The organism is Kitasatospora sp. NPDC036934 (assembly GCF_055608425.1).
This window is the reverse complement of sequence record NZ_JBVJQR010000017.1, coordinates 1-57,671: the sequence shown is the minus strand read 5'-3', so window position 1 is coordinate 57,671 and position 57,671 is coordinate 1. Positions and strand designations below refer to the sequence as shown.

The following is a 57,671-nucleotide window of genomic DNA, read 5'->3' as shown; positions in this document are numbered from 1 at the left end:
GCGGTCGGGGTGACGTGGACGGACGTCAGGCGGCTGTTGGTCCAGTTCACGTAGACCTCGGTCTTCACCACCCACTTCGTGTTGGTGGTGCCGCCGTAGCCGATGCACGCACTCTGGCAGGCCTCGAAGGCGTCGGCCTGACCGCCGCTCCACAGGAGGTACTTGCCGGACTGGAAGTCCTGGCGGATGCCGTTGTTGTCGTCGACGTTGCCGCCGACGTGCCCGGTGTCGTACTCGTCGCTGGTGGGGTAGCCGTACGTCCCCCTTTCGTACCCGTACTGCCCCCACCACCAGCCGATGTTGCCGTGCACCGCGTGCGCTCCGGTGTTGGGGGACCAGTAGACCGTGGCGTTCTGGAACTGCTGGCGGACGCCGATCCCGTCGGGGTTCTTCAGCTCGTCGGTGAGCGGGTACCCCATGTAGCCGCCCTCCCAGCCGTGCTGGCCCCACTCCTGGCCGATGAGGCCCCACACGGCGTGCGCCCCGGTGTTCGGGCTCCAGTAGATCGAGCCGTTGTCGAAGACCTGGCGGCGGCCGACCCCGTCGGGAAGGCCGAGTTCATCGCTGGTCGGGCAGCCGAGGGCCTGCCGCACACCGGGCGTCTGGGTGTACTCCGTCCAGATGGCGCCGTCCACCGAGCGGGAACCGCAGAAGACCTCCGCGGAGGCCGGGGCCGCCTGGACGCCCACCAGCACGGAGGCACCGGTCGCGCAGGCGGCGAGTGCGGCGAGGAGCCGGGTAGCTTTTGGCCTGTTCATGACCGGCAGTATTCCTGAATGTGACCGGTGCCGTACAGCCCGCGCGCGTGGCACTCCGCCGGCGCGCACCGGTCCCGGCGCGCCGAGCGGGGGCCGCCGTCGGCTTCCGCCCCCCGGCTGCGGCGGCAGGATCGCGAAACGACCGGTGGGAGAAGCCACTTGGACAGCGAAAACGCAACTTCGACAACGCCCGCCGAGGCGACTACCTTCACCTGGTCTTCGGCGATCGGCCACGGTCGCACCGGAGTTCCCTCAGGCCGAGCCACCCGCGACACTCTGATCAGGGAGACACGCATGCCCCAACTCGCGCTGTACACCTTCGGCGTCCTGAAGTCGCCTCTCGCCGATCCCGCACCCCTCACGCGCGAACTCCACGACAGCGGCGAGGCCATCTACCCGAAGATCAGCCGGCACCCCGGATACCTCGCCCACGCCGAAGCGGTGGACCGCGCCCGGGGCACCCACTTCGACCTGGACTGGGGCACCTGGGGAGAGTTCACCGTACCGGCCTGGTACGACAAGGGCCGTACGCCGGAAACCGTCGCCCTGGCCGCGACCCTCTCACTCTGGACCGACCTGCACTCCGCCTTCGACGCCATCTACACCGGCCTGCACCGTGAGGCGCTGAACAGGCGCCACGACTGGTTCGAGCGGACAGCACACCCGAATCATGTGCTCTGGTGGGTCTCCGACGGCGTGATACCCACCTGGCAGGACGGGGTTTCGACGCTGGAACACCTCCATGACCACGGCTCCTCCGCACCGCACGCCTTCACCTTCCACCGGTCCTTCGCCCCGGACGGAACTCCGGCCAGGAGCAAGGGCATCGGGCCGAAGAGCGACCACCTCACTGACAACCGCTCTCCGCGGTGAGAGGCGCGTTCCGGGTGCCACCGACCGCGGCGGTGGCACCCGCCCCGTGAACAGATGCCGGCTTCTCGGCGGTGCCTGTTCGTCGTCGTCCTCGTCGTCCTCGTCGTCCTTGGGCCCGGCAGTCCGCCGCAAGCGGCGGCCTCCGGTCACGGGGTGGCGACGATGAGGACGCAGCCGCCGCCGCCGGTGGTCCCGTCGGTGCCGTTCTGCCCGTCGGGTTGTGCTCTCCGGCCGCCGTCGCCGCCCCGGCCGCCGGTTCCGCCGTCGCCGGTGGCGGCGCCGGCCGGGCAGGCGCTGGTGACGGCGGGGGGCAGGGTGATGGTCCCGCCGGGGCTGCCGGTCTGGCCGTCGGTCACTGCGGTGCCGGCGGTGCTGGTGTAGAGCGTGGGGGTGGCGTCCACACCGGGGGCGGTGACCGCGCAGATCGGGTCGGTGCCCTGGCGGCCGCCGGTGGCCTCGGCGAAGCCGCCTGATCCGCCGGCTCCGCCGCCCTGGCCGACCGGGCTGCCCGCGGTTCCGGCGCCGCCCGGAGGACGGCTGGCGGAGCCGTGGCCGCCGGCTCCGCCGCCACCGCCGGGAGCGAGTACCGCGAGTCCGCCGGGTCCGGTGACGGAGGCGGCCTGGCCGCCGGTGCCGCCGTCGCCGGGATTGCCGGCGGTGAAGTTGCTGCCGCCGTTGCCGCCCCTGCCGTGCAGCCCGCCGGGCGTGGTGAAGGGCACGCTGACGTCCAGCACGGCGCCCGCCTGGAGCCCGGTGAACGTACAGGTCAGACCTGCTGCGGCGCCGCCGCCGGTGCCGCCCTGGCCGCTGAGGCCGTCGCCGTAGATCATGCTGGCGCCCTGACCGCCGCCACCACCGCCACCGCTACCCGCGGCGCCCACGGCCGTGACGGTCAGCGTGCCGGTCCGGGCCGGGACGGTGTACTGGGCGAGGCCGGGGGCGCAGACGGAGGTGGAGCCGTCGGGAGGGCAGGACAGGACGGGAGTGATCAGGACGCATCCCGGCGCGCCGTCATCGAATCCGGGCACGCCCAGCCCGCCCAGCCCGCCCAGCTCGCCCGGGCCGCCGAGGCCGGCGGCCGGGCACTGGGGTGCGAAGCCGTCCGGAGAGATCGTCCCGCCGCTGCCGCCCTCCAGGCCGGGTCGTCCGGCGGTGCTGGTGGTCGGAGGGCCCGTGACGGCTGTCGGTCCGTTGCCGGACGCGGTGCAGGTCGGCGCAGTGCCGGGCCGGCCTGCGGTCGCCTCCGGTGAGCCGTCCTCGATGCCGGGCGCGATGCCGCCCGCGCCTCCGCCGGTGCCGCCACCTGCGCCGCCGTCGACGCCGTCGAAGCCGTCGATGCTGCCGGCGCCGCCTCCACCGCCGGCCGCGGAGACGGCCAGGCCGGCAGCGGTGACGGCGGCGGCCTGGCCACCGCCGGCCGGACTCAGGACCTGCGAACTCTCGTCCAGGGCACCGGCATTGCCGCCGGCGGGCACGGTCACCGCCAGTACCGTGCCCGGCGCCAGGCCGGTGACGGTGCAGACGATCGCGGCACCGGCTCCGCCCCCGGCGCCGAGGACCCCGCCGCCCCCGCCGCCGCCCCCGCCGATGACGGTCAACCGGACGTGCTGTGCGTTCGGCGGCACGGTGTAGGTGTAGGAGCCGGGGGTGTCGCAGACCGTCGTACCGTTCGCCACCGGACACGGGTCGGCGGCCGCGGCTACGGCCGCCGCTGCGGCCGTGCGGACCGTGGCCGTGGCCGTGGCGCCTGCCGCGGACGGCGGCAGCACCACGGCGCCACTCAGTACCAGGAGACCCGCGGACGCGAGCGCGCCCGGTAGCCGGCGCTCTCGGCCCCCGTTTCCGCCTTCTCCCGTAAATCGTCGTACCAGCACGTTGTCTCGGCCTCCCAGGTAGGTCATCGCAGGTGGGAACGGAGCGGAGTCGAACCCGTTCGCTCGCGGAAAGTGTCACCACGGGCACGTTGGGTGCGCAACGGCGGCCGGGCGGCAGGTCGGGTGCCCGTCGGCGTCCCGGGAGCGCACGGTGACCGTCGGCGTCCCGGGGGCGCACGGTGACCTTCGGTGATCGCCCACGACCGGTGGGTCCCCCTCCGCGCCCCGAATGCGTGACTCCGCGTGCCGACGGCGCTCATCGAGGAGACCCTGGAGCAGCGGCCCCGGCCCGAACCCCCGAGCGGGTCCGGGTGCCGCGCTCACGCCGGTGCCGGGTGGGGATCACCGGTTCGGCGGGGACTGGAAGCGGGGGATCGGCCGACGCGTCAGGCGCCGGCCTTCCTTAGCGGAACGTAAGTTCTGTGCGGCGCTCCTTGCCGCCGCCCGGTGGCCGGCCGCACGCTCTGGGACACCCACCCGCCGTACCAGCCCCCGGAGCCGCCATGTCCCCGTCCGCCGCCGTCGCCGTCCAGTCGCAGCCGCCCGGCGAGGAGCGCGCCCGACGGCGGCTCGCCATGGTCGGCGGGTCGCTGGGCAACCTGGTGGAGTGGTACGACTGGTTCGTCTACGCCAGCTTCGCCGTCTACTTCGCCGACGACTTCTTCCCCGGCAGCAACTCCACCGCGAAGCTGATGAACACCGCCGGCATCTTCGCGGTCGGTTTCCTGATGCGCCCGGTCGGCGGCTGGTTGCTCGGCCGGGCCGCGGACCGGCACGGCCGCAAGAGCGCACTCACCCTGACCGTCACCATGATGTCCGCGGCCGCCGTGCTGATCGCGATCGCCCCGACGTACGGTCAGTCCGGCTACCTCGGCGCCGTCGTTCTGCTGCTCGCCCGGCTGCTCCAGGGCCTCAGCATCGGCGGCGAGTACGCGGCCAGCGCCACCTATCTGACCGAGGCGACCCCGCCCCGAACCGGCGCGGGGTCGGCTCCTCGTTCCAGTACGTGTCGATGACCTGCGGCCAGCTCCTCGGTCTGGGCATCCTGATCGTCCTGCAGCACACCCTCAGCAACGCCCAACTGCACTCCTGGGGTTGGCGGTTGCCGTTCCTGCTGGGCGCCGTCCTCGCGGTGGTGGTGCTGTGGCTGCGCCGCCGGCTGCCGGAGACCGAGGCGTTCACCGCCGAGTCCGGCGGGCGCGCGGCGGCCGACGCCCGAGGCACCCTGCGCACCCTGTGGGAGCACCGGCGCCAGGCGGCGCTGGTGATGGCGCTCACCCTCGGCGGCACCGTCGCGTACTACACGTACACCACCTACCTGACCAAGTACCTGATCGGGAGCGCCGGGCTGAACAAGAACACCGCCACCCTGGTCAGCTTCACCGCGCTCGCAGTCTTCGCCGCGATCCAGCCGGCGGCGGGCCTGCTCTCCGACCGGATCGGCCGCCGCCCGCTGCTGATCACCTTCGCGCTCGGCTGCACCGTCGGCACCTACCCGCTGATGACGGCGCTCGGCTCGGCCGGCGGCTACTGGTCGGCGCTCGGGCTCTCGCTCACCGCGCTGGTCATCGTCACCGGCTACACCTCGATCAACGCGGCGGTGAAGGCGGAGCTGTTCCCGACCCGGATCCGCGCCCTTGGCGTCGCGCTCCCGTACGCCCTCGCCAACGCGCTGTTCGGCGGCACCGCCGAGTACATCGCGCTCTGGTTCAAGAACAGCGGGCACGAGTCCGGCTTCTTCTGGTACGTCTCCGGCTGCGCCCTGGTCTCGCTGGTGACCTATGTGCTGATGCCGGACACCCGGCACGCCGTGCTCAGCCCGGCGGAAGCCCCGGCGGAGACCGCGCAGGAGACCTCCGGGGAGGCCCCGGCCGCGCCCGCCGGGGCGGAGACCGTACGGTAGTGCCCTCACCGCTGGGGAGGGTTCCGTGCACATGCTGCTGGTCGAGGACGACGACCGGATGGCCCAGGCCCTCACCACCGCGCTCACCCGGCGCGGCCACACCGTGCGCCGGGTGGTCCGCGCCGCCGAGGCACTGCGGCACGCCCGGGAGGCCGAGTTCGTGCTGCTCGACCTCGGCCTGCCCGACCTGGACGGCCTCGACCTGCTGCGCAAGCTCCGCACGGTGTGCGACCTGCCGTTGATCGTGGTCACCGCGCGCAGCGAGGAGCGGGACGTCCTCCAGGGCCTGCGGGCCGGCGCCGACGACTACGTGGTCAAGCCGTTCCGGATGGCCGAACTCATCGCTCGGATCGACACCGTGCGCCGCCGCACCTCCTCCCGGGACTCCTCGGAATCCGCGGAACCGGCCGAGGGGGAGCGACGGGTGCGCACCGGGGACGTCGCGATCGACCTCGCCGCCCGCACGGTGAGCGTCGACGGCGAGGTCGTCCGGCTCACCCGGCGCGAGTTCGACGTGCTCGCCCTACTCGCCGCCCAGCCCGGCGACGTCCGCTCCCGCGAGGAGATCCTCGACCGGATCTGGGGCGACGCCTTCCTCGCCTCCTCGCGCTCGCTGGACGTGCACGTGGCCGGCATCCGGGCCAAGACCGGCCGGGCCGCCCTGGTGCGCACCATCCGCGGCTACGGCTACCAGCTCGGCGCCCTGGACGGCCCGTGAGGCGCCGCCTGCTGGCCGTGCTCACCGCGCTCATCGGTACGGCCGTGCTGCTGCTCGCCCTGCCACTGGCCGACTCCTACGCCCGTGGCCGCACGGAACACCTGCTGCTGCAGCGGCGGGCCGACGCCGTACGCTTCGCCGAACTCGCTGACCGGATCCGCACCGACGCCGACCACCGGGAGCTCGACGCCGAACTCGGCCGCTACGCCCAGCTCTACGGCGCCACCGTGACGGTGGTGGACGCCGCCGGGCACACCGTCGGGCGGGCCGGGTCCGCCCCGCGCGGCGCGGCCGCGCGGCAGGCCGAGGAGCGCGCCCTCACCGGCCGCTCCACCGAGGCGCTGCCCACCGTCCACCCCTGGGGGCCCGGCACCGTGGTGCTGGCCGAGCCGGTCGGACAGGACGAACGGGTCGGCGGCGCCGTGCTGTTGACCGTCCCCACCGGCGCCGCGCGCCATGACGTGCTGGTCCGCTGGGCGCTGATCGCGGCCGGCGCCGTCACCGCCTTCGGCGCCGCCGCCCTGGTCGCCGCCGGGATCGCCCGCTGGCTGCTGCGGCCGGTCGACGAACTCGACCGCGCGCTGGCCACCGTGGCGGGCGGGCGCTTCGAGCCGAGGGTCGCCGCCGACACCGGCCCGCCCGAACTTCGGCGGCTGCGGCGGCACTTCGACGGCATGGCGCAGGCCGTCGCCGAATCCCTGCGCCGCCAGCGGGACTTCGTCGCCGATGCCTCCCACCAGCTGCGCAACCCGCTGGCCACGCTGGTGCTGCAACTGGAGAACGCCGAGCCGCACGTCGGCCCGGGCCCGGGGCGGCAGGCGCACGCGCTGGCCCTGGACGAGGCGGACCGGCTGGGCGAACTGCTCGACGGACTGCTCACGCTGGCCCGGCTGGAGGCGGCCGCCGCGCCGGTCGAGGAGAACGACGTGTCCGCGGCGGTGGCCGAACGGGTGGCCGCCTGGGTGCCGGTGTTCGAGGCGGGCGGGCTGGAGTTGACGGCCCGGGTGACGCCCGGGCTGCGTGCCCGTACCCTGCCCGACGCGGCCGGGCGGATCCTGGACGCGCTGCTGGACAACGCCGGGAAGTTCGTGCCGCCCGGGGAGCGCGTCCGGGTGACCGCCTCGGCCGGCCCGGACGGTGGCGCGGTGGTGCGGGTCCGGGACACCGGTCCCGGCGTTCCGGACGCTCAACTCCCGATGCTGCTGCGGCGGTTCGCCCGCTCGCCGGAGCACCAGAACCTGCCCGGCACCGGTCTCGGGCTGGCCATCGCGGACGAGCTCGCCCGGGCCGGCGGCGGCACGCTGGCCGTCGCCCCGACCCGGCCGCACGGGCTGACCGTCGAGTTCCGGCTGCCCGCGCCGTGAGCTGGGCGGGCTCAGGGGGCTCGGGGGCTCAGCGGTACCAGCTGCGGAGGGCGGTGGCGGTCTCCCGGACGTCGGCGCGGCCGTCGCGGATCCGGGCGGCGAGTTCGGCGGCGGCCTTCGGCCCGGCGGTGACGACCACGCCGGAGGCGCTGAGGTAGGCGGCGGCGACCACGGCGGCGAAGTGCTCGTTGCCGGACTCCAGTGCCGGGACCCGGATCAGCTGGTGCATCAGCGCGGCCGCGCGCTGGTGCGGGCCCTCGTACACCGGCACGTCCATGACCTCGTCGACGTGGCGGGCGACGGCGGCGGTGAGGGTGCCGTAGTCGACGATGTCCGGGTCGGCGGGCAGGAAGCGGTGGGCGATGTCCAGCAGCCAGGCCCGGTCGATGCGAAGGATCACGCCGCGTCCAGCGGGCGTTCGCGCCACCGGCGGGCGGGTGCCGCCGGTGCCTGCCGTTCGGGTGCCTCGGGGAGCTGGAGCCGGTCGTCCAGCCGGACGTTCAACCGCATGCTCCGCAGCGTAGCGAGGCGTACGGGGTGCTACCAAACGGCGCCTGGCGGTGCTTGGCAGTGCTTGACGGTGCTTGACGGTGCTTGGCGGAGTCTGAACGTGCTCGAAGGTGCGTCGGGGTGCCGGGCTCACTCGTGAGCGCTGATCTCCCCGCCGGCGCCGAGCACGATGTAGACGCCGTTGGCGTTCAGCCCGTCGTCGTGCTGGTCGGCCTCCAGGGTGCCCATCACCGCGCTCTCGTTGCCGATGATGTCGGCGCGGTAGTGCAGCTCGCCGACCTTGGTGACCTTGGCCGTCCAGCCGCCCGCGAGCTTGAAGGTGCCCGGGCCCTGGTGCGCGCCGCCCATCCAGGCGTGGACGGTGCCGTCCGTCGAGAGCACCACGAACATGTCGTTGGCGTCGACCCCGGCGTCGTGCCCGTTCGCCTCCACCGTGCCGAGGACCTGGCCGTCGTGGACGAGCTTGGCGACGTAGTGCAGGTCACCGAGCTTCTGGATCTCCACCTTGCTGCCGTCCGGCAGGGTCTGGCCGGCCGCCGGCGGCGCGCCCTTGCCGGCGCTCGCCGGCGGGGTGGTGCGGTGCGGGCTGGGCTGGCCGGCCGGGATGCTGCTGGCGTGCGCGCTCGGGGGAGCGGCCGGTGACCCGTCGGCAGGGGCGGGCGTGGCCGCGGTGGGCGGGGCGGTGGTGGGCGTGGTGGCGGCGGTGGCGCTGAGGGTGGCGGTGGGCGTGGTGGCGGCGGTCGAACCGGAGGAGCTGCTGCAGGCGGTGGCGGCCGGGACCAGCAGCGCGGCGGTCAGCACGGTGCCGGCCAGGGTGCGGGCGCGGCGGGTGCGGCGGATCATCGAGAGCGACATGCGGTTCTCCTGTGCCGAAGTACGGGTGAGCGCCGGCGCCTTGACCGGCCCGGGCGGGGCCGGCGGAGCGGCGTGCACGATCGAAGTTAGTCGGGGCACTCGACGGAATGACGCCTTCCGTGTCACCGGATCGTCACGCTCCCTGCCGGTTCGCCGGATGCCGCCCGTCCGTGCCCCGACCCACCCGCGCCCGATCGACCGTACCCGGAGCTACCCGTACACCGACCGGTAGTACGCCGCCGCCCCCGGGTGCAGCGGGACGGCCCCGGTGGAGATCGCGAACCGGGGCTCCAGCCGGGCACCGGCCGTCACCGACCGCAGCAGGGTGGCCCATTGGCCGAAGAGGACGCCGAGCAGTAGGCGGACGGCGTCCCCCGGCACGCCCGGACGGGCCGTCAGGTAGTTGCCCACGCCGAGGGTGGTGACCGGGCCGGCCAGGCCGTACGCGCCGGCGGGCAGGGTGACGGCCGTGTACACCGGGCCGTAGCGCTCCCGCAGCAGCGCGGCGACGGCGTCCAAGGGCACGAACCGCAGCGGCAGTTCGCCCGCCAGAGCGGACACCGCGGGCGTCGGCACACCGCCGGACCAGAACACCGCGTCCAGCTCCCCGGCCCGCAGCGCGGCCAGTGACTCGGCCAGCCCTAGCGAGCGTTGTTCCAGCGGCGCTCGGTCGCCGGTGAGGCCCGCCCGGCGCAGCAGCCGCCCGGCCGTGACCTGGTTCCCGGAGCCCACCGCGCCGGTGGCCACCCGGCGGCCCGCGAGGTCGGCGAGTTCGCGCACCGGCCCGTCGGCGGGGGCGAGCAGGTGCAGGTAGTTGACGTACACCCGGGCCAGCGCGGTGAGTTCGAGCGGGTGGTCGAAGGTGTCGTGCCCGAGCACCGCGTCCTCGGCGACGTCGGCGGTGGTCAGCGCGAGGTCCACCGAGCCGTCGGCGAGCTGCTGGAGGTTGTCGACGCTGGCCGCGCTGCTCACCGGGGTGAGGGTGAGGTGCCCGCCCGCCGTGACGGCCTCGGTGAAGGAGCGCCCGAAGGCGTTGTACGGCCCGCCCTCGGGCCCGGTGGCCAGCCGCAGGGACCGGCTCGGTGCCGCTCCGGCGGAGCAACCTGTTGAGCAGCCCACGGTGAGGGCCCCCGCCAGGGCGGCGCCCAGCAGGGTACGGCGGCGCGGGGTGGTCGCGGTCATGGCGGGAAGGGTAGTCCGCTCCGCCCCCGGAGGCTCTGGGAGCGCGGGGAGAGCGGACACCGCCGGGCCCTCGTTCTCGAGGGCCCGGCGGTGTCGTCGTTTCGGCGCTACGGCGTCAGGCGCGGCGGCCGCGCTTGCGGCGCGCGAGGTAGACCGCGCCGCCGCCGACGGCGAGCAGGGCGACGGCTGCGGCCGCGATCGGGCCGGTGTTGGAGTTGGCGCCGGTCTCGGCCAGCGGCGGGCCGGAGACGCTGCTGGTGGCGCCGGCGACGGTGGTGCTGCCGGTGGCGTCGCTGGAGGTGGCCGAGGTGGCCGAGCCGGCCGGGGTGGTGGTGGTGCCGCCGGTGGGCTGGCCGCTCGGGGTGTCGCCGCCGACCGGCTGGCCGGTGGCCGGGTCCAGGATCAGGGTGGCCGGCTGCGGGTTCTTGAAGTCGAACATGCCCTCGATGGAGCCGGCGTGCTCGTCGAAGGAGTAGTCGCCGATCCGGCCGGTCTTCCAGTTGTCCTCGACGAAGCGCAGGATCGAGGTCTGGTCGGTCTGGGTGTGGTCGACGAAGTTGGCCTTGGCGTACGGCGAGGCCACCAGCAGCGGCAGGCGCGGGCCGAAGCCGCAGCGGTCGGCGTAGCCGCCCCAGCCGGCGTCCTTGCCGCACTGGCCGGTGCCGCTCAGGCTGTCGTTGGCGGCGTCGCGCGAGCCGTTGACCGGCTCGGCGAACTTGTGGTCGTACCAGCCGTCCGAGTCGTCGTAGGCGATGACGACGGCGGTGGAGGCCCAGTCCTTGGACTTCTGCAGCTTGTTGATGGTGTCGACGACGAAGTGCTGCTCGTCCAGCGGGTCCGAGTAACCGGCGTGGCCGTCCTGGTAGTTGGCGGCCTTGAGGTAGCTGACGGCCGGCAGGTTGCCGTGCTGGACGGCGGCGTCGAAGTCGGTCAGGTCGTACTGGTGGTTGGCCTGGCCGTCGTGGCCGATCTCGTCCACCGTCTTGGGCGCCAGGTGCTGCGGGTTCGCCGTGGACTTGTAGTACTGGAAGGGCTCGTGGTGCGGGTTGTAGTCGGTCTGCGGGGCGCCCACGATGTTGTTGTGCGTGGCGCCGCAGGCGGCCTTGCCGTCCTTGGTGCCGGTCGGCTTGAAGCCGCCCTGGAACCAGCCCCAGCTGACGCCCTTGTCGTTGAGCAGGTCGCCGATGTTCTTGCCGGTCATGACGAGCTGGTTGTGCGCCGGGTTGGAGCAGTCGTCGTAGCCCGGGTCGGGGTCGTTGATGACGGTGCCGATGCCCTTGGCGTCCGGGGAGGCGACCACGTAGGCGTCGGTGGTCTGCTTGCCGGTCTTCGGGTCGACCGGGTAGCCGCCGTGCAGCTGGCCCGAGACCAGGTTGAGCGCGCCGGGGGTGGAGGGCCCGTAGTTGGTACCGAAGGAGTTGTCGCTCATCGCGAAGCGCTGGGCGTAGTTCCAGAGACCGGTGACGGTGTTCCCGTCGTAGTAGTCCATCACCAGGCCGGGCGCGGTGTACATCGGGGCCTTGCAGCTCTCGATGTCGGTGTGCTCGACGAACTTGTCCATCTTGCCGCCGTCGAAGGCGAGCTGCTCGTCCTTGTAGGTGTGGTCCTGGTCGCAGGTGACGGCCTGGGAGGGCGTCAGCCGCACGGGGTTGTTCCGGTTCGGGTTCTTGTGCAGCAGGTCGTCGCTGAGGCCGTCCACCTTCGGGGTGCCGGGCTTGGCGGTGAACTTCACCTTGTCGTCGGCGGTGTTGGCCGCGTTCGGGTAGGTGCCGAAGTAGTGGTCGAAGGAGACGTTCTCCTGGAATATCACCACCAGGTGCTTGATCGGGGTGGCGGTTTGCGGGCCGTCGGCGGCGAAGGCGGCGGGCGCGGTGCCGAAGGCGGTCAGCGAGGCCGCGCCGATCAGGCCGGCGCCGTAGCGGAGCCACCTGTTGCGGCTGGGAACTGCGTGCATGTCGGTTCCTCGGACGTCATCGTCATACGTGTCAAGTTGGGGCCGTGACGCGCGTAGCACGAGCGGCGCGGCGGCTAGACGCTAGAGCGTAGCGGTGAACACGGTTGACGAGTGCATGTGAACACGCGGTTAATCGCCGAGGTACGGAACTCTTCATCAGGGCTGCCGTCGGGCAGACAAGTCCGATGAATGTCGCTCGAATCAGGCCATTGTGGGACGACTTTCAGTGCTTTCCGGCCACATATGTCGCTTCCGTCCGGGCCGGGGGGTGGAGACCGGGGACGGCGCGAAACCGTGGCCGAAGTCACCGTCGGCCGGCTGCCCGCGCCGGGGTCGCGGAGGGGCCGGCTGAGTCGCCCGAGTCGTCTGAGTCGCCCGAGCCATCTGAGGTGCCGGAGCAGCCGGGCCCGCTCCGGGCAGCGCCCGGAGCGGGCCGCCACGACGGTCAGCGCACCCCGGGCGGCCGGCCGCCGGCTCAGGCGTAGATCGCGATCCGGGGCTCGACCGCCCCCCGGGCGGGCTCGTGGAGCGCGGTGAGCCGGTAGCTCTCGGTGAGGGTGTGGCCGGAGTGCAGGACGATCTTCGCCGGGACCAGCGCGGTGTACAGCGTACCGGTCTGGCTGGCGAGCGGCACGGTGTGCCAGTGGCCGTCCGTGCCCCGCATCTCCAGCCGGAAGTCCGAGGTGCTGAGGAAGGGGCCCTGCCGGGGGGATACGAGCAGGATCTGCGGGGCGACGGTCTGATCCGTCGGCGTGTCGTTGCGGTAACGGAAGGTGAGCCGGTGCGGCGCGCGGTCGGTCGGCAGCGCGGAGTCGGGCAGGTCCACGAAGCGCACCGGCACGGCGGCCGGGCCGGAGGTGGCGGCTGCGGCGCCCGGGGGCGCGGAGGCCGCCTGCGCGGGCGCGCTGATCGCCGCGGCGGGCAGGACGGTGAGGGCGGCGACGGTCAGCACCAGAGCCCGACGGGGGATCGTCCTGGTCGGCATGGCGCCTCCTTCGGTCGAGGGGCGGCTGGGGGCCGGTCGCCCGGCGGACGGTGTCCGCAGGGCCACGGACGGTCGCCGGCCGGGCGGTTCGTACTCCACCACCTTGCACGTGCCCGGCGGATGGCGCATCCGCCGGGCACGTGCCCGCCCTCGGAGGTCAGCCCAGCGGGCGGCAGAGCAGCGCGTCCGGGACGCCGTACTCCAGCCGGCTCCAGGTGTCGGCGACGCCGGCCACGTACTCGCCGTCGGCGCACTGGCCCTTGTAGGAGCCGGGTGCCCAGTCACTGGCGGTGGAGCCGCCGGCGGCGGGTCGGTTGTCGCCGCGGTCGAACCAGACGGTGCGGCCGGCGGCGGGCAGGGAGGTGGCGGACGGGGCGCAGAGCAGGGCGGACATCGCGTTGCTGTGGACGCTGTAGCCCACCGCGAACGTGCTGTCCGGGCACTGGAGCTTGTCGTAGCCGGAGGCCCAGTCGCTCCCGGTGACGTAGCGCTGGTCGGTGACGGTCACCCAGTCGCCGGCGCCGACGGCGGGCTGCCCCGCGTCGGTGCACAGGCCGCGGCTGCTGCCGCGGCCGAGGCCGGCCAGGCGCTGGCCGTCCGGGCAGACGCCCTTGCGGTTGCCGGGGCTCCAGTCGGGCCGGGCCAGCATCCGGGCGGAGACGTTCTGGTCGCCGTGGTCGAGGTCGAGCATGTTCCAGCGGGTGACCGGTGCGACCTGGCCGGTGTACGAGGGCGCGTCGATCAGCTTGTGCCAGTCGGCGGCGCGCCAGTCGCCGGGCTCGTTGAGGCCGAGTTGCCGGCCGGCGCTGTCGTACGAGAGCAGCGCCCAGGTGTCGTTGGGGACACCGTTGTTCTGCCAGCCGACCAGTGGCCAGACGGCGAAGTCGGTGTCGTTGGCGGCCAGGATGTCGGTGAAGCGGTCGAACCAGGCTTGCTCCCTGGCGTCGGTGGAGCCGCGCCCGCCGGCGCCGAACTCGCTGACCCAGACCGGGGCGGTGAAGTGCTGGCCGGACCGGGTGACGAACAGCGCCTCCTGGTCCACCACCTGGGCCAGCTGCTCGGGGGTGAAGTCCTCGTAGCGCGGGTCGGAGGTGGAGCCGGGGCCGCTGCCCGCGCCGGTGTTGGCCGGGCCGGTGTAGGCGTAGAAGTGGGCGGCGTAGACCAGCTTGTCGGAGCGGATCAGGGTGTTGGAGAGGGTCGCCACCGGGGTGAGCATCGGCCGGCCGTGGGAGAACCCGGCGGCGGGGACGCCGTACCAGTTGATGCCCTCCATGATGACCAGCAGGTCCGGGTCGGTCCGCAGGATCCGGTTTCCGGCCTCCTCGAAGGCACCGTACTCGTCGTGGGCGTCACCCAAGCCCCAGTTGGGGTCGTCCCAGGTGTCCCGGCGGACCTCGTTGCGCAGGTCCGCGCCGACGACCCGCTTGTTCGAGGCGTAGCGGTTCGCCATGAACACCCAGTCGTCCTCCCACTGCTGGGTGCTCTGGCCGCTGTTCCAGCGCTCGTTGCCGTCCAGGCCGCAGCAGAAGCGGTAGCTGGTGGTGTGGTTGTTGAGGATGACCGCGAAGCCGTCGGCGGTCAGCGCGGCGACCACGGCGTCGTAGACCTGGAGCGGGGTCCGGTCCTTGAGTTGCGGGTTGGCGGCGACGGCGACGTCCGGAACGGTACTGGCGTCGTGGATCAGGGCGTTGGCGAACGGTAGCCGGACGGCGTTCAGGCCCAGGCCGTGGAAGCCCGCCAGGATCTGGCCGATCGGCGCCCGGTCCAGGCCGAGCGGGATGTTGTACGACACCTGGCCGGCCTGGTTGTCCGCCGGGTCGGTGGTCGAGCCACTGCCCTCCCAAGTGCCCTGGGCGCCTGCCCAGTTGCCGGCCTTGAGCTTGAACCGGTCGCCGTCGGCGTCGACGACGTAGCGCCCGCGTGTGCTCAGCGGGCCGGTCCAGGAGGCGGCCAATTGGGCGCCGCTGAGGACCGATGTGGCGGTGGCCGCTTGCGCGGGTGGGGCGGTGCTCACGAGGGCGGCCAGCAGGGCCGCCACCGCGAGCACGGCGGTGCGGGCCTTACGGATGGGGATCACGGATGCTCCGGCGAGGGTGACAGGGGCAGGGATTGTCGACGGTACGTCAAAACAAGTGTTCAGGACGAGGGTGCGGGCGGTGCGGGCGGGTTGGGCGCCCTTATGACAACGGCATTGACGTGAAACGAACCCACCGGTTTCATGGCTCGCACTTCCCCCGCCCCACCCCCACACCCCCCCACGAAGAAGGCGGTGACCCGTTGGCATCGACGGTGAAGGACGACACGGGCAACGGCCCGAGAACGGGCGTCGGCCACGGCGCCATGCACCGGTCCATCGGCCTGCTGGACGGCGCCGTCATCGCCGCCTCCAGCACGGCCGCCACCAGCAGCATCGGCATCGGCCTGGGCCTGATGGCAGGCGTCGTCGGCCTGCACCTGCCCGCGATCATGCTGCTGGCCTTCCTGCCCGTGCTCGCCATCGCGGGCGGCTACGGGCGGTTGAACGCGGTCGAACCCGACGCCGGCAGCAGCTACCGCTGGGTCGGCCGTACCCTCAGCCCCTGGCTGGGCTTCCTCACCGGCTGGGTGAACACCGTCGGCACGGTGGTCTTCATGGCCTACACCACCACCGTCACCGGCTCCGCGGTCATCCAACTCCTCGACCAGGCCCACCTGCGCAGCGTCGCGGGCCTGCGCCTGGACGCCGACTCCACCGTCCAGTGCACCCTGCTCGGCCTGGTCGTGCTGGTCGGTGCCGCCCTCGTCGCCGTCCGCGGACTCGACCTCGCCGCCCGGCTGCAGAAGGCGCTGCTGGTCTTCGAGTACGCGGTGCTGCTCGGCTTCTGCGGCTACGGGCTGTTCGCCGGCGACCAGCCGTTCTCCCTCCAGTGGTACAACCCCTTCGACCTGCCCTCCTTCGACGCCGTGGCCCAGGGCATGGTGCTCGCGGTGTTCTGCTACTGGGGGTTCGAGTCGGTGTTCAGCGTCGGCGAGGAGGTGCGGGAGCCGCGCGACGCCTCCCGGGGCGGCTTCCTCGCCCTGGTGGTGATGATGCTGCTCTTCCTGCTCGCCGGGACGGCCTTCCAACGGGTGCTGCCGCTCGACGAGTTGGCCGACAACGGCGCCCACGGACTGACCTACTTCGGCACCACCTTGGCCCACCAGCCGCTCGCCGCACTTCCGTTGATCGCCCTGACCTTCTCCGCGGTGGCCTCGCTGCAGTCCTCGGTGATCCCGACCGCGCGCGGGATGTACGCGATGGGCCGCGACGGCGTGCTCGGCCCGGTCTGGACCAGGCTGCACCCCCGGCACACCACCCCCGCCGTCGGCACCCTGCTGGTCACCGGCATCGCCGTGCTGCTCGCCCTCGCCTCGATCGCCATCCCCACCGTCAACGACCTGATCTCCGCCGCCGTCAACGCGATCGGCATCATCGTCGCCCTCTACTACGCGCTCACCGCCGTCGCCGCCGCCGTCCGCTTCCGCGGGCTGCTGCGCACCGACCCGTGGCAGGGGTTGCGCGCCGTGGTCGGCCCGCTGCTCGGCGCGGCCGCGCTGCTCGCCGTCGGCGGGTACCTGGCCTGGAGCTTCTACGGCTCCACCGACCACTTCGAACTCTCCGCCGACAACGGCTGGTTCGAGCTGACGGTGGTGGCGATGATGATCGTCACCGGACTGCCCTCGGCGGCCTGGGCCCGCTGGCGGCGGCGCTCACCGTACTTCCTCGACCCGAGCGCCTGACCCACCCTCCCCCTGAGCACCACCGAGAACGGAGCACCACCCATGACCGAGGCCGACCTGGTCTTCACCCACGGCCCCGTCCACACCGGCGACGCCGCCCGCACCCGGGCCACCGGCCTGGCCGTGACCGGCGAACGGATCACCGCGGTCGGACACGACGAGGTCCGCGAACTGATCGGACCGCGCACCGAGGTCGTGGACCTCACCGGCAAACTGCTGCTGCCGGGCTTCCAGGACGCCCACGTCCACGCGGTCTTCGGCGGCGTCGAGGCCGCCGCCTGCGACCTCACCGGCACCGTCGGCGTGACCGAGTACCTGGAGCGGATCCGCGCCTACGCCGAGGCCAACCCGGACCAGGAGTGGATCACCGGCAGCGGCTGGTCGCTGGAGAGCTTCGACGGAGGCCTGCCCACCCGGCAGCTGATCGACTCCGTCGTCCCCGACCGCCCGGTCTACCTCACCAACCGCGACCACCACGGCGCGTGGGCCAACACCCGGGCCCTCGAACTGGCCGGCCTCACCCGCGACACCCCCGACCCGGCCGACGGCCGGATCGAACGCGAACCCGACGGCACCCCCGCCGGCACCCTCCAGGAGGGCGCCACCGCCCTGGTCGCCCGGCTGGTGCCGCCGCCCACCGCCGCCCAGCGGCTGACCGGACTGCTCCGGGCCCAGCGGTTGCTGCACTCGCTCGGCATCACCGGCTGGCAGGACGCCCTGCTCGGCGAGTTCAACGGCCAGCCGGACCCCTCGGACGCCTACCTGGCCGCCGCCCGCTCCGGCGCGCTGACCGCCCGGGTGACCGGCGCGCTCTGGTGGGACCGCGAGCGCGGCGCCGAGCAGATCACCGAACTCGTCGCCCGGCGGGCCGAGTTGAGCCACGGACGGTTCCGGGCCGGTTCGGTGAAGATCATGCAGGACGGCATCGCGGAGAACTTCACCGCCGCCATGACCAGCCCCTACCTGGATGCCTGCGGCTGCGCCACCGCCAACTCCGGCCTCAGCTTCGTCGATCCGGCCGCCCTGTGCGGATACGTCACCGAACTCGACGCCCTCGACTTCCAGGTGCACTTCCACGCGCTCGGCGACCGGGCCGTCCGCGAGGCCCTGGACGCCGTCGAGGCCGCCCGGGCGGCGAACGGCCGACGCGGCACCCGGCACCATCTCGCCCACCTCCAGGTGGTCCACCCGGACGACCTGACCCGCTTCGCCCGCCTCGGCGCGATCGCCAACATCCAGCCGCTGTGGGCCGCCCACGAGCCGCAGATGGACGAACTGACCATCCCCTTCCTCGGCCCCGAACGCGCCGCCCGGCAGTACCCCTTCGCCGCGCTCCAGCGCGCGGGCGCGACCCTGGCGGCGGGCAGCGACTGGCCGGTGAGCAGCCCGGACCCGCTCGCCGGACTCCACGTGGCCGTCAACCGGATGGAACCGGGCGCCACCGACGGCCGGGTCTTCCTGCCCGAGCAGCGCCTCGACCTGCCCTCCGCCCTCGCCGCGTACACCGCGGGCTCCGCCCACGTGAACGGCCATGACAGCGCCGGCACCCTCACGGTCGGGCACCTCGCCGACCTCGTCGTGCTGGACCGCGACATTCTCACCGGCGCCCCGGAGCGGATCGCCGACGCCCGGGTCCTGCGCACCTACGTGGGCGGTGCGGCCGTGTACGTCGCCGAGTAGTCGGGAACCGCGCGCCCGATCGCTCCTCGACGCTGCCGCGGCCCGCTCAGCGCGTCGCCCCCGCCCCCGCCGCCGCGAGCCGGGCCGCGGCGGCGTCGAGGAGCAGGTCGAGGGCGTACGGGTAGCCGCTGCGGCGCATGTCGGTGGTGAGCAGGTGGGCGGTGGCGGCGATGTGGGGGTGGGTGGTGGCGTCGAGGCGGGCGTAGGAAGCCTGCCAGACCTGGAGGTCGGCGGTGGCCGCGGCGGCCGGGAGGGCGAGGGCGGCGGCGTCGAGGGCGGCGAAGCCGAGGCTCTGGTCGACGAAGGCGTGGTAGATGCCGACGGCCTCCGGATCGGGGAAGCCGGCCGTGCGCAGCACACCGAGGATCCGCTCGACGGCGGTGGTCTCGTGGGTGCGGCCGGTGGTGCGGTGGGCGGCGAGCAGGGCGGCCTGGGGGTGGGCGAGGTAGGCGGAGTGGATCCGCAGGCCGATGGCGCGCAGGTCGGCGCGCCAGTCGCCGGTGGGGCGCCAGCCGGCCTGGGCGCGGCAGATGAGTTCGTCGGCGATGGCCAGCAGCAGGTCGTCGGTGCTGTGGAAGTAGCGGTAGACGGCGCTGGGGTCCGCGCCCAGGGCGGCGCCGAGCCGTCGGACGGTGAGGGCGTCGGCGCGGTGCTGTTCGACCAGTCGCAGCGCGGTGTCGATGATCAGCTCCCGGGAGAGCACGACGCCCTGCTTGGTGGGGCGCCGCCGGCGGCGCTGGGGCTCGGGGACCACGCGTTCGCTCATGCCCTGCAGGTTATGTCAGCGGTGTTGACGGTGGACAGGGGCGTGCGCCGCCGTTCCTGGCCGGTGGGCTCCGGGCGAACGTTGCTCCTGGGGCTGGTGGGTTGGAATGAATCGTGGACGGTTCTGTGCAGGCTGTGCCGAATTCCCGGGGCATTCGTAGTGCAGTTCGAGGTTCGGTCACCCTCTGTGGTCGAGCAGCTTTGTCGACATGGCGCTTGTTTCGTGTCAAGAGCGTGCCCGGAGCCGGATTCCCGCTGGTGGGGCCACCCGTGGGGTGACCATTCGTCAGGCGGGCCGTGGTGGATACGTCTGACAGGTCATCAAAGTTCCACGTTCAGCCACCCGGTTGGGTGAATTCCCTTTAAGCTCACGTTAATCACGGCGGTTTCAGGCCACGCTGTGGGCTCGCTCCTGTAGGCGGGCCATTTGGGCTCTTTGGATGATGAGAGCAGGGATGAAAACAACGAATGAACTGACGAACGGCGCCGCGCGCGGCCCGGGCCGGTCACGGTCGGGTCTGCCCGGTCGCCGGGCCGTCGGCCGGGTCGCGGCGCTCGCCATCGTCGTCGGCAGCAGCTCGCTGGCGGCGGTCCCGTCGGCGGTCTCGCAGCCCGGCGACGGCACCGTCACGGTCCGGGTGATCCGGGCCGTGGACAACTCCGGCACGTGGACGCCCGCGCTGGAGCCGAACCTGGCGGGCGTCAAGGTGACGCTCACCGACGACGCCGGGGTCTCGATCGACGGCACCACGGCGGCGGACGGCACGGTCACCCTGTCGCCCGCCACGAGCAAGGCCACCGGTGGCAAGTACCGCGTCCAGGTGGTGAATCCGAAGCCGGGCGTGCTCTTCCCGGCCTTCGCCTCCCGCCAGGGCCTGGACGGCGCGCCGAACCAGCTCAGCTCTAACGAGGAGTTCGTTGACCTCAGCGGGGGCAAGAACGTCTCCTACACCACCGGGCTCTGGAACCCGGCGGACTACTGCCAGAAGAACGCGCCGCTGGTGACCGCCTGCCAGACGGCCACCTACCAGGGCGGCACCCAGCGCACCCTGGTGTCCTTCCCGTACGGCTCGCGCGGGCAGGAGGGCCCCGGCAAGGACGTCGTGGCGACCAACCTCGCCACCGACGCCGACACCGGCACGATCTTCGGCATCGCCTGGAACAAGGCCGACAAGCGGGTGTTCTCCGCGGCGACGGCCAAGCGCACCACCGACTACGGCCCCGGCGGCTCCGGCGGGATCTACGTCACCGACCTGGCGACGAAGAAGACGAACGTCTTCACCACCGTGCCGAACGCGGGCAGCACCGCGCACGGGCCGGGGACGGACGACGCCTTCCTCGACGTCGCCGGGAAGGAGAGCCTGGGCGGCATCAAGATCACCGATGACGGCAAGGACCTGTTCGTCGTCAACCTGAACGACCGCAAGCTCTACCGCTACGACGCCACCGCGCCGACGGCCTCGGCGCCGAAGGCCTCGTACCCGATCCCGGACCCTGGCTGCCCGTCGGCCGGCGACTGGCGGCCGTACGGCCTCGGTCTGCAGGACGGCACCGGCTTCCTCGGCGGGGTCTGCTCCGGCGAGTCCACCGGCAAGCTCACGGACGTGCGCGCGCTGGTCCTGCCGTTCGACCTCGGCACCGGGGCGTTCGGCAAGCCGGTGCTGGACCAGCCGCTGGACTACCCGCGGCAGTCCACCGTCGGCTCCGGCCCGTGTGACGGCGCCGGCTGGTTCCCGTGGACCAGCACCTTCCCGTCCTCGCAGAACGGCAAGGTCTGCGGCAACACCACCATCGCGTTCCCCGAACCGGAGCTGGGCGAGATCCTGTTCGAGACCGACGGCTCGATGCTGCTGGCCTTCAAGGACCGCTTCGCCGACCGCGGCCCGGGTGCCCCGGCGCCCAACTCGGCCACCGTGATGTCCGGCGGCGACCTGAACAAGGCCTGCCCGTCGAACGGCAAGTACGTGATGGACGTCAACCTCGGCTGCGGCAAGACCGTCCGCGGTGCCCGGTTCTTCGCCACCGGCTGGGACGAGGTGGGCCACCACAACTCGGTGTTCGCGGGCATCGCCCTGTCCAAGGTCGAGAGCACCGTCGCGGCCTCCGCCTTCGACCCGGACCACACGGCGGTCGGCTACGGCACCTCCTTCATGGAGCGCGTGGACGGCACCCACGACCCGAAGTTCGGCCTGCGGCTGACCCCGGCGGGGACCGGCTCTCCGTTCGGCAAGGGCGCGGCCATGGGTGACCTCGAAGTGCTCTGTGACCAGGCGCCGCTGCAGATCGGCAACCGGGTCTGGTACGACCCCGAGCGCAAGGGCATCCAGAACCCGGGCCAGACCCCGGTCAAGGGCGCCACCGTCAACCTCTACGACGAGTCGGGCAAGGTGGTCGGCACCACCAAGACCACCCCGCGCGGCGAGTACTACTTCGACGACAGCGACGTCGCCGGGGGCCTCAAGCCGCACACCAAGTACACCATCCGCATCGACAACCCGGCGGACTACGCCAAGGGCGGCCCGCTGTACCACTGGGTGCCCACGGACCACGACGTCGGCGACAACCACTTCATCGACTCCAAGGGCATCGTCCCCGCCGGCGCCAAGTTCCCCGAACGGGCGCTGACCACCGGCGGACCGGGCGAGAACGACCACACCTTCGACTTCGGCTACCGCCAGCAGGAGGGCGCGCTGAAGCTGATCAAGAACGACCAGGACGGCAAGCCGCTGGCCGGTGCCAAGTTCCAGCTGTGGCACGAGACCAACGGCACCGACGGGCTGCAGGCCACCGGGACCAAGCCGGACACGCCCGTCGGTGACCCCTGCACGACCGGCAAGGACGGCATCTGCCAGGGCACCGGCGTGCCCGGGACGTACTACTGGCAGGAGTTGAGCCCGCCCGACGGCTACTCGGCGCCCGACAACACGGTCTTCGGACCGCTGGTGCTCACCGCCGACAACCTGGAGGACGGGGTCAGCGTCACGGCCGTCAACAAGCTGATCCCCACCCCGACGCCCACCGCGTCGGCGACGCCCACCCCGACGCCGACCCCGACCACCCCGCCGAGCACGCCGGCCCCACCGGCGCCCGCTCCCGGCGGCGAACTGCCGCACACCGGGGCGAACAGCGGGATGCCGCTGATCGCGACCGGCGCCGCGGCGCTGATCGCCCTCGGCACGGCACTGTTCGTGCTGGTGCGCCGACGCCGGGCCCAGCACCGGTAGCCGTCGCCCCTGCCACCCCGTCCTGACGGGGTGGCACCCGGACCGGGCGGGTCCGCGGACCGCGAGGACCGCGAACCCGCCCGGTTCCCGTGCCGACCCACCCGGCTCGCACCACCGCCGACCACCCCCGCGCCACCCCCGAGGGCGCGCACGTCCCGAACGACGGATCGGAGAACACCACCGCATGGCCCGGAAGACGAAGGCCGCCGCCCGCCCGCCCCGGCGCCGCCGGCCCCACTGGCTGACGGCACTGATCGCGACCGCGGTGTGCGCCGCCGTGGCCGGGGGGTTGGTCGCCTACCAGGCCGTCTCCGCCGGGGCCACGGAACGCCCGGTCACCACCGAGGAGGCGGCCCGGCTGGCGGTGTCCCGGCTGAACCTCTACCAGGCCAGCCCGGTCGGTGTGGTGCTCACCGCCGACGAGGGCGGTGGCGTGCGGATCCGGGTCGAGGGCGTCGTGGACTACCGCACCCACCGGGGCGTCGGCCGCTACCGGTCCACCGGCGCCGGCGGCGGCGAGATGGACCACGGCCTGGTGATCTGGGACGCCGGCGGCCTGGGACTGGCCCCCGAACCGGCGGGCGACCGGAGCCCGGCCTGGGAGCAGGCCGAACGCGTGCCGCGCAGCGGCTGGTCCCCTCGCTCGTACACCGCCGACCCGCTGGACGCCGGCCTCCAACTGCTCACCCAGGTCGGCGCCGACCGCCCGGACAACCCGCTGCTGCTCGCCCAGTCCGGCGCCCGCTGGCTCGGCCAGGACCGCATCGACGGTCGCGGCTGCGACCGCTTCGCCGGACCGCGTGCCCAGGGAGCCGCACCGGACGGCAACCGCTCCCCGCTCACCTACTGGGTGGACGCCGACGGCACCCTGCGCCGGGTCACCATGCGGATGGCGGGTCTGGGCACACCGACCACCGTGGACTTCACCGGCCGCAACGCCGAGGCCAAGCTCCCCGAGGCCCCCTGGCTCACCGGCTGACGGTCACCCGGGGATCAGCGGCTGACGGTCACCCGGGGATCAGCGGCCTCTGGCGATCGCCAGGCCGGCCGCCCGCCCCGAGAAGATGCATCCGCCCAGGAAGGTGCCCTCCAGGGCGTTGTAGCCGTGCACGCCCCCGCCGCCGAAGCCCGCCACCTCGCCGGCGGCGTAGAGGCCGGGGACGGGCGCGCCGTCGGCGCCGAGCACCCGGGAGTCCAGGTCGGTCTGGAGGCCGCCGAGGGTCTTCCGGGACAGGATGTTGAGCCGCACGCCGATCAGCGGGCCGTGCCCCGGGTCGAGGATCCGGTGCGGCTTGGCGACCCGGGCGATCCGGTCGGTGAGCGAGCGGCGGGCGTTGTGGATCGCCATCACCTGCACGTCCTTGCTGAACTCGTTGCCCAACTCCCGGTCGCGGGCGACGATCTGCCGCTCGATGTCGGCCGGGTCGAGCTTCGGGCCGCGGGCGATCCCGTTCATGGCGGCGACCAGTTCGGGGAGGGTCCGGGCGACGACGAAGTCCACGCCGTGCCGCTTGAACCGCTCCACCGGGCCGGGGGCGCCCTTCGCCAGCCTGCTCCGCACCGCGAACTTCAGGTCACGGCCGGTCAAGTCGGGGTTCTGCTCCGAGCCGGAGAGGGCGAACTCCTTCTCGATGATCGACTGGGTCAGCACGAACCACGAGTAGTCGTGGCCGGTGGCCAGGATCTGCTTCATCGCGCCGATCGAGTCGGCGCCCGGCACCCCGGACATGCCGGTCAGCCGGCGTCCCTCGGCGTCGAACCACATGGAGGACGGGCCGGGCAGGATCCGGATCGCGTGGTCCGGCCAGACCGGGTCCCAGTTGTGGACGCCCTCGGTGTAGGCCCACATCCGGTCGCGGTTGACCACCCGGCCGCCCGCCCGCTCGGTGATGGCCAGCATCCGGCCGTCGACATGGGCGGGCACCCCGGAGATCAGGTGCTCGGGGGCCGGCCCGACCCGCTCGGTGGGCCAGTTGGCGCGCATCAGGGCGTGGTTGTGCCCGATGCCGCCGGAGGTCACCACGACCGCCGCCGCCCGCTCCTCGAACGGCCCGGTCACCGCGCGCGAGGAGCTGATCCCGCGCCCGGAGTCGTCCGGCGCCAGCACCGCACCCCGGACGCCGACCACGGTGCCGTCCTCCTCGGTCAGCAACTCGTCCACCCGGTGCCGGAAGGCGAACCGCACCAGCCCGCTGCGCTCCGCCCGCAACACCGGGCGCAGGAACGCCTCCACCACGCCGGGCCCGGTGCCCCAGGTGATGTGGAAGCGCGGCACCGAGTTGCCGTGGCCGGTGGCGGAGCCGGCGCCCCGCTCGGCCCACCCCACCAGCGGCACCACCCGGTGGCCCAGCTCGCGCAGGTAGCCGCGCTTGCCGCCGGCCGCCCAGGCCAGGTAGGACTCGGCCCACTGCCGGCCCCAGTGGTCCTCGTCGTCCAGCCGGTCGAAGGCCGCCGAGCCGAACCAGTCCTGCCGGGCCAGCTCCAGGGAGTCCTTGATCCCGGCCCTGCGCTGCTCGGGGCTGCCGACGAAGAACAGTCCGCCGAGCGACCAGAACGCCTGGCCGCCCAGGTTCCGCCGGTTCTCCTGCTCGACCACCAGCACCCGCCGGCCGGCCCTGGCCAGCTCATGGGTGGCCACCAGTCCGGCCAGGCCGGCGCCGACCACGATCACCTCAGGCTGGAACGGCATGCGGTTCTCCTCCGGGGCAGTCGCCGTCGCCCGGGTGCGACGGCCGTGTCGTCCCATGGTCACGGGCGGGCCGTGGGCGCCGGCACTAGGCTTGTCAGGTGGTGATGAAGAAGACTGTGCCATCGGCACAAGGCCCATCGGTAGGGGGCGCGTCGGCGTCCGGTGCGGTCGAGCCCCGGTCCGACCGGTCCGGCGCGGTGGCGCTGATCCTGGCGGACGAGCCGGACGTGGTCGACGCCTTCATGACCGCGATCGCCCGGGAGATCCCCGCCTACGCCAACCTCGACGCCCGTCAGCTCGAGGAGGTCCGCTCGATCATCGTCTGGACGCTCCGCCGGGTGCTCGAACTCTGGGCCGTGGACGGCGCGTTGGGCGCCGAGGACATCCGGATGTTCCGCGGTGTCGGCGCGGTCCGGGCGCGCGACGCCCGCCCGCTGGCGGCCGTACTGCGCGCCTACCGGGTGGCCGCGCTGGCCTTCTTCGAGTGGATCGGCGAGCGCTTCGCCGACGCCGTCACCGTGCGCGACCTCAGCGCGCTCGCCCGGGTCTGGCTGACCGTGCTCGACCAGTCCTCCGAGGCGATCTTCGACGGCTACGAGTCCACCGGGCGCAGCCTCAGCGAGGACCGCGAGCACGCCCTGCGCGGACTGCTCACCGACCTGCTGCTCGGCCGGCAGAGCCACCCCGGCACCCTGCGGGCGCGGCTGCGAGAACTCGACGCGGAGCTGCCGGCCGCCTTCGACCTGATGGTGCTCTCCCCGGCGGCCGGCGCACCGGACGAGGCGGAGCGGGCGGCCGCGCTGGTCACCGCCGCCCTGGCGGCCAGGGCCGTGGGCGAGGCGGCCGACCTCGAACTCACCACGCTGCACACCACCATGGACGGTCTCGGGGTCGCCCTGGCCAAGGCCGTCGACCCGGCCGCGCTGGACCGCCTGGCGGCCGGGCAGGGGCTCACCGGTGCCCTGCTCACCGGTGTCACCGCCGCCACCGCGCCGCGCGCCTACCGGATCGCCGCCCACGGCGTCCGGCACGCCTCGCCGCTGGTGTGGACCGAGCGCCGGATGCTCGCCCGCGGCGACCTGGAGGTGGTGGCCCTGGTGACCGGGCACCCCGACGCCGACCCGGCCCGGGTCGCCGAGTCCGTCCTCGGCCACCTCGCGCAGGACGAGACCACCCGGCGGACGCTCGACACCGTGATCTACTCCGACGGCGCCGCCGGCGCGGCCACCCGGCTGCACCTCCACCCGCAGACCGTCCGCTACCGGCTGCGCCGCCTGGCCGCCGTCACCGGCCGGGACCCGCGGACCCCGTGGAACCGCTTCGTCTTCCAGACCGCCCTGCTGGCCGCTCCCGCCGGGAAGGCCGACGCCTTCTAGTCCACCGGCCGCTCCGCGGGGGAGACGGGTTCGGCCTCAGTGCGCCAGCTGTGCCCGGAGCTCCCGCTTGAGCAGCTTGCCGCTCTGGTTGCGCGGCAGTTCGGCGACGAAGACGACGCTCTTCGGCGCCTTGAACGGAGCGAGCCGGCTCCGGACGTGGGCGATCAGCTCCGCCGCCGTGGGTGCGGCGGAGCCGGGCCGCAGCACGACGAACGCGGTGACCGCCTCGATCCACTTCGGGTCGGGCGCGCCGATCACCGCGACCTCCGCCACGGCGGGGTGGCCGTAGAGGGCCTCCTCGACCTCCCGGGAGGCCACCAGCACCCCGCCGGTGTTGATGACGTCCTTGATCCGGTCGACCACGGTGAGGTACCCCTCCGGATCGGCGACCACGAGGTCCCCGGAGTGGAACCAGCCGCCCTTGAACGCCTCGGCGGTCTGCTCCGGCGCCTCCCAGTAGCCGAGGCACAACTGCGGGGAGCGGTAGACGATTTCGCCCGGGGTACCGGGCGGTACCTCGGCACCGTCCCGGTCGACGATCCGGGTCTCGACGAACAGCACCGGGCGGCCGCAGGAGGCGGGCCGGTCCGGGTGCTCCTCCGGCCGCAGCACGGTGGCCAGCGGGCCGATCTCGGACTGGCCGAAGCAGTTGTAGAAGCCCACTCCCGGGTAGCGGGCGCGCAGCCGGTCGAGCACCGCCACCGGCATGACCGAGGCGCCGTACTGGGCCTTGCGCAGCGAGGAGAGGTCGTACCGGTCCAGGTCGGGGTGGGTGGCCAGCGGCACCCACACCGTCGGCGCCAGGAACAGCGAGCCGATCCGATCGCCCTCGATCCGCCGGAGCAGCTCGGGGATGTCGGGCGCCTCCAGCAGCAGGACGGAGGCGCCGACCGCGAGGTAGGGGAGCAGGAAGACGTGCAGGCCGGCCGAGTGGTACAGCGGCATGCAGATCAGCGGCCGGTCGTCCGCGCGCAGGTCGAGGGCGTGGATGCTCGACAGGTACGCGTGCACCAGGGCGCGGTGGGGCATCATCGCGCCCTTCGGCCGGGAGGTGGTCCCGGAGGTGTAGAGCAACTGGGCGAGGTCGGTGTCGGCCGCTCCGGCGCCGAGTTCGGGCACCGGGCCGTCCAGCGCGGCTTCGAGCAGTCCGGCCGGGTCGTCCCGCAGCGGCACCACGTGCTCGACGGCCAGCCCGTCCCGGACCCGTTCGACCTCCGGGGTCAGGGCCGGGTCGCCGAGCACCGCGCGGCTGCCGGACTGGCCGAGCAGGTGGCGCAACTCCTCGCCGGTGAGGGCGTGGTTGACCGGGACGTGCACCAGTCCGGCCCGGGCGCAGGCGAGGAAGGCGATCGCGTACGCGTCGGAGTTGCGCCCGTACGCGGCGACCCGGTCGCCGGGGCGCAGGCCCAGCCCGAGCAGGTGCCCGGCCGCCCGGCTGACCGCCTCGTCGAGCTGCCGGTACGTCCAGCTGCGGTCACCGAAGGTGAGCGCGATGCGGTCGGGCGTGCGGCCGGCGCTGCGGCGCAGCAGCCCGTCGACGGTGCCGGCTCGGGGGTCCTCGATCATGCTCGCGGTCTCGCTTCCGTGGTCGGGCGGCGGGTGCAGCAGCAGCCTGCCCACTCCGGACGGCACGCACCAGGGCTCCGGGGTGTGGAGTGGGCGGGGTCGGGTAGGCGCGACGGGTGATCCCCGATCCCGGGCGGCTGCCACGGGCACCCGCCGAATGGCGTCAAGACGCATACCGTTCGTATACGACGGCCCTGGTCCGGAGGAGAATCGACGATACGGGCGGGGAGTTCCGACCAGGAGGCCGGCCATGAAGAGCCTTGAACGCCGCTACGCGGTGACCCTGCCCGGACCGATCGGCGGCCACGCGCCGCCGGCCGTCGTGGTGGTGTACGCCACCGACGCCCTGGGGCCCGGCGGCGGGCCGGTCTGGGAGAGTCTCGACGGCGGCCTCCGGGTGGAGATCACCGGCGAGGTGGCCACCGTCCTGACGGCTCCGGACCCGGCACCGGGCGGTGCCCCGCTCCACCCCTGCCTGCACGCCGTGCCGCTGCCCGACCGGGCCGTGCCGGCGCCCGACCGGGCCGTGCCGCTGCCCGACCGGGCCGTGCCGACGGCGTGAGTGCGGCCGTTGCGGTTGCTCTCACTCAGACGGGGTGGCTGCCTCCGACGGGGTGGCTGCGCGGTGCGGCAGGTGCACCACCACCAGGGCGAGCCCCGCCAGGGTGACGTTGCGGATCGCCGCGTCCAGGCCGTTCCACGCCTTCGACTGCCACATGGCGAACCACTCGCCGCCGATCCCGATGAAACCGGCCCCGAAGAGAAGCAGCATCAGCAGCAGGCCGAGGCTGCTGAGCCGGCGCGCCAGCTCCGGCCGCAGCCACCAGGCGAGCGCCCCCGCCGTCAGCACCACGGCGCTCAACGCCTCCCAGGCGATGATCGCGACGTACGCCGCGTTCTGCAGGCCCGGGGAGGTGACGGAGCGCCACATCAGGTCCCGGTCCCGGAAGGTGGTGTCCATCGCCAGCACGTGCTGGACGAACTGCTGGTTGGTGCCGAAGTCGGTGACGTTCCCGAAGACCACGAGAAGCAGGTAGAGCGCGTTCACCCCGGTGAGCACGGCCGCCGCCGCGGGCAGGGTGCCGAACGCGAGCAGACGGTCCCGGGTGGAGGGGCGAGGCCTTGCGGGGCGGGTGGTCGGCATGCGGAACAGGCTAGCGCCTGGGAAGAGTTGGCCGGCGGCGCCGACCGGCTCAGGCCGGGAGTGCGTGGGCCGGCCGGGTCTGCTCGTAGGCGTGGCCGACCCGCAGCAGGGTGGGCTCGCCGAGGGGCCGGCCGAGCAGCTGCAGGCCGATCGGCAGGCCCGCCGCGTCGCGGCCGGCCGGGACGGTGAGGGCGGGTACTCCGGTGATGTTGGCGGGGGCGCAGAGGCGTACATAGGCGTCGGAGACGTCCTCGACCGTGCCGTCGGGCCAGCTGAGCGTCGTCCCGTCGGCCCTGACCGCGGTCGTCGGGACGCTCGGGGCGGCGATCACGTCGACCTCCTCCAGCATCCGGGCCCACTCGGCGCGCATGAGCGTGCGGGCGCGCTGGGCGCGCAGGTAGTCGCCGGCGCTCATCAACTCGCTTGCCTCCAGGAGGATGCGGACGTCGTCCTGGTACAGCTCGGGGACGGCGCGCAGGCTGCCCTCGTGGTAGGCGCCGGCCTCCGGCACCATCAGGCCCCAGTGGGTGGCGTGGATGTAGCGGGTCATCGGGATGTCGACCTCGACGAGCCGCGCGCCCAGGGCTTCCAACTGTCCGACGGCGTGCCGGACGGCGGCCTCCACCTGCGGATGGACGCGGTCGAAGTAGTAGGTGCGCGGCACGCCGACGCGAAGCCCCGTCAGGTCCGTTCCGGCGCCGGGCCGGTAGTGCGTGGCGGGGACGGCCAGCGAGGCGGGGTCGCGCGGATCGTGCCCGGCCAGTGCGGTGAGGACCAGGGCCGCGTCCTCGACGGTGCGGGTGAGCGGGCCGACGTGGTCCAGCGACCAGGACAGGGAGGTGACGCCGTGTCGGGGGACGAGGCCGTAGGTCGGCTTGAGGCCGACGACTCCGTTGAGCGCGGCGGGTACCCGGATCGACCCGCCGGTGTCGGTGCCCAGGGCGAAGGTCGCGGCGCCCGAGGCGACGGCGACCGCGGAGCCGCCGCTGGAGCCGCCGGCGATGCGGCTGCGGTCCCAGGCGTTGCGGGTCTGCGGGGTGGTCAGGCCGAACGCGAACTCGTGGGTGTGGGTCTTGCCGAGCAGGATCGCGCCGGCCGCGCTCAGCCGGGCGGCGACCGTGCTGTCCGCCGTCGCGCGGTGGTCGGCGCGGACCCGGGAGCTGGCCGTGGTGGGCATCCCGTCGACGTCGATCAGGTCCTTGAGTGCCATCGGGATGCCGTGCAGCGGCCCCCGGTAACGGCCGTGCGCCGCCTCGTGTTCGGCCTCGGCCGCGGCCCGGCGGGCGTGCTCGGCGGTGACCGTGACGTAGGCGCCGAGGTGCGGTTCCGTCGCCTCGATGCGCTCCAGGACGGAGTCGACCAGTTCGACGGGGGACAGCCGCCGGGCGCGGATCGCGTCCGCGGCGGCGGCGAGCGACAGTTCGTACGGCTGCTCATGCGCTTGGTCAAACGGCGGCATGGTGCGTCTCCGGTGCGGGGTGGTAGGTGGCGGCGGGCGGGACGTCCGCGAAGTCCAGCTCGCGCAGGACCGAGACGACGCTGTGGATGTGGTTGGCGACCGCGGCGACTGCGGCGTGGCGCTCGGCCGGGAGCACGAGTCCGGCGCGGGCGGCCCAGCGGGCTGCCTCGGGTGGGGTGAGGTCGGCGGCAGGCATGGTTGGCGCTCCTTCTTGGCCGATGGTGGCGAGGCCGATGGTGGCGCGGTCCGAGGGTGATCGAACCGGGCGGCGTCGCTGGGTGATCAGGCGGCGGTCGGGATCTCGGCGGCCGGCTCGGCGAGCAGCCGGTAGCGGCCGTCCTCCCGGTGGACGGTGCCGGCCGTGGGTTGCGGGAAGTGGGTGCCCAGGAGCAGCGCGTCGGTGTCGGCGAGGGTGTCCAGCAGCCGAGCGCGGGTGCGGACCGCCTGGGCCGGGTCGGTGTCGACGCAGCTGCTCACCTGGGGGTGGGAGAGCTGCACGGGGTGGTGGATGCTGTCGCCGGTGATCAGCGCCCGGCGGTCGCCGCCGCGCAGTTCCACCGCGACCTGGCCCGGGGTGTGGCCCGGGGCGGGGACGAGCAGGACGCCCGGTGCGACCTCGTGCCCCTGCTCGGGCACGGCGACGGCGTCGTACTGCCCGGCGTCGCGGACGGGGTGCACGGAGTCGCGGAACATCTGGGCACGGGCCTCGTCCAGGTCGGTGGCGGCCCAGTGGTCCCGTTCGGTGCGGCTGGTGAGGTAGCGGGCGTTGGGGAAGGTGGGCGCCCAGTCCCGGCCGGTGAGGCGGGTGTTCCAGCCGACGTGGTCGGTGTGCAGGTGCGTGGTGATCACCAGGTCCACGGACTCGGGCGGGAAGCCGGCCGCCGTCAGGCGCTCCAGGAAGTCGGTGTCCAGGCCGTGCCAGGCCGGGTTGGCGCGTGGTTTGGCGTTCCCGATGCCGGTGTCCACGACGATCCGCAGCCCGCCGGCCTCCACCGCGAAGCTGTGACTCGCCAGACGGGGGATGTCGGCGTCGGCGAAGTCGGGGCGCAGCCACGGCGCCTGGTCCAGCACGTCCCTGGTGGCGTCCGGCAGCAGCCAGGGGCCGGTCTGCCGCGGCAGTTCGAGCTCGTCGACGCGGTGTACGGCGATGTCGCCGAGGAGCCATCCCGTGCTGGTCGCGGGGGCGGCAGGGGTGGCCGAGCGGGACGGCGGGGCGGTGACGCTGGTCATGGAAGCACCTCTGAGCCTTAAGGCGAATGCTTTGCGTTAAGCACTCTAAGGACCTCGGGCTCCCAAACGCAAATGTTTAGCTTTTAGGTGGGGGAGGCGTGGCGCGGCCGAGCGCCGCCGCGACCAGGTGGTCGGTGTAGGCCCTGGACAGCTCCGAGGAGCGGAACAGGATCCGGTACATCAGCGGGGCGACGACGACGTCCAGCAGGGTCTCCACGTCCGGCACGGCCTCCCCCCGCCCGGCCGCGCGCACCCCGACGGCCTTCAACTGCTCGACGGCGTAGTCGGAGCAGCGGGCCGCGTTGCCCTGCTCCGGGTCGCCCAACAGGGCGTCCCGGAGGTAGGTGCGGCCCGCTGTCGACGACATCTCCTCGGCGAACTGCACGGCCCACGCCTCCAGGTCCGCCCGCAGGCTGCCGTGGTCGACCGGCGGGGCGTCGGGGCGCAACCGCTCGACGGCCACGTCCGACAGCAGTTCCCGCAGGTCACCCCAGCGTCGGTAGACGGTCGACGGCGTCACCCCCGCGCGGGCCGCGATCAGCGGCACGGTGAGCGCTTCCCGCCCCAGCTCCGCCCCCAGCTCACGGACGGCCTGGTGCACGGACTGCTGGACGCGGGCGCTGCGCCCGCCGGGGCGTGTGGTCGCTCGGGAACTCATGCACCCAGCTTAATGCGAAGAAGTTGCGTCTGGCGGGGCGGACAGGTGGGACACCCGGGGGAGAGGCGCTCAGGCCGGCGGGATCGGGCCGAGGTAGGTGCCGCCGGAGACGTCGACGGTCTGACCGGTCACCCAGCGGCCCCGGGGGCCCGCCAGGAAGCCGACGACGTCCGCGACGTCCTCGGGCTCGCCGATCCGACCCAGTGCGGTGATCGACTCCAGTCCGGCCATCGCCGGCGGGGCGCTCGTCCACTCGGAGGTCATGTCGGTGAGGATCACCCCCGGGTTGACGGTGTTGACGGTGATCCCTCGCCGGCCGAGCTCGTTGGCGAGCGGCGCGGCGAGGGCCGCCAGTGCCGTCTTACTGACGGTGTAGCCGATCTGGAGCGGGGAGCCGATCCGGGTGGCCGCCGAGGCCACGTTCACGATCCGCCCGCCGTCCCGCAGCAGCGGCAGGGATCGCTGGATCACGAAGAGCGGCGCGCGCACGTTGATCGCCATCACCCGGTCGAACTCCTCCTCGGTGATCTGACCGATCGAACCGGCCAGGTGGATGCCCGCGTTGTTGACCAGGATGTCCAGCCCGTCCTCGCCGTGCTCCGCCAGCCCGGCGGTGAGGCCCCCGAACAGTTGGTCCAACCCGTCGCTCCCGCCGAACCGGGCCCGCACCGCGAACGCCCGGCCGCCGGCCTTGGCGATCAGCCCCACGGTCTCGGTGGCGGCTTCCTCGTCGCCGCCGTAGTGCACCGCGACCAGTGCCCCGTCGGCCGCGAGCCGCAGTGCGACCGCCCGTCCGATTCCGCGCGACCCGCCCGTCACCAGTGCTGTCCTGCCGTCCAGTTCGCCCATGCCCGCCACTTCCTCGTGCGTCCGGTCGATGCCGCGGCCGGTGCCGGGTCGTCACGGCCCGGTGCCGGACGACCCCTCATACATGCCCGGTGCCACGGGGCTGATGCCGCCGCCCGAGTGTGGTGGCGACGCTGTGGGGAGTTTCTGCCGGTGTTCAACTGCGGTGCGGCAGCAGTTCGTTGCCTCCGGTGCTGGTCGGTGCTGGTCGGTGCTGGTCGGGCGGACGGCGGGCGCGGGTCGTGCCAGATACCTGGGCGGGTATCTGGCACGACCCGCGCTGGACAGGGGGAACAAACTGTCGGAAGGTTCCACGGCCGCACTGCCGTCCCGACCAGACAGGAGCATGCGCGCCATGGACCAGATCACCCTTCCCGCCTTCCGGATGCCCTTCCCGGCCACCGGTGGCAACCCGAACCAGGACGAGGCGGGCTTACGCATGTGGGCCTGGGCCGAGGAGTTCGGCCTCTGTTCCTCGCCCGAGGTGCGCCGCCGGATGCTGCGCACCCAGTCCGAGCTGTGGTGCGCGCTGACCGACCCGACCGCCGAGGTGGGGCCGCTCGCGCTGCGCTGCCAGTGGACGTTCTGGGCGTTCGTCGTCGACGACGCCTTCGACGACGACGGCTGCGGCCAGGACCTCGCCCGGAGCCGGGCGGCCATCGACGAGCTGACCGGCGTCCTGACCGGCGGCCGCCGCCCCACCAGCCCGGCGGCGCTCGCCCTGGCCGACCTCTGGCGGCGCACCCGGGCCGGTCGCTCGCCGTCCTGGCACCAGACCTTCCGCGAGGACGTCACCTCCTGGCTGTGGACGTACTGGCGCGAGGCCGTGGAACGCGCCGCCGGGCACACCCCGCTCCCCGAGGACTACCTCACCCACCGCCGGCACTCGATCGGCATGGGGATGTTCCTGGACCTCTTCGAGACCCCGCCGGCCATCGACCTGCCCGACCACGTGCGCCGCCTGCCCGCACTGGTCGCCCTGCGCGGCGCTGTGGTCGACCACATCGCCCTCTACAACGACATCTGCTCGGCCCGGAAGGAGGGCGCGGCCGGTTATTACCACAACGCCGTCTTCGTGCTGCGCCACCACCGGGGCGGGACGGTCCAGGAGGCCGTCACCCGGGTCGACGACCTGCGGGCCGCCTGCGTCGAACGGGCCGTCAGCGCCGAGCGGCAGCTGCCCGCGCAACTGGCCGCGGCCGGCGCCACCCAGCCGATCCGCGCTGCCGTCCAGCTCTACGCCGAGCGCCACCGCTCCCTGCTGCGCGGCGACTTCGAGTACCACGCCCGCGCCGAGCGCTACCGGCCGGACCCGGAGGCGGTGCCCGTGCCGACCGGTGCGACCGGTGCGACCGGTGCAGCGGGGGTTGCGGCGGGGGCTGCCGGGGTGGACGTCTTCACTCCCCGGTAGCCGGCGCGAGGCTGCGCCGATCGGGGTGGAGGGTAGGTCGTGCGCCCACCGGACGCCTCCCGCGCCGTCCGGTCCCGGCCGGATCCACCCGGCCGCCGTCCGCCCGCCGTCCGCTCGCCGCCGGTGGGACGGCCGTCGGCCGGTGGTTGAGGCGTCGTCCCAGCTCAGGGCTGGGCGAGTGGGACGGGCGCCGCCATTGGGAGCGGTGGTTCGGATGGTTCGCGGGGTGGCCACCCCGCGCCCCGTCCGCACGAGCGGACCCGCTCCGCACGGGCGGCCCGGAGGAATCCGGCCGACAAGTGGTCGGTCCACGATGGATTCGATTGACCCGTCCGGCGGGCACGGTGAGTCTGGTCGGGCACGACGCATCCGGAGGCGGATCGCGGCGCGCATTCCCGATTCGGCATTTCGATGCGATCCGAATGACTCGATCGACTCGCATGAATTCGACTGAGGAGAATCCGTGTTCTCGAAGACGAAGAAGATCGTGAGCTCCCTCACCGCCGCGCTCGCCGCGGCGGCCGCCTTCACCGTGGCCGTGCCGTCCAACGCCTACGCCATCGACCACATCGAGTGCAGGGGCGGGGAGGACTTCCTGAAGATCTGGTCGCACAGCGACGGCAGGAACAGCGTGGACTGCTACGCGAACGCCGGCCGGATGTCCTTCGGCAGTTGGTGGGTCGACCGCATCTCCACCGGTAACAACGACCTGATCTACTACGACGCCAACGGGGACTCGGTCAAGATCCCTCGCTGGACCGACATCTCGTACCCGAACCGTCCTCCGCAGGTCAAGGACATCGAAATCCTCTGACCTTCCAGGGGGGCAGCCGCTGACCCCCCGCGGCAGGGCCGAGGCCGGCCGCGCCCGCCCCGGGCGCGCCCGGCCGCTGCCGTGCCGGGGCGCCGTACGCCGTCGGGCCCTCAGGCGGAGGATCCGTGGCGGGTGCCGGTGTGGCGGAGGTGGGCGTCGATCAGGGCGTGGGTGGCTTCGGGCTGTTCGATCTGCGGGAGGTGGCCGGCCTCCGGGACGATCTCCAGTCGGCCGTTGCCGAAGGCCTCGGCGTACGCGGCGCCGTAGGCGGGTGTGACGATGCGGTCGGCGGCGCCCCAGAGCAGGAGAGTGGGTGTCTGGACGCGGCAGAGTCGGCCCAGCAGCTCGGGGTCGTGCATGTACGGGTCGCCGGCGAGGAGGCGCATGGTCGCGGCGTTGGCCTGCCTGCGCGCGAGTTCGTCGGCGGGAAGGTCGGCGGGGTCGAGGTAGTACCGGTCCGGGTCGTGCCAGGAGTGCTCCGCGAGGCCGCGGGCGTCGAGGCCGAAGTGGTCGGTGATCGGCTCCCCCTCGATCCGTACGCCGACGGCGTCGATCAGGACGAGGCCGGTGATGGTGCCGGTGTCGTCCCGGGCGGCCATCTCCGCGGCCGTCCAGCCTCCGAGCGAGGAGCCGATGACGAGGACGTCGCGCAGTCCGCGGCCGTGGAGGTGGTGGAGGTAGGCGCGGGCGAGGTCGGCTATGCCGGTGAGCCAGGCGGGGCGGTGGGTGCCGTCCCAGCCGGGGTGCACCGGGGTGATGGTGTGGGTGTGGGCGGAGAGGTGTCGGGCGAGTCCGGCGACGGTGGCGGGGCCGCCGCCTCCGTGCAGGATGAGGACCGGCCGGCCCGCTCCGGCCTCGGTGAGGGTGAGGGGCAGGTCCGCGTACGGGGCTGTGGTGTCCGGGGTCATGCCCCCAGAGTAACTAAGGATGTTTATATAAGCTAGTTTGGATTGGCGTAGACTCGATCCATGCATGATGAGCTGCAAGAACTCGGCAGAGCGGTCAAGCAGGCCCAGTACCGTCAGCACCGGGCGCTCGACAGCGCGCTCTCGGCCGCCGGTACGACGCTGGCCCAGTGGGACGCCCTACGGGCGATCAGCCGCTCACCCGGGGCCTCGGGGCGCGAGTTGGCCGCGGCGACGTTCCAGACCGAGCAGGCCTTCGGCACGCTCGTCGGCCGCCTCGGCGCCCAGGGCCTCGTCGAGCGCCGGCCGGGACACGGTCGGCGCATCGAGCACCACCTCACGCCGGCGGGCGAGCAACTGCTGACGGTCGGCCACCGGGTCGCCGACGAGGTGCTCGCCTCGTGCTTCGCCGCCCTGCCCGACACGGACCGTGCGACCCTGCTCGGCCTCCTGCGGCGCCTCACCGAGGAACAGGACGTCTGAGGGTCCGCTCAGACGGTGGCCCGCAGGGTGCGATGGGCGGCGACCCGGACGCGGGGTGCAGAAGCGTTGCAGGCGTCATCCGACGCACGACCGGTCAAGAAGGGGCCGGAGGCACACCGAGAAAGAGCACTGTGTCTTTGTTCCTGTATTTGCAGTTCAGTGAACCGGCGTCAAGTTGGCAAAGCGTCGCCCTGATGTCAATGAACTGGTAGGCCGAATTCGGGAAGGGGGCCTCGACATCCGCCTTGACGGCACCGGTCGCATCGGGCTTGAGCGGCCCGCTTGCAATCATCTCGCACGGGTCGTCCTGATATGCGCAGACCTTGCTGACAAGGCATGTGTCGACCCGGGGACTTCCTTTGCACCTTGCGCTCAGATCCATGGCGCGAGGGACTCCGCGCACCACGATTCCGATCTGTTCCTCATCTCGGAGCTTGGAGGCGCTGAAGGAGATCGAGACGGTCGACCGAGAATCGGTCTGCTTGATGGCCGCCGAAATCTGAGGGTGCGTGGAGTTCACCTGGCTGCTCGTCTCAACCCGGGCGGCCGCGAACCCCGCGAGGGACAGCAGGATTACTGAGCAGATCAGAAGAATAGAGGTGACGGAGGCTTTCGGAGATTTTTTGCGTTTCCTCATGACGGCCACGGCGGCGACAGTCGCAAGCACGAGGCCGCCGGCGGAGAATCCCGCCAATTCCCCGTCCGCGCCGGACGACACTCCAGGGATCCGGATCGCGTCGATGACCAGGGCCGTCATGCCGACCAGGCACGCGGCAGTGACCGGGATCCAGTACGCGGAGACCGAAGTCCTGTTCGGGATGAAGATGCTGGCTGCTGCGGCCGCCAGCGCTCCGGCCAGGAGGGAGACCGCGATCGCGTCCTGGCGCGGCTCGTTGCGCAGCACCGATGAAAGCTCGGAGCTCTGCAGGCCCACGATGTTCAACAGTGCGGCAAAGGCCGCGAGGAGGAACCCCAATCCGTTCTTGACCTTGCCGAGGGCTGAATCATCCGCAAGCTCGGGAGGTGAGTCCTTGCTCCTGGGTGTCTCCGCATTCGGATCCCCCTCGACAGTAAGTCCCCTGCCTGCGAGGTTTCTGTTCCCGTAGACGAGGAGGAATCCCAGCCCGTTGTCGGATCTGCGTCGGCCTGAGCCCTCTACGGATTTCCGAGGTGACTCCCCGGCGGCTGATTTCGTCACGTCCGGGCCTCCTGCGGAGATCTGGCATTCATCGGTCGTCATCCTATTCCTGGCGACCGCAGGGGCGCGTATTTTGGGCGAGCGCGTGTCAGCCGACGCAAGATCGAACGCGGCGAACAGCGGGGCCACGACGCCGGTCCGGCCGCCGTCGAACCGGCCTCGCGAAGCGCGTGCCGTGCGCGGGCCATGCGCTTCCGGCCGCGAGAAACTCATCGCGACGCGTCGCATCGGCGGTGCGGCCGGGAGCGCGGTCCTCCGCGGACGGAGTGTTGCCGGGCTGTTGCAGGGGGAGTGGTGTGGGTCACGGTAGGGCGTGGTGGTGCGTGGTCGGATGGTCGGATGGGTGACTTCGAGAGGGCCGGGGCGTTGCGGGTGCGGCAGGGGGTGGCCGGGGTGGCGGCCGGGGTGCTGCTGGTGGGGTGCGGGAGCCAGGTGGTGGGGGCGGCCGGGGGGCCTTCGGCGTCCGGGAGTGCCGGGCCGTGCGGGGTGGTGTCGGCCTCGCCGACGGCGGTGGCGGAGGACGGGGTGCGGATCACGGCAGTGAACCGGGCGTGCGCCGCGTACGAGGTGACCAACAGGGGTGGTGAGGAGTCGGACATCACGGTGGTGTTCAGCCGGACGGGGGCGTCCGGGGGCGCGATGGAGAACGAGACCAGGACGGTGGAGGGGCTGGCGCCGGGGGCGACCGCGCAGGGGAGGGTCGAACTGGACCGGACCGCAACGGGGTTGAAGGTCCTCAAGGTGCGCAGTGTGCCTAGCGTTGAGGCGTCGCGGACGGGCGGTCCGTGCCCGGCCTCCGGGGTGCGGGTGAGCGTGGACGACGGGGACGCGGCGATGGGGCTGCGCGTGGTCGGGCTGCACCTGCGCAACTGCGGGACGGCCCCGGTGACCGTCAACGGCTACCCGGAGCTGCAACTGCTCGACCTGGCGCACCAGCCGGTGGACGGGGTGCGGATCGTGCGCGGCGGTGCCCAGATCGCGAGCGGGACCGGTGCGGACGAGCCCCCGCGGGCGATCGCGCTGGAGCCGGGAGAGGGCGCCCGCAGCTCGCTGGTGTGGCGCAACACCAGCGAGGCGGGAGCGGGCGACCCGGCGAACGCCCCGTACGTCCGGGTGCGCGTGGCGCCGGGGGCCGCGCCCGTGATGGTCGTTCCGGAACTGGACCTGGGCACCACCGGGCGTCTGGGGGTCGGCGCCTGGGTCGGGGACGACGGGCAGCCGCCGGCGACCAGGCCGCCGGTGGGCTGATCAGCCCACGGGCGCGAGGTCGATGATCACCTTGCCGGGGAAGTCCGTCACCTCCGCCGCGATGTCCGTGATCTGCCGGGGAAAGGCGGCCAGGCCGATCCGGTGGGAGGTCGGCTTCTCCAGCGGGAAGGCGTGCGGGTGTCGGGCGCGCTGCCGGAAGCCCTCCTCGTAGTCCTCGCGGTGGCAGCCGTAGGCGCCCGCGATGCGCAGCCACTTGCCGTGGTGGTCGACCGGCTCGATCAGTTCCCGGCGGCGGATGGCGTCGACGTCGGCCCGGCCGGGCGGGAAGGTGTCGCCCTTGCGGGTGCCGCCGTACACGGGCCCCAGGTGGTCGCCGCGGCGCGGGCCCGGGTCCGGCCGTGGACGCACTGCATGGTCTCGATGGAGCGGATGGGAGAGGTGGGACGGATGGGTCCGACGAGCCGGATGGGGCGCGCGCTCTGAACGCTGAGAAACAGACATTTCGGCACATGGCGCGGTTCAAGCCTCCGACTTGGTTCTGTGTCACCTCCGTCGGAGGTTCTGACATAGGCGCCCTGACGGCGCCGCCCGGACCGGCCCCGGCCCGTCCCCGCCCCGGCCCGTCCCCGCCCCGGGGACGGGCCTTCGCCGGTCAGGGGTGCCAGACCGGGGCGGTGGCGACGGCCTTCAGCCGGTCCACGCCGAGTGCCGGGTCGCCGGGCTCGAAGGTGTAGGCGTTCGGGCCGTTCCACTCGTTGATCCGCACCTGGCTGCCGTCCGGGTAGTACACGGCGCCCAGCCAGTGCAGCACCGGGTTGGTCGCCGTCTTCCCGTTGCCGAACCGGTTGGTGACGACCAGCGAGCCGTCCGGCCGCTTCTCCCGGACCTCCAGCGGGGTCGGGAGATCGCGGTCCATGGTCGCCAGCTCGTCCCGGCCGCGCTGGGACGGCGGGTCGAACGCGACGGTCAGCATGCTGGTGCGGCCCTCGAAGGTGACGGTCAGTGCGGCGTGCCCGGGGTCCTGGCCCTCGACCTTCGCCCCGGCGGGCAGCAGCGGGACGAGCTTCGCGAGCAGGTCCGCGTTCGACGGGCCGGTGGCCGTGGGCGCGGGGGAGTGGGCCGGCTTCGGGGCTCCCTCGGCCGGGGCGAGGGTGGCGAAGATCTGGTCCCAGACCGGGGAGGTCACCAGGTCGGTCAGCTGGGTGTCGTCGGAGACCGGCGGGCTCGGCCGGTTGGCGATGGCCGGCTGCCCGTTGTACTCGGTGAACCCGACCCGGCGCCCGTCCGGCGCCGCCCAAGTGACCCGCCACTCGCGGCCGCCCTGGGTGTTGGTGCTCCGCAGCTTGTCGATCACCAGCACGGAACCGTCCGGCCGGACGGTCCGCTCGCAGGAGTCCTGGGGCGTCTGGAACCCGTCCATGCAGACCGCGGCGGCCCCGGGCGCCAGGTTGGTCCGCTCCGCGGAGAACCCGACGATGCTCGCCCCCGCCCCGTCGTCGAACAGCAGCGTCGCGCCGGTCCGGTGCCTGTCCACCTTCTTCGGCGGCGCGCTGTTGAGCTCCGTCACCGTGCCCTTCGGCAGCAGGCCGGTGAACAGCGCGACCATCTCCCGCGGGTCCATCGTCGGCAGGCTCGGCCCCGGCGGACCGGTCGGCCCCACCAGGTCGAACCCGCCCGGCCCGGCGGCCGCGAAACCGCCCCCGGCCAGCACCAGCACCACCAGCGCGCTCGCGACGGCCGTGCGCCGGCGGCGGCGCCACCGGCGACCGTGCTGCTCGGCCCGGGCGGCCAGGGTGTGCCGCACCGGCTCGGGCGCCAGCTCGGCGGCCCCGCGCAGGGCGCGGGCGAAGCCGTCCGCGAACTCGTCGGCGAACTCGTCGTCACTGGGCATGGCGCAGCACCGCCTTCTGCGGAGAGGGGTCGGGTCGGTCCGTTCCGGTCGAGTCGCCGAGAGCAGCGGCGAGGTCCTCGCCCAGCACCGTGCGCAGCCGGGCGAGCGCCCGGCGGCACCGGGTGCGCACGGCCGTGCCGCTCAGCCGCAGCGCGGCGGCCGTCTCCTCGACGCTGCGGTCCTCCCAGAACCGCAGCACCAGCACCGCGCGGTCCGGCGCGGGCAGTTCGGCGAGCGCGCGCAGCAACGTCAGCCGCAGGGCCGGGTCCGGGTCGTGCACCCCGACCTCGGGGAACTCGTCGGTGACGCGCTCGGAGGCGCTGCGCTTGCGCCGGTACGACAGAAAGGTGTTGACCAGCACGGTCTGGACGTAGCCACCGGGGTTCTCCAGCCGCGATATCTTCCGCCACTTGACGTACACCCGGCCGAGTGCCTCCTGCACCAGGTCCTCCGCGAGGTGGGCGTCACCCCCGGTGAGCAGGAACGCCGTCCGCAACAGATGCCGCGCCCGCGAGGCGACGAACGCCGGAAACTCCGGCCAGGGCGGCTCGGCCTGGGAGCCCGCACTCGATTCTTGATCCATGTCCAGGTAACGCGGTGGGCCCGTCCTCATGTGACAGCCCGCCTGGTGTCATGCGTCACGGCCGCCGTCGGGGGGCGTCGGCGCTGGTCCGGCCGCCGACCACGCTGTGCCGAGGGCGAGCCAGCCGGCGGCGAGCAGCCAGCCGCCGAGGACGTCCAGCGGCCAGTGCACCCCGAGGTAGATCCGGCTGAGGCCGACCGCGACCGCGAACAGGACGGCCCCCGCGGCGGCGCCCCGGGCGGCCGTCGGCCGGGCGCGGGCGACGGCCAGGGCGAGCAGCCCGGCACAGGCCGCCGCGGTGAAGGAGTGACCGGACGGGAAGGAGAAGCCGGATGCGTCGGTCGCCCAGTTCGGCCGCGGCGGCCGGGGCCGGGCGAAGACGTGCATCAGCCCCAGGCGCACCAGTTGGCCGGCGACCAGCCACAGCACCGGCGCGAGGAACAGCGGTACGGCCAGGCGGATCGGCCGCGGCACGGGCATGGCCCGGACGGCGACGGCCCCGGCGGCCAGGGCGAGCAGGTACGGCACCACGACGGAGCCGAGCGAGGTGACCACCACGGCCGCCGTCCGGGCCGCCGGCGGCCGGTGGGCGGCGCTCCAGTCGTTGGCGTCCCTTTCGAAGCCGTACGGAGCCCAGCCGTGGTCGGCGAGCAGCGCCGCCAGGGCGGCGAACAGCAGCAGCGCGACCGCGGCCACCGCCGGCCACCGGCGCCGGGGCGCCGTCGGGCGGGCGTTCTGCGGGTGGGGGTCGTTCATCGGGGCGGGCGCCCTTCCTCGGAGCGGGGGTGTGGCCCCATGCTCGGGGTTCGAGGTGCCCGGCGGCACTCAGCCGCGCCAGGGCCTTAGGGAGCGGACGCGCCAGGTCCCTGGGGAGCGGAGCGGTGTGCCCGGGCGAAGTCGACGACCTGGCCGGCCATCGTCTCGACCTGCTCGCGGACCCGGGGGTCGGCGTACTCGCCGTCCTCGGTGAAGCCGCTCGCCGTGGTGTTCAGTACCACTCCCAGCGGCGTGGGCCAGCCCCGCAGCGCGTGCACGATCGTGCGCAGGCCGCCCAGGGTGGACGCGCCGGCCTGCCAGCCCTGCGCCACGACCAGGCAGCCGACGGCGCGTCCGCTGAGGTAGGGGCGGGCGTCGTCGCGCAGTTCCTCGACGTAGTCCAGGGCGTTCTTGAGCAGGCCCGACGTGCTGCCGTGGTAGGCAGGGCTGGCGATCAGCACGCCGTCCGCGTCGGCCAGCGCGGCCAACAGCCGTTCGGCGGGCGGCGGCAGGGTCCGGTCCGCGGGGTCGTACATCGGCAGGACGAGGTCGGCGCCGCTGATCGCCGTCACGGCCGCGCCGTGCCGGGTCGCGGCGGCCAGGGCGGCGTTCAGGGCCCGTTCGGAGGAGGACCCCCGACGGGTGGAACCGCCGACACCGAGGATGCGGACCTGACGCTGGGTTTGTGTTCCGCCATTCACCCGCTCACCGTAGAACGGGGGTTTCCACCGCCCGTTCTGTGGCGGGTAATGGAGGATTCCGCAGCGGTGGACAACCGATTACGGCGCCGTGGGCGTGGTTCGGGAGGCGACCGCTAGCGTGGGCCGGCATGGGTGAATTCGCGCGTTTATCCGGGACGTTGGGGCCGACGGCCCGGGCGACCGCTTCGCGGAATCCCCATGGACGCGAAACCTCGCCGCCCCGCGGTCGGCCCCGAGAAGGGAACCACCATGACTCAGCACACCGCCGAAACAGTCCCCACGCGTGAGGAGTTGATCGGCCGGGCACAGGAACTCGTCCCCCTGCTGCGCCGTAATGCCGACCTGACCGAACGGGAGTCGAAAGTCCCGGCGGAGAACATGTCCGCGCTGCGCGAGGCGGGTCTGCTGCGGCTCAGCACGCCCCGCGCCTGGGGCGGCTGGGAGCTGCCGATGCGTCACCAGGTCGAGGTCCTCTCCGAGTTGGGGCGGGGCTGCCCGTCCACCGGCTGGATCGCGGCCAACCATGCGGCCTCCGTCGACCTCGTGATGCTGATGCCGAAGCCCGGACTGGAGGAGATCTACGGCGCCGACCCGGACGCCGTCATGCTCTCGGCCGCGAGCCTCGACCCCGCCCTGCGCGCCGACGCCGTGGCCGGCGGGCTGAAGGTCAACGGCCGCTTCCCGTACGCCTCGGGCTGCGAGCTCTCCGACTGGGCCTTCCTGGCCTGGGTGCCGGTGTACGACGAGGACGGCAAGCAGACCGGCGTGGCGAACCTGCTGGCGCCGCCCGCGGACCTGCGGATCGAGCGGACCTGGAAGGTGGCCGGACTGCTCGGCACCGGCACCCACGCGATGATCGCCGAGGACCTCTTCGTCCCGGACCGCTTCGTGCAGTTCGCTCCGCTGGAGCCGTCCGGCGAGCCGGTGTCCCCCGTCCCGGCCACCGTGCTGATCAAGGGCAACCTGCACTCCCTGTCCTCGCTGGTGGGCGCGGCCCACGGCGCGCTGGACCTGGTCCGCGCGAAGCTGGAGGAGCACAAGCCGCTCGCCTTCTCCACCTACTCCCGGGCCGTCGACTCGCTCTCGGTGCAGCAGGAGTTCGCCGAGGCGACGCACCTGATCGACACCGCCGTGATGCACATGCTGGCCGTCGCCGACGGATTCGACGCGGTGCCGGAGGGGCAGGACGCCACCCCGGCCGAGCGGGCCCGGCTGCGCATGCACATGGTGACCTCGCTGGAGCGCGCCCGGGAGGCCATGCAGCGCCTGCTGGACCTGGCGGGCACCAGCGGCTTCGCGCAGTCCAACCCCGTCCAGCGGTACTGGCGCGACCTGGAGATCGGCAGCCGGCACACCGCGCTGAACCGTCCGATGATCTTCGAGGACTACGCTCGGTCGCTGCTCGGCACCGGTGCCCCGGTCTCCCTGCTGTTCTGAGCCCGGTACCCACGGCAGAGGCCCTGCCCCGACGCATCGCGCCGGGGCAGGGCCTCTGCCGTGGGGCCGTCAGTCAGGCGCCCGAGGGCGCCGGGGACAGTGCCTCGGCCAGCTCGACGGGCAGCAGCACCGGGCCGCCGTCGGCTCCGACGGCCTCGTCGGCACCATCGGCTCCGAAGCCGGCCGGCAGGGCGAAACCGGCGGGGCCGCGCACCGTCTCCGGGCGGACCTCGGCCCCGGTCAGGCGACACAGCCAGGGGCTGACCACCACGACCTGGTGGCCCGCCGCGCGGGCCGCACCGACCTGGCCGGCGACATCGGCGGGCAGCGTGCCCGCACCGGCGCCCGGAGCCCCGCCGAGGGCCTCGTCGACCAGGAGCGGGAAGACCGTCACCTCGGCACCGACCGTCGCCCCCGCACCGCCCGTGGCCGCGCACCGGACGGGCGGCAGCGGCGCCATGGCCCGCACCGGTGCTGAGCGGGCCACGAAGGCCCGCAGCGTCGCGTCGTCCAGGTCGGCCAGGGTCGGGTCGAAGCGGCGCAGGGCGTCCGGCGTGCTGAGCTCCGCGACGTACGCGATCCGGCGCGCGGGCGCCCCGTCGCCCTCACCGGCGCCGTCGCTCCCGCCGGCCCGTCGCGTGGTGCGGAAGTCCTGCGCCTGCGCGCGCGGCGCCGGGGTGTCGACGCCGGTCAGGGCGTGCACCAGCGGCAGCGCGTCCTGGCGGCGCAGCAGCGCGCAGATGTCCCGCAGCCCGGCCGCGAGCCGGTCGATCGCCTCGTCGCCGATCGCGTACGAGGGCTGGATGCGCAGCGTGTGCGGGGCGCTGCCGGTGGGCATCAGCCGCAGGCCGTGGCGGCGCAGCAGGAAGCCCGCCACGGCGAAGCCGAAGAATCCGCCGCGGGCGTAGTTGCGGATCACCGGGGACCCGGCGTCCGACTGGTCGGCGAACTCGAAGCCGACCAGCAGGCCCCGCCCCCGCACGTCCCGCACCACGTCGCCGAACTCGGCCCGGACCTCCTCCAGTGCCGCGCGCAGCCGCTCCCCGCGCTCGGCGGCCTGGCGGTAGGCGGCCCCGCCGTCGCGCTCCAGCAGCTCCAGCACCTTCTCGGTGACGGAGCACGAGAAGCTGTCCTTGGCGTAGGTCGAGCTGTGCAGCAGCTCGAACTCCTTGACGTAGCGGGAGCGTCGGACCAGCAGCAGCGAGGTCTTGGCCAGGCCTCCGCCGATGCTCTTGGCCAGGGTGTAGTAGTCGCCGGTCAGCCCGATCCCTGCGCTCGCGAAGAACGCCCCGGTCCGCCCGGCGCCGCTCTGGATCTCGTCGACGATCAGCGGGCACTCCAGGGCCCGGCAGACCTCGGCGATCCGCCCGCCCTGCTCGGCCGTCAGCTCGCGGATGCCGCCCTCGCCCTGGACGGGCTCCACGACGAACCCGGCCACGAAGGGCACCGGCCGCCGGTGGACCTGGACGGTACCGTCCAGCACCAGCACGTCCAGCGCGTACGGCTGTTCCGCCGTCACGTACTTCAGCGCCTCCTCCGGCTGCCCGGCCGGCACGAAGCGGGCCCGGGCGCCGAGCGCCGCGAACGGCAGCCGGAAGGTCGGGTTGTGGGTGAGCTGGAGACTGCCGACCAGCTTGCCGTGGAACCCGCCCTCCAGCGCGAAGAACTCCGGCGAGCGGCCCAGCGCCTTCGCGTTGTGCCGGTCCGCCTCGGCCAGGACCGCCGCCACGTCCCCGCCGGGACCGGCGAGTTCGGCCGCCTCCGGGCCCAGCCGCAGGCCGGCGCCGGCCGCGTCGAGGACCTCGCGCGCGTGCTCCGCCAGCTCGGCGGCCAGCGCGCCCAGCCGGAGGACCCGCGCCAGCTCGGCGTGCTTCATGGCCGCCTCGACGGCCTCGGCCCCGCTGTTCGCGTAGACCACTTCGTACGGCTCGCCGGCCTCCAACTCCCGGTCGGTGACGGCGTTCAGCGCCGCCGCCACCCGTTGCGCCTCGGTGCGCCGGGAGAGCTGCGCGTGGCTGGGTGTGCCCGCCGTCAGCAGGCCGGTGGCGTGCGCGACGAGCTCCGGGTGGTTGTGCCCGAAGAACAGCGAGCCGAAGCCGCCGACGAAGTCGACGACGGGGCTCTGCCCGCCCTCGGGGCCCGGCAGGTACATCGTGTCGCCCTCGGCGCGGACGTACTCGACGTCCAGGCCCCAGACGGACAGGGCCTGGCTCAGGTAACGCTCCGCCAGCTCCTCCGCCGGTTCTTCCACCAGTTCTTCCATCAGTGCGCTCCTCGCATGGGCAGCCCTGCTCTCACAGGGAGGACGCGGGCGCGAAGTCCCGCAGGGGGTTGATCCGGTCCGCGCCGATCCGCGCGCGCAGCTCCGGTGCGGTGACGCCCAGGCCCGGTTCCGGGGCCAGGCACAGCACACCGACCTTGCCGATGTGCTCGTTGCGCTGGACGAGCCGGGTCGCCTCGCCGACCTCGGCGAGCGGGTAGAGCGCGGACAGGGCGGGCGCGACGGCGCCGGTGGCGACCAGTCGGCCGAGGTCCAGCTGCTCCTTGAGGTTGGCGCCGTGGCTGCCGACCACCCGCTTCAGCCGCATCCACAGGTACCGGTTGTCGAACTCGTGCTGGTAGCCGGTGCTGGAACCGCAGGTGACCACCGTCCCGCCGCGCCCGGCGACGAACACCGAGATGCCGAAGGTCGCGCGGCCGACGTGCTCGAAGACGATGTCCGGGTCCCGGCCGGTCTCGCGGCGGATGATGCCGCCCAGCCGCTTGCCCGCGGCCAGGACGGCCTCGGGCGAGGGGTTCGGGTCGTCGCTCAGTCCGATCTCCGAGCGGTTGACCACCACCTCGCAGCCCAGCCGGCGCACCGCCTCCGCCTTGCGCTCCGAGCCGACGACGGCCACCGGGATGCCGCCGCCGTTGCGGACGAGCTGCACCGCGTACGTGCCGAGGCCGCCGGCCGCGCCCCACACCAGCACCACGTCGCCCTGCTTCATCCGGGCGCCGTGGCTGCCGACCAGCATCCGGTAGGCGGTGCTGCCGCACATCGGGGTGACGGCGGCCTCCTCCCAGGTCAGGTGCGGTGGCTTGGGGACGAGCATGCTGGCGCGCGCGACGGCGAACTCACCGAGCCCGCCGTAGTTCGTCTCGTAGCCCCAGGCACGCATCTCCGTTCCGAGCATCGCGTCCTCGTGCGTGACCGGCTCCTGCTCGTCCACGTGCACCGGGTGCACCACGACGTGGTCGCCGACCCGCCACCGGCGCACGCCGGAGCCGATCCGCACCACCACCCCGGACGCGTCCGAGCCGACCACCTGGAACGGCCTGTCGTGCCGGGCGGCCCAGCCGCCCTGCGCGCCGTAGCGGCGCAGGAACTCGAAGGTCGGGACGGGCTCGAAGGTGGCCGACCACACGGTGTTGTAGTTGATCGAACTGGCCATCACCGCGACGACCACCTCGTCCGGGGCCAGTTCCGGCATGGCCACCGGTCCGACGCGCAGCGACTTGCGTACGTCCTTGTCGGCCACGCCGCGGAACATCGCGGTCTCGTCCGCGCGCAGGTGTGCGGCCGCGAACTCTCCCGGCAACTCCAGGCGTTCGAGGGCCTCCGGCGGCCGGTTCTCGACGATCGCTTCCAAAAAGGGGTTCACGGCAGCTCCCTACTCCGTCTGGTCCGGTGCGCAACCTAGTGCGGGTCGGGTAATCGACGGTTCACCGGGAATTCCCGGCGGCCGGATTCCAGCGAGTTGCCGGGCGGTGGACCGCCGTGCCTATCGTCGTTCGACGTGGCCGTCAATGCGCAGTTCGAATCCCCGGAAGCCGTCGCCGTCGAATCCCCGGAACCCGTCGCCGTCATCGGAATCGCCTGCCGTCTGCCCGGCGCGGCCGATCCCGACGCGTTCTGGAAGTTGCTGCGCGACGGGCGCAGCGCGATCACCGACACCCCCGCCGACCGCTGGCGGGACGCCGCCGTCCGCACCCCGCGGGGCGGCTTCCTGGAGCGGGTCGCCGACTTCGACGCGGAGTTCTTCGGCGTCACCCCGCGCGAGGCCGCCGCGATGGACCCGCAGCAGCGGCTCGCGCTGGAACTGGGCTGGGAGTCCCTGGAGGACGCCGGGATCGTGCCGGCCCGGGTGCGCGGCACCCGGCTGGGCGTCTTCCTCGGCGCGACCGCCGACGACTACGCCCGGCTGACCGCCCGGGCCGGCGCCGACGCCGTCTCGCCGCACACCCTGGCCGGGCTCAACCGGGCCCTCGTCGCCAACCGGCTGTCCTACCTGCTCGGTGCGCGCGGGGCCAGCATGGTCGTGGACACCGGCCAGTCCTCCTCACTGGTCGCTGTCCACCGCGCCTGCGAGAGCCTGTGGTCCGGGGAGTCGGACCTCGCGCTGGCGGGCGGCGTGCAGCTGAACCTGGCCGGCGCCGCGACCGTCGGCGTCGAGCACTTCGGCGCGCTGTCCCCGGACGGCGAGTGCTGGACCTTCGACGCACGGGCCAACGGCTACGTGCGGGGCGAGGGCGGCGCGGTGCTGGTGCTCAAGCCGCTGGGCCGGGCGCTCGCCGACGGCGACGAGGTCCGGTGCGTGATCCGCGGCGGCGCCGTCAACAACGACGGCGGCGGCCCGGAGCTGACCACGCCCGACCCGCGGGCGCAGCGGGAGGTGATCGAGGCGGCGTACCGGCGGGCCGGGGTCGCGCCCGGTGACGTCGGCTACGTCGAACTGCACGGCACCGGGACGAGGGTCGGCGACCCGGTCGAGGCGCGGGCCCTCGGGGAGGCGCTCGGCCGGCACCGCCCGGCGGACCGGCCACTGCTCGTCGGCTCGGTGAAGACCAACGTCGGACACCTGGAGGGCGCCGCCGGGGTCACCGGGCTGCTGAAGGTCGTGCTCGCGCTGCGGGCCGGCGAGCTGCCCGCGAGCCTCAACTACCGCACCCCCCACCCGCTCATCCCGCTGGAGGAGCTCCGGCTGCGGGTCCACGACCGGCTCGCCCCGTGGCGGGACGCCGACGCGCCACTGGTCGCCGGGGTCAGCTCCTTCGGGATGGGCGGCACCAACTGCCACCTGGTGCTCTCCTCGGCACCGCCCGCCACCGGGAGCGCGGCCGGTACGGCTGCTCCGGCCGACGACCGGCGCCGACCGGAACTGCCGCTCCCGTTCGCGGTGTCGGGCCGGGACGAGCCGGCCCTGCGCGCGCAGGCAGGCCGGCTCGCGCAGTGGATCCGCGAGCGGCCGGAGCTGCCGCCGGCGGGCCTCGCCGGTTCGCTCGCCACCACCCGTACGGCCTTCGCGACCCGCGCAGTCGTGGTCGCCGAGGGCCGGGAGGCGCTGCTCACCCGGCTGGACGCCCTGGGCGCGGGAGCGGCCGGTGCGGGGACGGTCGTCGGCCGGGCGGGAACGGACGGCGCGGTGGCCGTGCTGTTCACCGGGCAGGGCGCCCAGCGGCTCGGCACGGGGCGGCGGCTGCACGCCGCGCACCCGGCCTTCGCGGCGGCCTTCGACGAGGTGTGCGCCCACTTCGACGCGGTGCTGGACCGGCCGCTGCGCGAGGTGATCTGGGCCGAACCGGACTCTCCCGAAGCAGAGTTGATCAACCGTACGGAGTTCGCCCAGCCCGGCCTGTTCGCCGTGGAGGTGGCGCTCCACCGGTTCGTCACCGGGCTCGGGGTGCGCCCCTCCTTCCTGCTGGGCCACTCGATCGGCGAGCTCGCGGCGGCGCACGTCGCCGGGGTGCTGTCGCTGCCCGACGCGTGCACCCTGGTCGCCGCGCGCGGCCGCCTGATGCAGGCGCTGCCACAGACGGGCGCCATGGTCGCCGTCGAGGCGGCCGAGGAGGAACTGGCGGCCGAACTGGCGGAGTCGGCGGGCCGGGTGGGCCTGGCGGCGGTGAACGGACCGCGTGCCGTGGTGCTGTCCGGCGACGCCGACGCGGTCGACGCCCTCGCCGACCGGTGGCGGGCCCGGGGCCGCCGCACCCGGCGGCTGCGGGTCAGCCACGCCTTCCACTCCCACCTGATGGACGGGATGCTCGACGAGTTCCGCGCGGTCGCCCGCTCGCTGACCTACCGGCCGCCCCGGCTCGCCGTCGTGTCGAACCTCACCGGGGACCTCGCCGGCGCCGCCGAGCTGTGCGACCCCGAGTACTGGGTGCGGCACGTGCGCGACTGCGTCCGCTTCCTCGACGGCGTCCGCCGCCTGGACGCGGCGGGCGTCACCACCTACCTGGAGCTCGGGCCGGACGCGGTGCTGGCCCCCGCCGCCCGCGCGGCGCTGCCCGACGACCGCACCTTCCTCAGCGCCCTGCGCGCCGACCGGCCGGAGCCCGCGACCGTGGTCGAGGCCCTCGCCGGACTGCACGCGACGGGCGCCGAGGTGGACCTTGCCGCCGTGATCGGCGGCGGGTCCCGGGTCGCCCTGCCGACCTACGCGTTCCGGCGGCGCCGGCACTGGCTGGCCGGGCTGGACGAACCGGGGGAGTCGGCCGGGACCGCCGGGCCCGGGACCGCCGGCCCCGGCGCGGGTGAACCCGGCGCCGCTGAACCCGGGCCGAGCGCCGCCACACCCGTCGGCGCGCCGCTGCGGGACCCGCTCGACCTGGTGCGGCAGCACACCGCCGCCGTCCTCGGCTCCGACACCCCCGGCGAGATCGCGCCGGACACCGCCTTCCGGGACCTCGGCCTCACCTCGGCCACCGCCCTGGAACTGCGGGCCCGGCTGGCGGCCGCGACCGGCCTGCCGCTGCCGGACACCCTGGTGTTCGAGCACCCCACGCCCGGCCTGCTCGCCCGCCACCTGGCCCACGGCCCGAACACCCCCGAGCGGGCCGACGGGGCCGTAGAGGCTTCCGGCTCCACCGGCGCGGCAGCGGCCGAGGACGCCGACCCGATCGTCATCGTCGGCATGGCCTGCCGCTTCCCCGGCGGCGTCGGCTCCCCCGAGGAGCTGTGGCGCGTCGTCTCCGAAGGCGTCGACGCCATAGGCGGGTTCCCGGCCGACCGGGGCTGGGACGTCGAGGCGCTGTACGACCCCGACCCCGCGCGCCGGGGCTCCTCGTACGTCCGCGAAGGCGGCTTCCTGGCCGACGTGGCCGGGTTCGACGCCGCGTTCTTCGGGATCAGCCCGCGCGAGGCCGCCGCCCTGGACCCGCAGCAGCGCCTGCTGCTGGAGACCGCCTGGGAGAGCCTGGAGCACGCCGGCATCGACCCCGCCTCGCTCCGGGACACCGACACCGGCGTCTTCGTCGGGGCGACCGCCCAGGAGTACGGGCCGAGGCTGGGCGAGCCGAGCGACGGCTCCGACGGCTACCTCTACACCGGCAGCACCCCGAGCGTCGCCTCCGGCCGGATCGCCTACGTCCTCGGCCTGCGCGGCCCGGCCGTCACCGTGGACACCGCCTGCTCCGCCTCCCTCGTCGCCGTGCACGACGCCGCCCGCGCCCTGCGCGGCGGGGAGTGCGAGCTGGCGCTCGCGGGCGGCGTGACGGTGATGCCCACGCCCGGGGTGTTCGCCGAACTGAGCCGCCTCGGCGGGCTCTCCCCGAACGGCCGCTCGAAGGCGTTCGCGGCGGCCGCCGACGGCACCGGCTGGGCCGAGGGCGCCGGGCTGCTCGTGCTCGAACGGCTTTCGGACGCCCGCCGCCACGGCCACCCGGTGCTGGCCGTGGTCCGCGGCTCGGCCGTCAACTCGGACGGCGCGTCCAACGGCCTGACCGCGCCCAACGGCGCCGCCCAGCAGCGGGTCATCCAACGGGCCCTGGCGGCCGCCGGGCTGACCGGCGCCGACGTCGACGCCGTCGAGGCGCACGGCACCGGTACCCGGCTGGGCGACCCGATCGAAGCCCGTGCGCTGCTGGCGACCTACGGTCGCGAGCGCGCCGAGGGCCGGCCGCTGTGGCTCGGCTCCGTCAAGTCCAACATCGGGCACACCCAGAGCGCGGCCGGGGTGGCGGGCGTCATCAAGATGGTGCAGGCCCTGCGGCACGAGGTGCTGCCGCGCACCCTGCACGTGGACGAGCCCACCCCGAGCGTCGACTGGAGCTCGGGCGCGGTGCGGCTGCTCACCGAGGCGGTCGACTGGCCTGGCGCGCCCGGGCGGCCGCGCCGGGCGGGGGTGTCGTCGTTCGGCATCAGCGGCACCAACGCCCACCTGATCCTGGAGGAGGCGCCCCCGGCGTCCGACCACTCCGACGCCGTTCCGGCCCCCGACCCGGCCGCTCGGCTCGGCCCGGATGCCCAGGTCGACCCGGCCGTTCAGCTCGACCCGGTCGGGCCGCTGGCCTGGCCGCTGTCGGCGCGGACGCCGGGCACCCTGCGGGAGCAGGCCGCCCGGCTGCGCGCCCGCCTCGGCGAGCCGCAGCCGCCGGCCCCGGCCGACGTGGCCTTCACACTGGTCCACGGCCGCGCCGACCTCGCCCACCGCGCCGTCGTCGTCGCCCCGGGGGCGGCCGGCTTCGCGAGCGCCCTGGACGCGTTGGCGAGCGGCGCCCCGGACGCCTCCGTGGTGCTCGGCACCGCGGGCGAGCCGGGCCGGACCGTCCTCGTCTTCCCCGGCCACGGGTCGCAGTGGCCCGGTATGGCCACCGAACTGTACGCCCAGGCCCCGGCGTTCGCCGAGCGCCTGCGGGAGTGCGCGGCCGCGATCGACCCGCTCGTCGACTGGTCGCTGCTCGACACCCTCCTCGGCGGCCCCGGTGCCGCCGCCGACCCCGAACGGACCGATGTCGCCCAGCCGGTGCTGTTCGCGATGATGGTCTCGCTGGCCGCGCTGTGGGAGGCGCACGGAGTGCGGCCCGACGCCGTCGTCGGCCACTCCCAGGGCGAGCTGGCCGCCGCTTGCGTCGCCGGGGTGCTCACGCTGGAGGACGCCGCGACGGTGGTGGTGCGCCGCAGCCGTCTCTGGGCCGAGGAACTGCCGGGCCGGGGCATGATGGCCGCCGTCGAGCTCTCCGCCGACGGCGTGCGGGAGCGCATCGCCGAGCGGGGGGCGCGCCTCGACCTGGCCGTGGTGAACGGCCCGCTCGCCGTCACCGTCGCCGGGGAGCCCGACGAGGTCGAACGCTTCGTCACTGACTGCAAGGCCGAGGGCATCCGGGCCCGCGTCGTGGTCCGGGCCGGAGCCTCGCACTGCGCGCTGGTGGAGCCGCTGCGCGGACCGCTGCGGGAGCTGATCGGCGGAGTCGCCCACCATCCGCCGCGCGTCCCCTTCTACTCGACGGTGACCGCCGGCCCGCTCGGCGCCGACGACCTCGACGCGGACTACTGGTTCCGCAACGCCCGTGAGCCGGTGGACTTCCAGGGCGCCGTGCTCGCCCTGCTGCGCGACGGCCACCGCACCTTCGTGGAGTGCTCCCCGCACCCGCTGCTCACCTCGGCGCTGCAGGACACCGCGGAGGAGGCCGGGCACCAGCCGACGGCCCTGGGCACCCTGCGGCGCGACGAGGGCGGCCGAGGGCGGTTCCTGCGCTCGCTCGCCGAGGCGCACGTCCGAGGTGTCGCGGTGGACTGGACCCCGGCGCTCGCCGGGACCGGGGCCCGCCGAACCGCCCTGCCCACCTACCCCTTCGAGCGGCGTCGGCACTGGCTGGAGCCCGGGACCGGCCCGGCCGACGTCCAGGCCGCCGGCCTCACGCCCGCCGGGCACCCCCTGCTGGGCGCGGTGCTCGCCGCCGTCGACGGCGACCAGGTCGTCCTCACCGGCCGGGTGGCGCCACGATCGCCCGGGTGGCTCGCCGACCACGCGATCGGCGGCACCGCGCTGTTCCCGGGTACCGGCTTCGTCGAACTCGCGCTGCGCGCGGGCGACGAGGTGGGCTGCCCGAGGATCGAGGAACTGACCGTCGAGCGGCCGCTGCTGCTCCCCGCCGGGGCGGCCGCCGAACTGCGGGTGACGGTCGGCGCCCGCGACCGGCACGGCGTACGGCCCGTCACGGTGCACGCCCGCCCGGCCACCGGCGCGGACGAGCCCTGGACCCGCCACGCCGCCGGAGCACTGGCCGAGGCCTCCGCCGCGCCGGCGCCCGGACCGTTCCCGGCCGCCTGGCCCCCGCCCGGCGCGCAACCCGTGGACGTCACCGGCTTCTACCCGGACCGCGCGGCCGACGGCTACGGCTACGGACCGGCGTTCCAAGGCCTGCGAGCCGCCTGGCGACTGGGCGAGGAGATGTACGCCGAGGTCGCCCTCGACCCGGACCGGCACGGCGACGCCCGCCGCTACGCCGTCCACCCCGCGCTGCTCGACGCGGCCCTGCACGCCGAACTCCTGCGCGCCGCCGCCCCCGAGGAGGGGCAGCTGCGGATGCCGTTCAGCTGGACCGGCGTGGGCGTTCCGACGGCCGGCGCCACCGCGCTGCGGGTACGGGTCGCCCCGGCGGGCGGCGACGCGGTGCGGGTGACCGCGACCGACGCCACCGGCGCGCAGGTGGTGGACGTGGAGTCGCTGCTGCTGCGGCCCGTCCCGGCGGCGGGCCTGACGGCCGGCCCGACGGGCGGCGGGGCCCTGTACGGCCTCGACTGGCAGCCGCTGCCGGCCCGGCCGGTCGACGAGCCCGCCCTCGTCCTGTTCGACGCCGCCGCGCTCGCCGGGGACGGCACGCCCGCCGAGGACGGGGCAGCACCGACCGAGCCGGCGACCGCCGCCGTGCTGGCCCCCGTGCTCAAGGCCCTCCAGGCCTTCGCGGCCGACGAACAGCGGTCGGCCGCCCGGCTCGTGGTGCTGACCCGGGGCGCGGCGGCGGTCGGCAGCGACGCCGAGGTGACCAGCACGGCCCAGGGCGCCGTCTGGGGCCTGGTCCGCTCGGCCCAGGCCGAGCACCCCGACCGGTTCCTGCTGCTCGACACGGACCCCGCCGCCGACCGGCGCGACGGCACCGCCCGGCACGACGGCACCGACGAGCGCGCCGTGCGCCGCGCGGCCGCGCTCGCACTGGCGGCCGGGGAGTCCCAGGCCGCGCTGCGCGACGGTACCGTCCTCGTCCCCCGGCTGGTCCGGACGATCGGTTCGCCCGTCCCCGCCGCGGATCCGAACGGCACCGTGCTGATCACCGGCGGCCTCGGCGGCCTCGGCGCCGAGCTGGCCCGGCGCCTGGTCGAGGCGGGTGCCCGGCACCTGATCCTCACCGGACGCCGAGGCGGGCAGACCCCGGGCGCGGCCGAGCTGCGGGCCGAACTGGCCGCCGCCGGTGCCGAGGTGGCCGTCCGCCGCTGCGACGTCGCCAACCGCTCCGAGCTCGCCGCCCTGCTCGCCGGCATCCCCGCCGAGCACCCGCTCACCGGCGTCTACCACCTGGCGGCCGCCGTCGACGACGCACCGCTCGACGCCATGACGCCCGAGCGCCTGGCGGCCGTGCTGCGCCCCAAGACCGACGGCGCGCTCCACCTCGACGCACTGACCCGCGACCTCCGGCTGACGGCGTTCGTGCTCTTCTCCTCGGCCGTCGGCGTGCTCGGCACGCCCGCGCAGTCCGCGTACGCGGCCGCCAACGCCGCCCTCGACGCGCTGGCCCACCGCCGCCGCGCCCAGGGCCTGCCCGGGCTCTCCCTGGCCTGGGGGCTGTGGGAGCAGGCCAGCGGCCTCGGGCGGCTCGCCGAGGCGGACCTGGCGCGGCTGCGCCGGACCGGCCTCGCCCCGATGACCACCGCGGACGGCTTCGCGCTGCTCACGGCGGCGCTCGGGACGCGGCGAGCCCTGCTCCTCCCGGCGAACCTGGACTCGGCCGCGCTGCGCGACCGGGCCCGGGACCAGGACCTGCCCGCGCTGCTGCGGGGAATCGTCCGGCCGCCGACCCGCGCCGACGGCGCCGGACCCGGGGCGGTCGTCGCCGAACAGCACGGACTCTCCGCCCGGCTGGCCGGGCTGTCCCGGCCGGACCAGGACCGCGAGCTGCTGGACCTGGTCCGCGCCCACGCGGCCACCGTCCTCGGCCACGACGCGGCCGACCGGGACGCCGTCCCGCTGGAGCGGGCCTTCCGGGAGTCCGGCTTCGATTCGCTGACCGTGGTGGAGCTGCGCAACCGGCTGCGCACCGCGACCGGCCTGCCGCTGCCGACCACCCTGCTCTTCGACCACCCGACCCCGCTGGCCCTCGCCGGGTACCTGCGCGAGCGGGTGCTCGGCCCCGACGGCGCGGACGCGGCCCCCGCCACCGCGCCCGACCGCCCGGCGCGCCCGTCCGCGGGCGACGCAGGCCCGGACGACGACCCGATCGCCGTGGTGGCGATGGCGGGCCGCTTCCCGGGCGGCGTGCAGTCGCCCGAGGACCTGTGGCGGCTGGTCGCCGACGGGGTGGACGCGATCGGCGAGTTCCCGACCGACCGCGGCTGGGACACCGGGCACCTCTTCGACCCGGACCCGGACCGGCCCGGCCGCTCGGCCACCCGGCACGGCGGATTCCTGTACGACGCCGGGGAGTTCGACGCAGCCCTGTTCGGCATCAGCCCCCGGGAGGCGCTCGCCATGGACCCCCAGCAGCGGCTGCTGCTGGAGGTGTCCTGGGAGGCCTGGGAGCGCTCCGGCATCCCCGTCGCCGACGCGCACGGCAGCCGCACCGGCGTCTTCATGGGCGTGGCCTACCACGACTACGCCGCCCGGGCCGAGCAGGTGCCGGACGGGGTGGAGGGCTACCTGATGACGGGCGCCGCCGCGAGCGTGGCCTCGGGCCGGATCGCCTACACCCTGGGTCTGGAGGGTCCGGCGATCACGGTGGACACGGCGTGTTCGTCGTCGCTGGTGGCGTTGCACCTGGCCGTCCAGTCGCTGCGGCGCGGCGAGTGCACGATGGCGCTCGCCGGCGGGGTCAGCGTCATGGCGACCCCGACCACCTTCGTCGAGTTCTCGCGTCAGCAGGGGTTGGCGGGGGACGGCCGGTGCAAGTCGTTCGGGGTGGGTGCGGACGGTACGGGGTGGTCCGAGGGTGTGGGT

Annotated in this window: 41 protein-coding genes and 1 pseudogene (1 of these 42 running past the window's edge); 16 read left to right on the top strand and 26 right to left on the bottom strand. The window is 74.0% G+C overall.

From position 1 onward, the window contains the following. A protein-coding gene (locus ACZ7BZ_RS25385) for a DUF2599 domain-containing protein (protein ID WP_470360287.1) crosses the window boundary here: on the bottom strand, positions 1–758 show its 5' portion. It extends 295 nt beyond the left edge of the window; the window shows 758 of its 1,053 coding nt (coding positions 1–758); it begins with the start codon at positions 756–758; its stop codon lies beyond the left edge, outside the window. 294 nt (positions 759–1,052) lie between these two features. On the opposite strand from ACZ7BZ_RS25385, the gene ACZ7BZ_RS25380 reads away from it, so the two are divergent. After that, the gene (locus tag ACZ7BZ_RS25380; protein ID WP_470360286.1) at positions 1,053–1,631 is read left to right on the top strand and encodes a DUF3291 domain-containing protein; all 579 of its coding nucleotides are present in this window, start codon (positions 1,053–1,055) and stop codon (positions 1,629–1,631) included. Between the two features lie 146 nt (positions 1,632–1,777). Here the strand turns inward: ACZ7BZ_RS25380 and ACZ7BZ_RS25375 are convergent, their stop codons facing one another. Next, positions 1,778–3,307, bottom strand: a complete 1,530-nt coding sequence (locus ACZ7BZ_RS25375; RefSeq protein ID WP_470360285.1) for a glycine-rich domain-containing protein — start codon at positions 3,305–3,307, stop codon at positions 1,778–1,780. A gap of 773 nt (positions 3,308–4,080) precedes the next feature. On the opposite strand from ACZ7BZ_RS25375, the pseudogene ACZ7BZ_RS25370 reads away from it, so the two are divergent. The 3 genes and pseudogenes from ACZ7BZ_RS25370 (at position 4,081) to ACZ7BZ_RS25360 (ending at position 7,490) form a co-directional block, all read left to right on the top strand. Then, positions 4,081–5,408, top strand: a pseudogene (locus ACZ7BZ_RS25370) (MFS transporter). A gap of 25 nt (positions 5,409–5,433) precedes the next feature. Then, complete coding sequence (locus ACZ7BZ_RS25365) at positions 5,434–6,126, top strand: response regulator transcription factor (RefSeq protein ID WP_470360284.1); 693 nt, start codon at positions 5,434–5,436, stop codon at positions 6,124–6,126. After that, positions 6,123–7,490: a sensor histidine kinase gene (locus tag ACZ7BZ_RS25360; RefSeq protein WP_470360283.1), complete on the top strand. Its 1,368-nt coding sequence runs from the start codon at positions 6,123–6,125 to the stop codon at positions 7,488–7,490. The genes ACZ7BZ_RS25365 and ACZ7BZ_RS25360 overlap by 4 nt, the downstream gene beginning before the upstream one ends. A 28-nt stretch (positions 7,491–7,518) precedes the next feature. Here ACZ7BZ_RS25360 and ACZ7BZ_RS25355 read toward each other — a convergent pair whose 3' ends face one another. From ACZ7BZ_RS25355 to ACZ7BZ_RS25330, 6 genes are all read right to left on the bottom strand, one after another. Then, positions 7,519–7,890: a fic family toxin-antitoxin system, toxin component gene (locus ACZ7BZ_RS25355; protein WP_380458217.1), complete on the bottom strand. Its 372-nt coding sequence runs from the start codon at positions 7,888–7,890 to the stop codon at positions 7,519–7,521. Between the two features lie 239 nt (positions 7,891–8,129). Next, complete coding sequence (locus ACZ7BZ_RS25350) at positions 8,130–8,855, bottom strand: hypothetical protein (protein WP_470360282.1); 726 nt, start codon at positions 8,853–8,855, stop codon at positions 8,130–8,132. 210 nt (positions 8,856–9,065) lie between these two features. After that, entirely contained in the window at positions 9,066–10,037 is a 972-nt protein-coding gene (locus tag ACZ7BZ_RS25345; RefSeq protein ID WP_470360281.1) for a TAXI family TRAP transporter solute-binding subunit, read from the bottom strand. Positions 10,038–10,152: 115 nt separating this feature from the next. Next, positions 10,153–11,991, bottom strand: coding sequence for a phospholipase C (locus ACZ7BZ_RS25340; RefSeq protein ID WP_470360280.1), 1,839 nt, complete (start codon positions 11,989–11,991; stop codon positions 10,153–10,155). A 475-nt stretch (positions 11,992–12,466) separates the two neighbouring features. Continuing rightward, positions 12,467–12,976, bottom strand: a complete 510-nt coding sequence (locus tag ACZ7BZ_RS25335; protein WP_470360279.1) for a signal peptide protein — start codon at positions 12,974–12,976, stop codon at positions 12,467–12,469. Positions 12,977–13,133: 157 nt separating this feature from the next. Continuing rightward, entirely contained in the window at positions 13,134–15,053 is a 1,920-nt protein-coding gene (locus tag ACZ7BZ_RS25330; RefSeq protein ID WP_470360278.1) for a glycoside hydrolase family 5 protein, read from the bottom strand. 263 nt (positions 15,054–15,316) lie between these two features. Between ACZ7BZ_RS25330 and ACZ7BZ_RS25325 the strand changes: the two genes are divergently transcribed. Beyond that, a complete protein-coding gene (locus tag ACZ7BZ_RS25325; RefSeq protein WP_470360392.1) occupies positions 15,317–16,735 on the top strand; it encodes an APC family permease in 1,419 nt (472 codons plus the stop codon). A gap of 42 nt (positions 16,736–16,777) precedes the next feature. Next, a complete protein-coding gene (locus tag ACZ7BZ_RS25320) occupies positions 16,778–18,415 on the top strand; it encodes an amidohydrolase (RefSeq protein ID WP_470360277.1) in 1,638 nt (545 codons plus the stop codon). Between the two features lie 46 nt (positions 18,416–18,461). Here the strand turns inward: ACZ7BZ_RS25320 and ACZ7BZ_RS25315 are convergent, their stop codons facing one another. Then, complete coding sequence (locus ACZ7BZ_RS25315) at positions 18,462–19,181, bottom strand: TetR/AcrR family transcriptional regulator (protein WP_470360276.1); 720 nt, start codon at positions 19,179–19,181, stop codon at positions 18,462–18,464. 454 nt (positions 19,182–19,635) lie between these two features. On the opposite strand from ACZ7BZ_RS25315, the gene ACZ7BZ_RS25310 reads away from it, so the two are divergent. Together ACZ7BZ_RS25310 and ACZ7BZ_RS25305 are read left to right on the top strand one after the other, a co-directional pair. Then, the gene (locus ACZ7BZ_RS25310; protein ID WP_470360275.1) at positions 19,636–22,404 is read left to right on the top strand and encodes an SdrD B-like domain-containing protein; all 2,769 of its coding nucleotides are present in this window, start codon (positions 19,636–19,638) and stop codon (positions 22,402–22,404) included. 184 nt (positions 22,405–22,588) lie between these two features. Beyond that, positions 22,589–23,383, top strand: coding sequence for a hypothetical protein (locus ACZ7BZ_RS25305; RefSeq protein WP_470360274.1), 795 nt, complete (start codon positions 22,589–22,591; stop codon positions 23,381–23,383). Between the two features lie 39 nt (positions 23,384–23,422). Here the strand turns inward: ACZ7BZ_RS25305 and ACZ7BZ_RS25300 are convergent, their stop codons facing one another. Then, complete coding sequence (locus ACZ7BZ_RS25300; protein WP_470360273.1) at positions 23,423–25,093, bottom strand: FAD-binding dehydrogenase; 1,671 nt, start codon at positions 25,091–25,093, stop codon at positions 23,423–23,425. Positions 25,094–25,290: 197 nt separating this feature from the next. Here ACZ7BZ_RS25300 and ACZ7BZ_RS25295 point away from each other — a divergent pair, with 197 nt between their 5' ends. Further along, positions 25,291–26,469: an RsbRD N-terminal domain-containing protein gene (locus ACZ7BZ_RS25295; RefSeq protein ID WP_470360272.1), complete on the top strand. Its 1,179-nt coding sequence runs from the start codon at positions 25,291–25,293 to the stop codon at positions 26,467–26,469. Positions 26,470–26,505: 36 nt separating this feature from the next. Here ACZ7BZ_RS25295 and ACZ7BZ_RS25290 read toward each other — a convergent pair whose 3' ends face one another. Further along, positions 26,506–28,035, bottom strand: coding sequence for an acyl-CoA synthetase (locus ACZ7BZ_RS25290; RefSeq protein WP_470360391.1), 1,530 nt, complete (start codon positions 28,033–28,035; stop codon positions 26,506–26,508). A 250-nt stretch (positions 28,036–28,285) separates the two neighbouring features. Here ACZ7BZ_RS25290 and ACZ7BZ_RS25285 point away from each other — a divergent pair, with 250 nt between their 5' ends. Next, entirely contained in the window at positions 28,286–28,597 is a 312-nt protein-coding gene (locus tag ACZ7BZ_RS25285) for a DUF6296 family protein (RefSeq protein WP_470360271.1), read from the top strand. Positions 28,598–28,618: 21 nt separating this feature from the next. On the opposite strand, the gene ACZ7BZ_RS25280 is transcribed toward ACZ7BZ_RS25285, so the two are convergent. The 6 genes from ACZ7BZ_RS25280 to ACZ7BZ_RS25255 all read right to left on the bottom strand — a co-directional run bounded on the left by ACZ7BZ_RS25280 (position 28,619) and on the right by ACZ7BZ_RS25255 (position 33,375). After that, positions 28,619–29,179 (bottom strand): DUF2165 domain-containing protein, encoded by a 561-nt coding sequence (locus ACZ7BZ_RS25280; RefSeq protein WP_470360270.1) that lies wholly within the window; start codon positions 29,177–29,179, stop codon positions 28,619–28,621. Between the two features lie 49 nt (positions 29,180–29,228). After that, positions 29,229–30,638, bottom strand: coding sequence for an amidase (locus tag ACZ7BZ_RS25275; protein ID WP_470360269.1), 1,410 nt, complete (start codon positions 30,636–30,638; stop codon positions 29,229–29,231). Next, positions 30,625–30,834, bottom strand: a complete 210-nt coding sequence (locus tag ACZ7BZ_RS25270; protein WP_470360268.1) for a hypothetical protein — start codon at positions 30,832–30,834, stop codon at positions 30,625–30,627. Before ACZ7BZ_RS25270 ends, ACZ7BZ_RS25275 begins: the two co-directional genes overlap by 14 nt. A gap of 86 nt (positions 30,835–30,920) precedes the next feature. After that, positions 30,921–31,868: an MBL fold metallo-hydrolase gene (locus ACZ7BZ_RS25265; RefSeq protein WP_470360267.1), complete on the bottom strand. Its 948-nt coding sequence runs from the start codon at positions 31,866–31,868 to the stop codon at positions 30,921–30,923. A gap of 76 nt (positions 31,869–31,944) precedes the next feature. After that, positions 31,945–32,526, bottom strand: a complete 582-nt coding sequence (locus ACZ7BZ_RS25260; protein WP_470360266.1) for a TetR/AcrR family transcriptional regulator — start codon at positions 32,524–32,526, stop codon at positions 31,945–31,947. A 69-nt stretch (positions 32,527–32,595) separates the two neighbouring features. Beyond that, positions 32,596–33,375, bottom strand: coding sequence for an SDR family oxidoreductase (locus tag ACZ7BZ_RS25255; protein ID WP_470360265.1), 780 nt, complete (start codon positions 33,373–33,375; stop codon positions 32,596–32,598). A gap of 352 nt (positions 33,376–33,727) precedes the next feature. Between ACZ7BZ_RS25255 and ACZ7BZ_RS25250 the strand changes: the two genes are divergently transcribed. Then, positions 33,728–34,783 carry a terpene synthase family protein gene (locus ACZ7BZ_RS25250; protein ID WP_470360264.1) on the top strand — a complete coding sequence of 352 codons (1,056 nt, stop codon included), beginning with the start codon at positions 33,728–33,730 and terminating at the stop codon, positions 34,781–34,783. 463 nt (positions 34,784–35,246) lie between these two features. Next, the gene (locus tag ACZ7BZ_RS25245) at positions 35,247–35,597 is read left to right on the top strand and encodes a beta/gamma crystallin domain-containing protein (protein WP_470360263.1); all 351 of its coding nucleotides are present in this window, start codon (positions 35,247–35,249) and stop codon (positions 35,595–35,597) included. 110 nt (positions 35,598–35,707) lie between these two features. Here ACZ7BZ_RS25245 and ACZ7BZ_RS25240 read toward each other — a convergent pair whose 3' ends face one another. Then, positions 35,708–36,505 (bottom strand): alpha/beta fold hydrolase, encoded by a 798-nt coding sequence (locus ACZ7BZ_RS25240; RefSeq protein ID WP_470360262.1) that lies wholly within the window; start codon positions 36,503–36,505, stop codon positions 35,708–35,710. A 60-nt stretch (positions 36,506–36,565) separates the two neighbouring features. On the opposite strand from ACZ7BZ_RS25240, the gene ACZ7BZ_RS25235 reads away from it, so the two are divergent. Beyond that, positions 36,566–36,985, top strand: a complete 420-nt coding sequence (locus tag ACZ7BZ_RS25235; protein WP_470360261.1) for a MarR family winged helix-turn-helix transcriptional regulator — start codon at positions 36,566–36,568, stop codon at positions 36,983–36,985. A 94-nt stretch (positions 36,986–37,079) separates the two neighbouring features. Here ACZ7BZ_RS25235 and ACZ7BZ_RS25230 read toward each other — a convergent pair whose 3' ends face one another. Next, a complete protein-coding gene (locus ACZ7BZ_RS25230; RefSeq protein WP_470360260.1) occupies positions 37,080–38,225 on the bottom strand; it encodes a hypothetical protein in 1,146 nt (381 codons plus the stop codon). Between the two features lie 297 nt (positions 38,226–38,522). Here ACZ7BZ_RS25230 and ACZ7BZ_RS25225 point away from each other — a divergent pair, with 297 nt between their 5' ends. Then, positions 38,523–39,431, top strand: a complete 909-nt coding sequence (locus tag ACZ7BZ_RS25225) for a DUF4232 domain-containing protein (protein ID WP_470360259.1) — start codon at positions 38,523–38,525, stop codon at positions 39,429–39,431. Here ACZ7BZ_RS25225 and ACZ7BZ_RS25220 read toward each other — a convergent pair whose 3' ends face one another. The 5 genes from ACZ7BZ_RS25220 to ACZ7BZ_RS25200 all read right to left on the bottom strand — a co-directional run bounded on the left by ACZ7BZ_RS25220 (position 39,432) and on the right by ACZ7BZ_RS25200 (position 43,323). Beyond that, complete coding sequence (locus tag ACZ7BZ_RS25220) at positions 39,432–39,800, bottom strand: hypothetical protein (protein WP_470360258.1); 369 nt, start codon at positions 39,798–39,800, stop codon at positions 39,432–39,434. A gap of 244 nt (positions 39,801–40,044) precedes the next feature. Beyond that, positions 40,045–41,283: a hypothetical protein gene (locus tag ACZ7BZ_RS25215; protein ID WP_470360257.1), complete on the bottom strand. Its 1,239-nt coding sequence runs from the start codon at positions 41,281–41,283 to the stop codon at positions 40,045–40,047. Further along, a complete protein-coding gene (locus ACZ7BZ_RS25210) occupies positions 41,273–41,866 on the bottom strand; it encodes a SigE family RNA polymerase sigma factor (protein ID WP_470360256.1) in 594 nt (197 codons plus the stop codon). The genes ACZ7BZ_RS25215 and ACZ7BZ_RS25210 overlap by 11 nt, the downstream gene beginning before the upstream one ends. Positions 41,867–41,914: 48 nt before the next feature. Then, positions 41,915–42,622 carry a phosphatase PAP2 family protein gene (locus ACZ7BZ_RS25205; protein WP_470360255.1) on the bottom strand — a complete coding sequence of 236 codons (708 nt, stop codon included), beginning with the start codon at positions 42,620–42,622 and terminating at the stop codon, positions 41,915–41,917. A gap of 86 nt (positions 42,623–42,708) precedes the next feature. Continuing rightward, complete coding sequence (locus ACZ7BZ_RS25200; protein ID WP_470360254.1) at positions 42,709–43,323, bottom strand: NADPH-dependent FMN reductase; 615 nt, start codon at positions 43,321–43,323, stop codon at positions 42,709–42,711. Positions 43,324–43,572: 249 nt separating this feature from the next. Between ACZ7BZ_RS25200 and ACZ7BZ_RS25195 the strand changes: the two genes are divergently transcribed. Further along, positions 43,573–44,760 (top strand): acyl-CoA dehydrogenase family protein, encoded by a 1,188-nt coding sequence (locus ACZ7BZ_RS25195; RefSeq protein WP_470360253.1) that lies wholly within the window; start codon positions 43,573–43,575, stop codon positions 44,758–44,760. Between the two features lie 73 nt (positions 44,761–44,833). Here the strand turns inward: ACZ7BZ_RS25195 and ACZ7BZ_RS25190 are convergent, their stop codons facing one another. Then, on the bottom strand, positions 44,834–47,023 hold the full coding sequence (locus tag ACZ7BZ_RS25190) for an aspartate aminotransferase family protein (RefSeq protein WP_470360252.1): 2,190 nt from the start codon (positions 47,021–47,023) through the stop codon (positions 44,834–44,836). 31 nt (positions 47,024–47,054) lie between these two features. Then, positions 47,055–48,404 carry a crotonyl-CoA carboxylase/reductase gene (ccrA, locus tag ACZ7BZ_RS25185; RefSeq protein ID WP_470360251.1) on the bottom strand — a complete coding sequence of 450 codons (1,350 nt, stop codon included), beginning with the start codon at positions 48,402–48,404 and terminating at the stop codon, positions 47,055–47,057. Positions 48,405–48,539: 135 nt separating this feature from the next. Here ccrA and ACZ7BZ_RS25180 point away from each other — a divergent pair. Next, positions 48,540–57,671 (top strand): type I polyketide synthase (locus tag ACZ7BZ_RS25180; RefSeq protein ID WP_470360250.1); only part of this gene is annotated, 9,132 nt, incomplete at its 3' end.

Coding starts and splice junctions, on each gene's coding strand:
- ACZ7BZ_RS25380 (WP_470360286.1), top strand. CDS start 1,053: ATGCCCCAACTCGCGCTGTACACCTTCGGCGTCCTGAAGTCGCCTCTC.
- ACZ7BZ_RS25350 (WP_470360282.1), bottom strand. CDS start 8,855: ATGTCGCTCTCGATGATCCGCCGCACCCGCCGCGCCCGCACCCTGGCC.
- ACZ7BZ_RS25345 (WP_470360281.1), bottom strand. CDS start 10,037: ATGACCGCGACCACCCCGCGCCGCCGTACCCTGCTGGGCGCCGCCCTG.
- ACZ7BZ_RS25340 (WP_470360280.1), bottom strand. CDS start 11,991: ATGCACGCAGTTCCCAGCCGCAACAGGTGGCTCCGCTACGGCGCCGGC.
- ACZ7BZ_RS25335 (WP_470360279.1), bottom strand. CDS start 12,976: ATGCCGACCAGGACGATCCCCCGTCGGGCTCTGGTGCTGACCGTCGCC.
- ACZ7BZ_RS25325 (WP_470360392.1), top strand. CDS start 15,317: ATGCACCGGTCCATCGGCCTGCTGGACGGCGCCGTCATCGCCGCCTCC.
- ACZ7BZ_RS25320 (WP_470360277.1), top strand. CDS start 16,778: ATGACCGAGGCCGACCTGGTCTTCACCCACGGCCCCGTCCACACCGGC.
- ACZ7BZ_RS25315 (WP_470360276.1), bottom strand. CDS start 19,181: ATGAGCGAACGCGTGGTCCCCGAGCCCCAGCGCCGCCGGCGGCGCCCC.
- ACZ7BZ_RS25310 (WP_470360275.1), top strand. CDS start 19,636: ATGAAAACAACGAATGAACTGACGAACGGCGCCGCGCGCGGCCCGGGC.
- ACZ7BZ_RS25305 (WP_470360274.1), top strand. CDS start 22,589: ATGGCCCGGAAGACGAAGGCCGCCGCCCGCCCGCCCCGGCGCCGCCGG.
- ACZ7BZ_RS25300 (WP_470360273.1), bottom strand. CDS start 25,093: ATGCCGTTCCAGCCTGAGGTGATCGTGGTCGGCGCCGGCCTGGCCGGA.
- ACZ7BZ_RS25290 (WP_470360391.1), bottom strand. CDS start 28,035: ATGATCGAGGACCCCCGAGCCGGCACCGTCGACGGGCTGCTGCGCCGC.
- ACZ7BZ_RS25285 (WP_470360271.1), top strand. CDS start 28,286: ATGAAGAGCCTTGAACGCCGCTACGCGGTGACCCTGCCCGGACCGATC.
- ACZ7BZ_RS25280 (WP_470360270.1), bottom strand. CDS start 29,179: ATGCCGACCACCCGCCCCGCAAGGCCTCGCCCCTCCACCCGGGACCGT.
- ACZ7BZ_RS25275 (WP_470360269.1), bottom strand. CDS start 30,638: ATGCCGCCGTTTGACCAAGCGCATGAGCAGCCGTACGAACTGTCGCTC.
- ACZ7BZ_RS25270 (WP_470360268.1), bottom strand. CDS start 30,834: ATGCCTGCCGCCGACCTCACCCCACCCGAGGCAGCCCGCTGGGCCGCC.
- ACZ7BZ_RS25265 (WP_470360267.1), bottom strand. CDS start 31,868: ATGACCAGCGTCACCGCCCCGCCGTCCCGCTCGGCCACCCCTGCCGCC.
- ACZ7BZ_RS25260 (WP_470360266.1), bottom strand. CDS start 32,526: ATGAGTTCCCGAGCGACCACACGCCCCGGCGGGCGCAGCGCCCGCGTC.
- ACZ7BZ_RS25255 (WP_470360265.1), bottom strand. CDS start 33,375: ATGGGCGAACTGGACGGCAGGACAGCACTGGTGACGGGCGGGTCGCGC.
- ACZ7BZ_RS25250 (WP_470360264.1), top strand. CDS start 33,728: ATGGACCAGATCACCCTTCCCGCCTTCCGGATGCCCTTCCCGGCCACC.
- ACZ7BZ_RS25240 (WP_470360262.1), bottom strand. CDS start 36,505: ATGACCCCGGACACCACAGCCCCGTACGCGGACCTGCCCCTCACCCTC.
- ACZ7BZ_RS25235 (WP_470360261.1), top strand. CDS start 36,566: ATGCATGATGAGCTGCAAGAACTCGGCAGAGCGGTCAAGCAGGCCCAG.
- ACZ7BZ_RS25230 (WP_470360260.1), bottom strand. CDS start 38,225: ATGACGACCGATGAATGCCAGATCTCCGCAGGAGGCCCGGACGTGACG.
- ACZ7BZ_RS25225 (WP_470360259.1), top strand. CDS start 38,523: ATGGGTGACTTCGAGAGGGCCGGGGCGTTGCGGGTGCGGCAGGGGGTG.
- ACZ7BZ_RS25215 (WP_470360257.1), bottom strand. CDS start 41,283: ATGCCCAGTGACGACGAGTTCGCCGACGAGTTCGCGGACGGCTTCGCC.
- ACZ7BZ_RS25210 (WP_470360256.1), bottom strand. CDS start 41,866: ATGGATCAAGAATCGAGTGCGGGCTCCCAGGCCGAGCCGCCCTGGCCG.
- ACZ7BZ_RS25205 (WP_470360255.1), bottom strand. CDS start 42,622: ATGAACGACCCCCACCCGCAGAACGCCCGCCCGACGGCGCCCCGGCGC.
- ACZ7BZ_RS25195 (WP_470360253.1), top strand. CDS start 43,573: ATGACTCAGCACACCGCCGAAACAGTCCCCACGCGTGAGGAGTTGATC.
- ACZ7BZ_RS25190 (WP_470360252.1), bottom strand. CDS start 47,023: ATGGAAGAACTGGTGGAAGAACCGGCGGAGGAGCTGGCGGAGCGTTAC.